Below are 57,671 nucleotides of genomic sequence, written 5' to 3'. Positions count from 1 at the left end.
TTAAACATCCATCTGTTGAATCATCAAATGCAATATGTACGTGTGAGACTTCTTTTACATTTCTTTTATAAGATGTATTACTCGTTAGTTGCTTAGGAATATCCATCAAATTTTTAATAGTATCTTCACTATAGTTTTCTTTTAATAAATTTAATTGGATTAGAATACTTTGAAGTAAATGTTTTGCTTCATCTTCGTGCATATCCTCTACAGCATTTTTAATTTTATCTATCATGTAAACCCCTCTATTCATTTCGAAAATAACGTAGATTATAGTGTATCATTTAAGTGTTACTCTTTAAAAGTTTTTTAGTCAAATCATGTATTAGAAAGATTGCTAAATAATCTTTTGTAAATCTCTTTATTTAAATGTATAATTATATAGAAAATAAAAATATAGGAGCTATGTTTATGGAGAAAGTATTTCCTAATTATAAACATTATCTAAAAAATTGGAGATTTATATTTATTTGTATATTACCTACTATCGCCTTTTTATATGCTTTTGATGTCATCTTTGAATTAATATTTCATCAAGATTTCTATTTATCTAACTTAATTTTTGCTATTATTTTATTTTTAATATTTATGAGCATCAAAGATATGTTTAAAATTAAAAGTTAAAGATTCGGATAAAGTGGGATAAAAAAAGAGCACCCTGCAATCAGATGCTCTCATGTGATAGAGGTTTTTCTGAGTATTAAGTAGGACACGAAGGTCTTGTCCCACTATCTAATATATGCTTGTACTTATTTTTTGTGCATGTACGAAGTATCACTATACATTCTCTTCATAAATTCATTGTACAATTAACATATTTATACATAAAAAAACATCCCCCTTGGATGTTTTTTATGTACCTATTTTTAAGCTTCCATAAACTTTGCCGGTACACCAATTTTTTCAACTACAGAAGATATATTAGTAGGATTAATCATTACATTTTCAATACTAACTAATTTATTTTCTAATAGTCCATTCTCTGTTGTAATAAGTTTTTCAAATCGCTCTAAAGTCATCGAAAATTTATGTTCACTTCCGCCATTCATACTGACTTTTACATACTTCATCGTGCACCCGCCTTTCATAATAATCTATAATTCGATAAAAAGGCGCTTACATCCTTTTTATTTAATACTAGATTTTACACTTTTACACTTGCCAATTTACGTTTATATTTAATATGAAAAAAACTGATACTATTTTTTATTCACATTATAATTGCGAGTAAAAATGATAAAGATAGAAATGCACAAAGTGGTATAAATAAAACAGTATCCATTCTAGCAAAACGTGTATCTTTTTTTCGTTTAAAGATACCAAAATAATGAAATTCACCTATTACTCTTAGAAAAAAAACAACCATACAAACCCAGGATCCCATTCGAACAATAATATTAGGAAATGCGAAATGAACAATATTTGTTTGTTGTAATAAAATTATTGCTGCCATACTTAGTAATAACGCAATGAACAAAGTCATCCCTGTACCTGGTGTAAAAGCCTTTTCTCCAGCTTTTGTTGGAATGACACTATTTGTCGCCCACTTACCTCCAAAAGCCCAATAAACATGTAAAAAACTAACTAAAAATAATATACAGACAGAAATATATGTAATAATAAACATTTTGTCCTCCCATTATTTTATTTTAGTCCTCGATTTTAGAGTATGCTATAAATTCCACCTTAGCAATCTATTTTTAATAACATAAAACCCCTTAATGATTTTTCTTAAAATTGATTAATCATTAAGGGGCTTTTAACTTTATTATGCATTATACCGATTTCTACGACGTTCCATCCTCGTTTGTCCTTGAGCAGTCTCTTCTTTATATTGAGGTATTTGCTCTGCCATTTCATATGTTGCAACTGCAGTTGGTTCTTCGTAATTATGCTCACGTATTTCTTCAGGCGTTTTTTGTTTCGATACTTTGCCACCAAACTTAAATAATTTTAACTTAAATTTCGGTAATCTTGGGATCGGAATCTGAAATGATTGCTTTTTACGTTTCTTTTTTTGTTGAAATAAAGTTATATTTTCTTTATAATCCTCTTCTTTACGGTGTAATAACATAGCAATTAATCCACCTAATATAAGTCCACCAACTAAAAGCATAAGATATTTGAAATTACTTGTCATTAAACTCGACATACGTTCAAGTATGACTAACGATTGCACTTCTTTAATATCCCATAGTAAAGCGGCCCATAATGCGAATAAACCGAAAGTAAGCCCATATGTACGAAAACGGAATAAACATGGGATTAAAGCGATACAAGCAGCGATTTTCGCATTCGCTATGATTGAACTTGTTGAAATATCTTGATGCCAAATAACTAACAATAGTGTAATAAATGGCGCATATGCTATCCAGCTACATATACGTGAATATATTTTTTTCGCAAAATAACTACCGAAACTGGTGAAAAATAAAAGGCCTCCAATATATAAAGATTGTTCTAGTGGGATTTGCTTTAAAATTCCTGCAACTGGAAAGAGGCCGCTCAATAGCATGAATAGCACATCTAATTTCTTCACAATTCCTCATTCCTTTCCAATTTCTTTTGAATTCATTCATATTGCTTTTCCAAATGATATAGTTTTTTATTTCTAAAAAACATCTTAATCCTGTATGGAAATAAAGTAAATATATAAAAGAGAGGATACATGACAAAAGATATCCTTATTTACATGAAAAAATGACAAATCCTGATCGATATAATGAGCAGGATTTGTTTATTATTATTTACAGTAGAATAATTGAATCTTTCTTTTCTATTTTTATAATATCTACATCCAATTCATCATCAAACTCTTTAAACTCTCTTGCATCTATATCCGTCATATAGCTCTTTATTACTTTCGCCATATGCATAGAATATGGCATGTGTATATTCTTTTCCAAAAGCATACTTGAATTACAGCACATGTAATGTACCATTTTGGCAATATAGTTCCTTTCAACAGCTTTTACACCTAGAGGTAATATTTCAAGTATATATCGATGCAATGTTTCACTATCATTACACAGATACTCACCAGTGCTATAATACATTCCCTTTTGATCTATATATAAACTCGTACTATCTAGTACGTCATCACATTCTATCACACCGTATTTTGGTACATCAAAAGATGTATTTATTCTTACAGCATTTAAGTTTGGAACCTTTAGCACATCTGGAACAATGTCAGGGAAAGTATCTATATCAATTTTTTCATTTTGTAACTCTTTTATCCAATGTTTTCTTACATTCGCATCTATAATGAAGTATACTTGCTCATTTTGCTCTTTTGCAGGTTGTAAAATTTCCGCTAATGTTTCAGAAACAAATTGTTTAAATTGAATGCCCATATCATTTCTTTTTGAAGGCTGCGGCAAAAAGGTGTTATGTTTATCTACATTTAATAATAAACGATCAATCGTTTGCCACTCTATATTCCCATATAATTTATATGAAATTTCTTTTCCTTTTATTTTTGAAAAAATGGGTAAGAAATCAAATTTCGAGATTCGTTCAATTGATAAATTAACATATGTACAAGGTAAATTTATCTTATTCCAACTACGTTTTAAAAATCCTTTTTGTTCTAATAAACTCAAAATACCATTTATAATCGTTTTACGAGACACACTTTGGCCTATAAATAAATTAATAAATGCTGAAATACGGTTTGTTCGTGCAAATCCTTCTCTAACAATTTGCTTTGGATCAATTTTTTCACGTCCATCACAATTTTTCATTGCAATTAACGCCAAAGTCGCATCATTGCGCTCACCTGCAGTAGCATAAACCGCTTTCATAACATCCTCTACTAAATTCATTTTATACTTCTGGCAGTATTGCATTTTATATGGATTTTGCAATACCTTTTCAATATTACATCTTACTATTTTTAGCAATACTGGAGAATCTGCATTTAATATATATGATGACTCACTGATTTGAGCTAACACCATTTCACTTTCAAATAAAGCTTGTTCTACTTCCAGCGATATTTTTTCAGACCATATTTCTAGCGTTATAGTCTCTAATCCTTTTGGTGCAATTAAAGGGAATACTTCATTTCTATTATTTATTGCTAGTTTTTTACATTCTGGTAGTAATGTGAAATAAGTGAATTTTTGCTGAAACCCTTTAAATAAATACTCTCTCTCCTCTACTTTTATACCAGGTTTTATTTTAGTACCTTGAACTTTATATATTCTTTCATTATATGGAAGCAACACCCTAAGATTTTCTCCTAGCATATAATCTTTCGGATATTGAAGAATATGATCTAATTCAACTTCTCCACCTATACGAAAATCCTCTTTTAAATTTCTAAATATCTTAATCCATTTGATACCGTTTGTAGCCTGCTGAACTTTTAGTTTTACAAATCGTAATTTCTTATTATTCGATGCAAATTCTGGAGTAGAAATTAATATCATGCCCCGTTTTCGTCTTAATAGCAAAGGAATGTCTGGATGGTTATATTCTTGATAAAACCTCCGAATTCCTATTGAAACATTTAATAATGGAATGTTCTCTCCTCCGCGCGTTATATATTCGAACCGAAATACATAAGCGAAATAGTCTTGTGTTTTTTCATCTTTAATAGGCTCTGACATCGCCTCACAAATATTTTGTGATCTAAGAGGAGAAAAATATATATCTTCTTCATTTATATTTTCTAATTGTACAGGACGTTCACAAAAAATATGTGAAATTAAAGCGGGCACCCATTTAGAATATACTTCCTTATCATGTAGTACTGTTAAATTAGAAATTAAATCGTAATGCCATTCATATTTTGGCGATTCTATTAATTTATTAGGTTTCCAATCATGAATAATCTCATACCAACTTTGAAAAATATAATCAAGTTGTTCTTTTCTAATAGGTTCTTTACATACAATCCATGGTGTATTTTCATTTAGTACATATGGATTATGCTGAATAAATAATATATCAGAAAACATATCATATAATCTTTCATTCAATCGTTTCAACTTACTCGTTAATAAAAATGTCTTATAATGTATCTCTACAATATCGAGCCATTCAATAGGAAAATATATAAATGATACGCTTTCGTTTAAAAGAGGTTCTATTATATTTTCAAATGTTAACAACTTTAAATTTTCCATAAAATGATTACTTCCTTTCTTCATTTTTCTTGATCTCAAAAAACTAAAGTATCATCACATAATTTAATTATTTAAAAAGAGAAGCAAATACCGCTTATCCGACTTATATATTAATGACATGACTCTGATAAAAGTTAAAAGAAATTTTCATACATAGCCCTCCTTTCATATTATAAATACAATACATTAAGATTATACAATATAAGTAACGTATTGTATTTGGGATTTACAATAATTTTACAAAAGATTATAAAAGAGATATTGACCATACATATGTATATCAATATCTCTTTTCACTATCCTATTACCTTTTTCGATTCTGTATTCACTGGCCACCGTTCTAATGTATATGCTATTTCCCAAAATGAATATTCATATTGACCGCTAATAATAAAATGCTATTTCATTCGCTTGCGGTCAGACTCTGTCACTTTTTCAGCGATTATATCTAACCGTGTATTTGCTCTTCAACTAGATAGAGTACGAGACCAATCCGATCCATATGCAGAAATCCATACTTAATAAATTGGCTCTTCTAGCTGATGCTCTTTTAAACATTCATCAATTGAGTAGAAATCAATATCATGCCCCGTTTTCGGCTCAATAGCACTAAAATATCTGGGTGGTTAAACTCTTGATATTAAGACTATTTTTATGAGCATTTCATATAAGTGTAATTTAACTGATTAAAGCTATTTTCAAATAAGATACGATAAATTATGTCTATTCTGTATAGCTGTTAGTAAGTTCGTTTGCAAATTTGTTAGCACTTTTTTATTTTCTTCTATTAAAAGCCTTCATTTATATTTAGTTGCTTTAAGTTTGTGGTTTTTAACACCTACCAGGACTAGATAGTACTTACTTCCAAAAAAGAGAAATTCCCCCTACAACTATCTATACATTTGTTTATATATCTTAATAATATATATAGAAATTATTTTATTAAGATAGGAGATAATTTTATGTCAAGTTATAGTCGAATAGCAGTTCAAGTGCTAGCTCATAATGTAATTATAAAAAGTATACAATTACTACAGGACCCTTTCTCGTTCCCCTTAATGCTGCCGTTGGACAACCAAATAATCGTCTTGTAGTTATTATTAAAAATCCTACAAGCAAACCACTAGAAGCTGATGTTGTGATTGAATATTGTAATGCACTTGAACTCTCAACGGAAGGTATCTCACTCCCGTTTATAATCAATGAGGTTGAACACCCATTCCTTGAAGGTCTTGGTCTAACTGTTATACCACCAATGATTTGTACTCGGTTAGAATTTGATATTAGTTTTGTTGTAAATGGAATTTTTCATGTAAAATCTACAGGTGATTATTTAGTAGGGGAACGCCCATTACGTGGAAAACTTGAAATCGAAGTGGTTGGTGGATCAGGTCTTTCCAATCCTACAAACCCTGGCCTTGGTGTTGTAGGTCCCTCCATGGGATTTCATTATGATAATTTCGTAGCTTAAAACAAGAGAAAATAAGAAATAAAAGAGACATTTTCAATTTAAGAAAATGTCTCTTTTGATTAATAAAACAACTTTGGATCTGTATCTTTATTTTGAACCGTTTCTTCATCTTGTGAACTTTCAGTACTTGTAGTACAACTAGTCGAGAATAAAATCGGTATACCACATATAGTGTCATTCATTACATCTCGAAAAACCTTTGCAGCGACTTCAGTAAAAGTTTGACATAGGTTAGAAATATCATCATTAAAGAACTGAATTACTTTTGCAGCAAAAACCGGAAAAACGACATTCGCTCCACCCGGGAACTGTGGTTGTACAACAACTTGCTCAAAATACAAATTGTTTTCTAACGCTACTTGAAAAAGATGCGCAATTTCAAAAGCGTCTAAAGGGCAAGGAATTGGATTTACAATTCCATCCCCAATAACACTAACAACAATAGTTACATTTACATTACCAAATTGCACTGTAGGTTTAAGAAGTGTAGCTAATGCAATCGCTTTTTCAAAATCCGTAGTTTGTACTAAAATAATAAAATTCCCATCAGTTGGTATTAGCGGACCTACTGTTACAGTTGGGTCAGCTCCTATTGAATTTCTGAGTTCGTTAAAATATGTGATCCATGGCGGTGAAAGTTGAGGTTGTACATGCTCGTCCATTCTTTTTCACCTCCTTTTACAATTCTCAATACTATAATATGGAAAATCTCCAATGGTGCATTAGATATATTTACCATTTTTCATTATTTTTTTATAAACTTACCGTATCAATCCGGGAGTTTATGCGTTTATAAAACCATTTAAACACACTATACGAATAAATAAGATTCATTTACAGTAACATAGTATATTTCCCCTATACTATTGTGCACCTTAAATTGTAATGAACCATTCACATTTAACATCCTATCAATTGTAAATCCCCCACCTGCATCTATGAAACTAGCTCCATCTTTGTCCTGCCAAGATAGAGCATCATAGAAATGCATATTTGAAATTCCAGATATTAAGAAGAATTTTATAAGCATATCATATAAGTGTGATTTAAGGGATTGAAGCTGGTTTCAAAGACGACGTATCAGTAATAATTTGTGTCTATTCTGTATGGGTGTTAGCAAGTTCGTTTGCAAACTTGTTAGTACTTTTTTTGTTTCTTTTATGTTATTACCCTATAAATACGGTAAATGAAGTTTTATTCTTCTTCCAGTTTTAATACTGTTACATTCGTCTTTGCCAACATTATAAAAACTGGAAGAAGAGCAAACGCTCTTCAACGGTAACATTCAATCCGTACCATCTGCTGATTTCGTATTTTATGTGCCGGCATTATGGAGCCGTTTAGAATTTTAGAAACAACATAGTGAGTTGTGTTTTCCGCCACTTCTCACAATACAAATATATCACGTTGATTCCAAAACAACCGGCACATTTACTGCCAAAAAGCAGCCACGACTCTGCCACTTATTTTTTATGTATTTTATACTTCAATTACCCCTAACAATTCTCTGAACTCTGCTTCCAAAGCACCTTTTATCTTCGGCATTTCATCATAAACATATTCTGCTACTATTCCATCCTCCTTCGTCTCCACTGAAATAACTTCTTCTTGTACATGCACACCTATACTGGGTATATATGGGGTGAATTGTGCTGCAATTGTAGGTATTCCATTTGTTATACCTTCAAATAATTGGAAGACTTCTTCTAAAAATAGATTTTATTTTTCGTATAACAATCTAGTAAATCAATCCAACTAACTTTTAAATCCTCAAATATTTTAGCTGTTTTCTCCGGTTCCCTTAATCTAGGAATTGAACGATTAAGGGAACCGTTTGGTCCCATTAAATCTTTAGCCTTTGATTCTAACGCAACTAATTTGCTGTAAAGGTCTTGTATTATTACCGGCCTATCCGCATGTAATTTACTAAATTTAATCTGATACTTATCATTAATTTTCTTTAACTCCGACTTATGTTCTTCTATTTGTTTATCCAGTAATAATTTAAAATCTGCCTCCATATTTTTTAGTCTACTTTTGTACTCTTCTTCCCTAGCTCTAAGTTCACTTTTGTGATATTCTTCCCATATTTTCATTACATGTAAAAATAATTGCTTAAACAGAAAAAAGTACCGAGTATTATTGCTACTATTACGAAACCATATACACTTATAGCCTTCATGGTATTCATCTGCTGCCCTCCGCTTTTAAAATTCTTTATAAACTATAATATCTTGATTAATCATTACAGAATGACTTACCCATATCTTATATTGTGTGTAACTGAACCCTTCGTTTAATCCCTTGATATCATTGATTTCATTTCACTTTCTCTTTTGAGTTACACAGTACGAAAATTATGAGTAACCGTATAGAGATACCACTAATATTTTGAAAAACAAGCTAAGACAAAAATAAAATAAGCTGCCCATGTGGACAGCTTATTTACATCATTATCAATTGCGGAAATTGAATTTTATTCTATTTTTCTTTTTATCCTATTCTTTTATTTTCTTTTATTAACTACGTCTTATTCTCTTTTATTTTAATTATCTTTCCCCCATACTAAAAGCAAGTAATAAAATATACCCGATTATACAAATTGCAATAATGTTAAGTATTATTAGTGGCCACTTCATGGAACCTTTTTTTGCTTTTAGTCCCAAAAAGGTTCCTAATAAGGGGAACAGAAACATTGCAATAATAAATGGTTTACCTAATGTTCCTAACGACACGCCACTCCACAGCGTATAAAACAAAACAATGAAGATTATTAAAGTAGCGAGTGAAAAAACACTATATTTATTTATATGGGTTCACCTCCCGAAAGTCAGTTATTATTTTCAATGTATAATACTCAAATCTTTATATACTTACTATTTAATTCCTTCTATAATGTCATTTGGTGGAACAATATTTTTTTAGCCGCTTGTTTTATGTCGAAAATTTCTTAGCGTACGAAATTCGAGTTTTGTTGGTGCTACCCTATTATGTACGATGTATATCTTATACACGATCGGTTAACGTAACGTAACATTATCAGTAGTCAATACTGCATAGAATTTTTGTTATGGAGTGGTTTTATTACTTCGAGATAGGCTAATGTATGTTCACCTGTGTTTTTAAGAAATAGCCTATTCTTGGTCCATTGGAGAAGTAATATTATCTTTATATGTGTCAATATAAATGTTTCCATTTGCTGCAAGTACAGCATACTTTTACTACCAAATTCAAATTAGATCTTTATCAAACTTTATCAAAAACTTCAATATCATGTAAAACCTACGTAAAAAGTGTTAACCAATCCTCGAAATATACGTAAAATAGAAAGGTGGTTAGAGGATCCCTACAGCTCGCCAAATCTAGCGTTTAGGTATAGAGGTGATAAAGTTATTGGTCGATCTATTGTAAGAGGATCTGAAAATGTTTTAGAGGTAACTAATGCTAAAATTATCTTAAAAAAAGACGGCCAAGGAAGTTATATTCAAACAAGATAGCCCGTAAGATAGAAATTTAGGAGGATACTTATGAATGATAAAGATTATATGTATGAGGAATTAAGTGATTTTTTAGACGGAACATTTCATCAAGATATAGGAACAGTAGAAAAAGCCTTAAATGAATTTATAGAAGAAACTCACAAAGTGTGTATAGAAAACACTTTAAAGTACATAACTGAATTTTTAAAAAGTGATTTATCCACGCAAAAAAAAAGAAGAGTTCATTGAATATTATACTGAAATTTATTTTCCTTCTTTAAAACTTATTCCTATAGAATGGCTTGAACAAACCGTTGAAACGTTAAAACAAGCAATAAAAGTCATTAGTAAAAATCGACCACTCGTAATGATATGCACTTCAATTGTTAGACGGAAACAACAATTAGAAGTGTACTTTTTTATGGCTAAATTCTCAACAGAAGAAAAAATAAAGGCAGTAAAAAATATTTAGATGGCAGTGACTTATTACCTATAAGTGAATTAAGGTCACATTTACCGATTCCAGGTACATTCCCTGTTTCAGTATATTGCCAAATATCGCATGGATAAGCTGGTTTGTTGCCACCATAACGAAGAATCCATACAAAGTCAGCTTTTACATTTTCCATACCAAAAGTTGCATACATATTTTGGCCAACATATAAACCAACTTTCTTAGCACCTAAATGGTATAACTCATCAATAAAAGCCTGTGTTCCTGCTCTCATATCATTCATTATTTTCACTTCTACATCTGCAACACAAACCGTAGCACTCTTGTCACCCCGACCCCAGAAGTCTTGTGCTTCTTTCTTCACAACAGCAATGGAAACAAAGCGGCAAAATGCATATTACCAAAAGGAATGTTGTGCTGCTTCAATTTACTCCAGCTGCCCTTTATATGGAATACGTGGCATATGAATAAAATCATACGTCACAATATCTTCTACATTTGTCAGATAGGCATGTAAGCTTTCAACTAACATAAGATTAGGTATGCTTTCTTTTTCTTTTATCAAAATAATAGGCTTTTGAAATGCATATGCGTAACCAATTTCAAAAGCCGTACCACTATCTACACACCCATTCACGAAATCATGAATTGCCACTACTACATCCGCTCTTCTTAAATATTTTAAATCATTATGAAAAACTGCAGTTCTCCACTCCATAGATCCAAAAGTTAAATGTTCATGTTGATAGAACCTAGCTGAAAAAATATCTGCAACAAAAGGATTGTTACTAAGCGCACTTTCTAGCCTTTTTACCCTGTTAAGTTGTTCATCATTAAAAAATGGACTTGCTATAAATACCCTAACAACCCTGGTATTCTTTTTCTCCATACCACCTATAACTCCTTTCACCCTTATAAAATTTAAATATTTCGTATATTACATAGATAGTTTCTTTCATTTAAAAAATATGAATATCTACCCTTTAATAAAACCGAATATTCTGTTAACAATACAAAGTACAGTTTCTTATTCCCTTCATACCCGAGGGTCGAGTAGTTAGCTTTTGCTAGCTTCTATTTAATGTATGAAAAAAGATAAGACTCTTTAAAATGATTCTTCTTTATTTCTCAATATAAAGAGTCTTGGATTTCTGCTAACAATCCTATACTATATGAACAAAGAGTAAGTTAAGATTTACTCTTTTACTTGAATGATTGAATATATTCACTAGCGATGGCGCTATATTTTTTGTCGACATGTACATGTATAAAGCTAATATTTTATATAGATATTCATAGTCAATATTCATATATTACAATAGCATCGGAAGTACCATTAAAACAATTAGAGCAACTACCACAGCTGCCACAACCGCCACAACTAAAACAACCAAAACAACCGAAGCAACCAAAACAACGGAATCCACCACAACGAAATCCACCGCAACGACCACAGCCACCACAACGACGAGCAGCATCTTCAATATAGTAATATGGATATTGGTTTTGCTGGTCCCAATACACAACATTTCCAGACTGGTAATCATTAAGGCTTAACGCTTGTAGTTCTTGTTGAAACTGATTCATTTTCATGACCTCCGTTTATTAACTTTTAACCTTTTGACGCTTTCCTATATTTCCTAAGTAGAAATAGCGCTATAAAGTGAAACGTTAATCAGTGGGGGTTTTGTTCATCATCCACTGATTATTAGTTGAACCAATCGGACGTTAACGGACAGCCCGACTCCCACCTAACTTCTTTGCTCCAACTGAATTTTGAGGTGGGAGTTTTACTGTCCGTTAACGCGGGATAAACTAAGTTCAATACATACACCTACAAAATATGACCTATCACTAGATAATGCACCTTGTTCATGTACCTATTTTTCCACGGGCTCATTTTTATAAATTAAAAAAAGACGCATTTAGATTGATGCGCCTTTTTGCGATACTTCTTTTGTTAAGTATTATTCATACCTGTGAATAGCAATACCTCTTCTCTTTATCCTATTACGTTTTGCTCTTCTGTACTTACCGGCCACTTTTCTAATGTATAAGCCATTTCCCAAAATGAATATTCATATTGACTACTAATAATAAAATGTTGTCTCATTCGATTTCGGTCTGCCTCTGTTACTTTTTCAGCTATTGCATCTAATCGTGTAATTTGCTCTTCAACTAGTGTTCGGAACCAATCGGATCCATAAGCAGAAATCCATTCCTTATAAATTGGCTCTTCTGGCTTACACTCTTTTAAACGCTCACCAATTTCATAATATAACCAATAGCAAGGTAAAATTGCTGCAATAACATCGCCTAAATGTCCTTCATACGCAGCACGATACATATGTGAAGTGTACGCATATGCAGTTGGAGCAGGGATAAAATTATCTTTTTCTTCTTGTGTTATCCCTAGTTTCTTCGCAAAATTCTCATGTAATGATAATTCCGCCTCATATGTATTTTGGGCATGGTGTGCCATACGAGCTGTCGTTTCTAATTCCAGTGCTTTTGCAGCTCCTAATGTTTGTAATCTAGCAAAGTGACTTAAATAATATGAATCTTGAAGCACGTAATAGCGAAAACTAGCTAAATCTAACGTTCCTTCACCAAGCTTTTTTACAAAAGGATGATGAAAACTAGCTTCCCAAATTGAGTCTACTTCTTTACGTAATGATTGTGAAAAAGTCATGTAAATCCCTCCAATTATGTATGAAATTTAAGTATTTACCCACCATTATTAAATCTGTAAAACAAAAAAACTTTCTTTACAGACGTAAAGAAAGTGAAATTGACAGTATTTATTCATAAAATAACAATGTCTTTCCCACTTCCCTACGCTGGCATTAACCAGATCAGGTACTAAGAGTCTCAAATTCCAATTTGATCTCAGCCTATAATAGGCCCCCCTAGTGGATAAATATATAAATTTCGTATCGTATTCATCATAACATACTTCATGTTACTGTCAAAAGTATTCATGGTACTGCTACTTAAAACCCTTCTTCTTCCCTTACTCTTAATGAAGTTTCAATAATCATATCTAATAGTTTACTATAGTCAATTCCCGCTGCAGCTGCACTTTTGGGAAGTAAACTCGCTTGTGTCATCCCTGGTAATGTATTAACCTCCATTACATATGGAATACCGTCCTTCACCATCATATCAACCCTTGCATAAACACTACATTTTAATGCTTTATAGCAAGCCAGTGACGCTTTGTTTACACGTTCCTTAAGTTCAGCTGGAAGTTCAATAACTTCTTCAATAGTACCTACATCATCATATTTCGCATTGTAATCAAAGAACTCCGCCGCATGTCGAATTGAAATGATGGGTAACTGTTTACCATCAAAAATGGAACATGTAATCTCATCACCTTTTATATATTTCTCTATTACTACTTCAGAATCCCATTCGAACACAGTTTCCAACATTGAAATTAATTCATCTTTACCATAGACAATCTTTACCCCAACACTAGAACCACCAGAGTTTGGTTTTACCACTAATGGAAATCCTAACTTATCTAATTCATCAACATTTAGATCCTCCATTTTTGTAAGTTCAATCCAATCTGGTGTTTCTATTCCTTCATAACGTAAAATCTTTTTTGACATGTTTTTGTCCATACATATACCGCTAGATAACATATTGCTCCCGCTATAAGGAATACCTAAACTTTCAAGCGTTCCTTGAACTGTCCCATCTTCTCCGTATTTTCCGTGTAATGCGAGCAATGCAAAATCAATGTCTTTCGCTTTTTCGATTAAATCCATTTTTTCATTTAATGTAATTGGTACAATTTCATATTTATTTTTATCTAAATTTGCAATCATTTCATTTCCAGTCATAATTGATACTTGTTTTTCAGAGGATACTCCTCCCATAATAACACCAATTCTCATTTCCTCAACTCCAAATTTCTTTTTTTATCCCGCATTAACGGGCAGTAAGACCCCCACCTCAAAATTCAGCGGAAACAATGCAGTTAGGTGGGGGATCAACTGCCTGTAAAAGCCCGATTGGTGAGGGCTAATAATCAGTGGGGGATGAACACCCCCCCACTGATTAAAGTTTCACTTTATTGTATCACCGATTATTTTGATTCCCCGAACTATTTCTTCTTCTTTCAAACGTGAAAATCCTAATCGAAACGTGTTCGCTCCTCCTCCATCAGAATAAAACACATCTCCAGGAGAAAATGTAACCCCTTGCTCATAACACTTTTGCAAAAGCCTACGGGCATGAATTTTTTCTTCTAACTCTATAAATAAATGAAGTCCACCATCACCGGTCATTCTTTGAAACGGAATGTACTCGTTACACGCCCCAACAGCTAACTCATATTTTTTCTTATAAACAGACCTTGCCTTTTTTAAATATTTTTCAAAATATCCTTCATGTAAATATTGAAAAAGAACAGCTTGATCTAAAGTAGATGTGTGAATAGTTCTTGCTCTTTTCACACTTTCTAAATAATGAATTAGTTCTTTATCTGCAATGATCCAACCTACACGCAAGCCAGGGAAAAGTACCTTTGAAAAGCTACTAATATAAATCACATTATTACCAGCACCAGCAAAAGTTAATAATGGTGCTAAATGTGAACCTGAATAACGTAACTCTTCATTAAATCCATCTTCTATAATAGGAATCTTATATTTTGAAAATAATCTCATCAGTTCCGTTCTTTTCTCTGAACTCGTCACAATGCCGGTTGGATTATGATAGGAAGGAATTAAATACGCAAAATCAAACTCTTTTTCACGCAAGCTTTTTTCAACTTGATTCGTATCAATACCATCTTCATTCATATCAATACCATGAACTTCAAGGCCATGTAAGCGGAATAGTTTCAGCGCAGCATGGTGAGTTGGATTCTCACAAATAACTCGACCTGATCTCTTTGACAACGAGGATATTACAATGTCTAACCCTTCTGTAAATCCATTTGTAATTAAAATATCTTTGTTCGAAATATCTACACCTTTCATTTCCATATAATGAAGTAGATATTTCATTAACGGTCTATAGCCTTTTGCGTATCCGTAATTTAATACGACATCACCTTCAATGGACATACGAGTAAGAAAAGCTCTTTTGAAATTTTCCACATCAAATAGCTTTTCGTCCGGAGCAATACTGTTAAAAACAATCATTCCTTTTTCCCAACGAACACCATGTTTCATTAAATCTAATTCATCAGCTAATAAAGTAACTGTATTAAGTTTATTTTTCCAATCTATTTCAACAGACGAAGTGTTCGATATATCAACCTTCGCAACAAAATTTCCTTTTCCTTTAACTGCATAAATGAGCCCTTCTTGCTCTAAATCTGCATAAGCAGCGAGTACAGTGTTTCTGCTTACACTAAGTAATTCACTTAGTTCCCTTGTTGAAGGAATTTTTTGATCCCCGAGCAAATGCCCTTTCATAATCATCTTCTTTAAATAATCTTTTAATTGAATATAAACGGGACGATCTTTCACAACTTTAAAATCTTTAAACAATTCCTTACCCCCTGCAATCATTTTTGCATAATTATTTCATTCTCAAAAGGTCCACTACATATGTATTTTTTATAAAGGGCGGTACGGTTTTATAAAATACAACTTTAATCAATTAGTAACTTTACTCCCCGTTAATACGTGACAAATCTTTACGATATAAATTAATTATATCTTTTAAAGCTGCTGCTGCGGCTCCGCGTGGATTTGATGCACCACCAATTGTAGTAACTTGGCCCATCGTATCTGTAAAGAACGTAATCCCTTTTTCTGTCCCATTTACATTTGCTAGCGGATGATCTTTATCTATTTCGCACGGTTCAACATTTAAATTCACATTGCCATCCTCATCTTTATATGCTGATGCAATTAATTTAATAAATTTATTTTGTTCCTTAGCATTTCGAATGTGTTGTTTTGTAACATGTTCGATTCCTTTTATAGGTATATCGGTAAGCGTATTCTCTGCTCCCATTAAACTGTTTGTCAAGAGTAACAATTTACACGCACTATCAGAACCACTTACATCTAATATTGGGTTCGTTTCAGCAATTCCTTTACTTTGCGCTTCTTTCAATGCTTCTTCAAACGTAATATCTTCCTCATTCATTTTCGAAAGAATATAATTTGTAGTCCCGTTTAATATTCCTTCTATTTTTTCAATACGGCAACCGGCCAAACTAAATTGACCAATATCAAGTGTCGGTAATGCCGCAGCAGTTGCACCACTATATCGAATTCGTACATTTGCGATTTTTGCAGCTTCATTTATTTCTCTCCAGTTTGTAACAAGCGCACCTTTTGAAATTGCTACTATATCCATTTGTTTTTCAATCGCTTGTTTTATATATTGTTTCCCTGGATTTCCATCTTTAAGGTTTGTAACTGTTGATTCCACCAGCACTGTACCACTTATGTTATCTTTTGCACGTTCCTCCGGATGATATTCTATATACTTTTCAATTGCAGCACTATTGCTACCATACATTAATAAGTTATGAATAGATAATCCATCCTCATTATGTATTGCAATATTTCTCCCTAATACGCCACTTACAACTAATTGAATCCCATATGTTTCATATATATATGAATATTTTTCATTTATTAATTTTATAAACTCTCTGCCTACTGTTCCGTATCCTGATAATACAACTTGAATTTTCATAATATCCCCCCATATTTTTCTACCAAATCCCACTTTCAATATAATGTCAACTACCCCCACTGAGATAAAGCCTTTCAGTGGGGGCTTGAGTTCGAACACTAGGTCTTTTCGTCTATCGCTAGACAGTTTGACGCTCTAGCATTCATGCCACCTTATGGTAACACCCCAAGTATATTTTTGGTTGGTACTAACAACGAACGATTGTTTTCCCACTTGCACCACCCTTTCGAAAAAGAGCAGTTCTCCCTTGTGGAAAAAGCCACCACTCAGATGAATCTGGCGTGTGCTACAAGCCCCGACAAGTCGAGTACACATAGATGGTTGACGCACCCACTAAGCTATGCGCGAAGCAACAGCCTTACGTTTTTACACTTCTAATAGAATCGGCGTTCTCACTTTGAGATTTTCATCTAATTCTACAACTCTCGATTTTTGCAATGTATTCAGCGCACCATTAATATCAGCATGGATACATGTTCCTGCTTTACTTTGGTACAGACCACGCGTGATTCGTTTGCCACTAAAGAGATACTGCATCTTATCATCCTTAGACCAAACTGGAACCGGATCTTTATCCAGAAAACTAGCTTTTGAAGTATAGCTTTCTTCTTGTTTTAAAAAACGAATGCCTTCTTTTATACATTTATTCTCAATTGCTGCAATCAATTTCTGAAATGGGATTTGAACAAACTTTTGATTATTCTTTTTCCCTATATCAGATTTTTGTTTCCAACCCGTGTTATACCCTACAACAATCGTATCTATATCAAATTCTTTCACTTTTTTGAACAACAGGCCTACCGCTTGTGAAATGTAACCATTTATTTGTCGTTCTCGTTTATGCCAAAGTACAGCCATTTTATTCGTTACAATTCGTTTAGAAAGTCCGTTTTCTACATTTTTCAGTTGTAGATTACGTATCACTTTGTTGAAGTACTGGTTAATAGATTTTAGTTTTTTTCCATCAATTAAAAATGCATCACCTGTATTTGTTACGCAACTTACTAATCTATCTACACCTAAATCGCAACTCAAAGCGTTACTTGTAGTCGTGGATGGTTTCTTCATTTGAGAAATGTGCATTTCATATGTGTAATGCACCTCAAAGAACCGACCTTTTTGCTTCGGTACAATCTCAATATAGGAAATTTTTTTATGTCTTAAGTTTTTTGGCATACGTATTTTAATGGAACCGAATTTTTTTCTGAATGCAATATTCATCGGAATAATCCAATACCCGCTCTCATCCACTTTTGGAACTTGGTAGATTTCAATAATTCGTTTGTCAGTGGAACGAGAATAATTCGGAAACTTCGGACGACCTGTGAACTTCTCGGGATTTTTCTTCCACTGTTCCAATGCCTTAAAAAAGCTCTTCCCTTCTGTAAATAAGGCTCTACGAATCGCTTGAACAGAGTTTGATTGCATGCCCCAGTAGTTCATATCGGCTTGCATGGCAGTGTCCACTTCTTTTACGGTAGCCATCTTATTATCATTCAAATAGCTTTGTTTCATGGTATACAAGCCAACATTTCGCAACGCTTTTGAGCTATGTGACATGCGCCTAAGTAAACGAAACTCTTTAGCTGTGAGGCAAGCTCGTCCGATATTCTGTTTCTGCGTGAATCGTTGCATCGTTTTTCTTTTCTTTTGTTTCCGTAATACTTTCACCGCTTTCTTTCTAGCCATTGTTTTCACCACCTTTCTTAGAGCGTTCATTAAAATTATTTTTGACAAATTAATATTTAGAAAGAAATGAAACAAGAACATGTTCTGCATCGTAATTCCTTTTGGATCAAGTAGCGGAATGATAATCATTATCCAATTTCGTTGCCTTACAATCTATTCCCTCCTCATCTACATTATATCGTAAGACAAAAAGAAACAAACATTCGCACTCAAAAAATTACTATGAGCGAAACAAAAGAGTTCAACCTACCTTCTGACGGCAATTCATCTCCACCTGAATTGTTGGGCTTCACCCGTAACACAAATCAGATGGAGTCTTCTTCCCAAAATAGGTAATCCGAAACCACTATAAGCCGATTATGTCCATGTTTCTCAGCATGTGTGGCACCGTAGTCCACTGTACCACCGTTAATTTGGGCATATAATTCACATGCACGGTCCCAATTACTAGAAACTGGCCCAACAGCTGCGGTATGAACTGTATAACCATTACGTTTCAACTCTTCCTGTATATCATGAACACCACCCCAATATTTTACGCCAAGCATTTCTTCTCTACCCCATCCAGCAAATCCATTCACTAATATGATCGGATAATTATTTTGTTGACTCTCTTCAGCGTAAATTACTTTCGTGGCGAATGAACATACAGTCATCAATGCAAAAAAACATATTTTTAAAAATAACTTCCCCATACTTCCTTCCTCTAATAAAGCGTTTACACTTTTTAGTTTACAGCATGCTTTAATAACTTAAACATAATGTAAAGTATTTTATATACGTTGTATATATAGAAAATATATACAGATGTTGATAAATATTACTTCAACTAAACATTTACTTTTTACAATACAGCTTGTAAATCTGTTTATTTGAATTTATAATTAGATATAGTTTCCTCATGTTAAAAAGATTTAAAAACCATAAGAAAACTAATCTCATTGCTTGAAAAGGAGGAAAAAGCATGCAAATCGGATCAAATATTCATACATTATCTCAACCTACTAAAATAACTCCATCTACTCTTGAGCATAATACGATCTCTTCTACTAAACTTGAAGATAAAAAATCAAATGATCCCATCAAATTTGATATTCGTTCATCTGAAAAAGAGATGAAACAACCTGAGCATAAATTTAATGAATTAGATTTATGGAAGATGCTAAAAGATAAAGGTGTTCCTTTATGGATTATACTTGAAATGCTACAAAAGGCTCGTAAAGAAAAAGAAGCACAAAATAATTCAGTTCAAAATTCAAATGCGATTGAAGAAACGAGTGAGACTCGATTAAATGAAGTAATGTAAGTTATTTAAACGGTATTAAAAAGAGCTCGAGCTTGATAAAGTATCCATCAACCTCGAGCTCTTTTTTAAGATTTTTCTCCAATCGTTACAAACTGAACTGATACCTCATCTCTATAACCTTCAATTAACTTTCTTACTTTTACATATTCATTAGTCAATGTATTATCTGTCGACATTTTAGGTTTTTCGTCGCCTAAAGATTTTTTCAAATGAAGAAGTTGTATTTTTGTTTCATTTGCTTTTATTTCATTATACACATTATTTTCCGCGACAATTACATACGATAGTAGTCCATAGTTTCGATTATTACCAAGCCAAGCATCCCTATCATATGTAACTGGTATCGCTTTTCCTTCTATTTCAATACTTTTTATATTCTTTTCTTCTTCATTTATAAATAGTAGTGAACTTTCTTTTGGAAAATTTGGCAACGTATCTAAAGGTTTGGAAAGAGATGATTGATCTCTTTCACGAAAAATTTTTGCTTTAATCATCGCTTTTGCAGTAGATTCATTTAATATTAAAACCCTCTTTTGGTCAAATCTACCTGTTTTCACAGAAAAAACTTCATGTTCTTTCGTGTTTTCCTTATAACGATCTATAATAGTTGAAGTATTGTCCTCATCTCCAATAACTAGTACGCCGTTTGCTGGAAATCTGTTTTCATTTTTAGAGCATGCACTTACATTTATTAACAATAATATACTTAATATGAAAATAGATATTGTTTTTTTCATCACAGTTCCTTTCATAACCAAAATTGTTTTTTTACATGCTTTTCTGCAATCTTACTTGCTCATAATCTCTATTGCTCCATAGTTTTATAAAGCTTTTTTAAATAGCGCCAACGAGTTATATAGAAATATAAAACTTGTATACAAATAAATGAAATTAGAATTAAGATAGCACTATTTAAAATAGAAAAATCGACCAATTGTTGCAATGCCATATAAGCAACCACTGTGTGAATTACTGCAATGATAATCGGTAAAAAGAACATTAATAATAACTGTCTCGTTACAACTTTTTTCAACTCTCGTTTACTTAATCCCATTTTCGAAATCATTTTATATTGTTGTTGATCGCGATCCAAATCAGTATATAACCTGAAGTAAATAAAACTAGCGGCGAATGTGAAGAAGACGATTCCAACTAAAACACTTGCCATCAGTAATAATCCATTTGTTTGTTTTGCACTTAACAACTCTATAGTTAGAGCTCTAAATTCAAAATGTATGTCTCTAGGCTCTTTTTCGAATATATTATTTAATTGATTTGAAATTTCTTTCGTTTTTAACCAATCATCTACAACAAATCCATACGTTCGATATTGAATTATATTTTCATAATCTGGACTACTATTAAGCGGAATTTCATCATACACATAATCTTGAATAGCAATATAAATCCCTTCCGTATCATGTGGCAAAACTAAATTATCTACAGTTTTTTTCACATGAAATGTCTTTGTCCACTCTCCTTGAATGACCTCAATATCCTTTTTATAATCACCATTTTTAAATTCCTGTTTTTGTGATACCATTCCTGGGATTAATAACATTTCATCTTCTTTTTCAATTGTTTCTTGTTGATAACCGAGTGCTCTCGCAAGTTCGTTATATTCACTTAGTTTCATTACATATACATTACTTTCAGTATATATGTATGAGGATGAAGCCATTCGATATGGAATATTAGCATCAGCAAAATATTTTTTTATTGTAGAGAGATGTTTATCCGCTATTTTGTTTTTTTCAGGAGCTACATATAGCAATGTATACGGGTTTGTCATCCTTACCAAATCTTTATTTCCAAGAGCAGCTGTCGTTCCAATTGCTGTAAAAGCAACTGCTGAAATAATAGATACTATAAAAAACATTGTTGCATTATCTTTCATACGATAAATTAATTCTGAAAATGTTAATATATTCGTTCTTTTTAAAAAGAAAGATTCACTCCTTTTCGCAAGATGCAATATATAAACGCTACACTGTGTATATAAAAAGTATGTTCCTATAATTACTAAGAGCACACCTATTCCGAGTGTAATAAAACTATAACTTGGGATAAAGCGAAATACTAAAATATAGCCATACCCTATACTAAACAAAGAGAAAATTGATAATAAAATTGACGATTTTGGTTCAGGTTTTGGCTTTTCCCCTGCTTGAATCAGTTCCACAAGCTCTGTAACTTTTATCATTTTAAATGTTACTAGCGAAACAATTAAAAATAAGAACAGAAATGTAATGACTGTTAATAATACAGCCTGTACTGGTATATAAAAAGGTAATCCATTGCTAATCATTAATACACTGGCGCTTATTAATAAAACTAGTTTAGAAAAAATGAGTCCAATAAGAATACCTATACAAATTGAACCAATTCCAATTAACATATTTTCAATTAACAATAACTTCTTAAGCTGTCTCATTGACATACCTTGCATCATTAAAATGCCAAATTCTTTCTTACGCGTTTTTAAAAATGAACTAACTGAATATAGAATGAAGAAAAATGAAAATACAAATATCAACCCTTGCGAAACTTTAAATCCTAATGTACCAAATGTACTTATTGTTGAGCTTGTTGATTTCAACTCCCCCTGTAAATCAGGATGAAATAATAAAAGTGCATACGTAAAGAAAATCATAATCGAAAATGCACTACTTAAAAAATGAGCAGCATATGTACGCTTATTTCGAAAAATATTATTAAATGCGAACTGCCGAAAAGTCATGCCTTTTCCCTCCTAACAAAGAAAGGACATCCATAATCTTTTGATAAAAGGTTTGCCGACTTTCACCACGATAAATTTCGTTATACAGTTGACCATCTTTTATGAAGATTACTCGGCTGCAAAAACTAGCTGCATACGGATCATGTGTAACTAACATCATCGTTGCCTTTTCTTCCTTATTAAGCGTATCCAGCATCTCCATTACATCATTTGAAGATTTAGAGTCTAAATTCCCGGTCGGTTCATCAGCAAGTAATAATTGCGGCTTATGAACAATTGCACGAGCAATTGCTGTTCTTTGAGCTTGTCCCCCTGAAATTTCAAACGTTCTTTTATTCAATATATCTGTAATATTTAATTTCTCTGCAATTTCTTCTACTCGTTTATTCATTTCTTGCACAGAAACACCATCTAATGTCATCGGCAATACGATATTTTCCTTCACTGTAAGCGTACTAAGTAAATTAAATGATTGGAATACAAATCCTAATTGTTTTCTACGGAATAAAGCCAAATCTTCAGATGATAACTGGAAAGGATTCGTACCATTTATTACTATTTCTCCCGATGTTGGAGAGTCGATAGTAGATACCATATTTAATAATGTTGTTTTTCCGCTACCAGATGGGCCCATGATCCCTATAAATTCACCTTCTTGGATTAATAAATCAATATCTACTAATGCTTTAAAAGGTATTTTCCCTTTATATACTTTACTAATATTTTTTGCATGTAAAATTTCCATTTCTATTCTCCCTTCATTTGCACTTCTCACAATAGAGTGTAAATGAATTCTCTTATAGCTCATATTGATTCATCTTTCATTTATCTTACACGCTTGTAAGATTTCTAAAAAAACCGATAATAACATTATTTACAAATTAAAATTAACGCATAACTATCTTATAATAATTGTATAGTGGTAAGAAATACAATCTCCTATCTTTATTATACGAAAAAGAAAAGACCGATAATGGTCTTTTCCTTCCCAAAGTTATATTTTTAACTTACGCCTTTAATTGAAATGTATTTGATAAATACTCTCTGCATCATTGACCGTAAACTCTTGTAGGTATAGATCTCCACAATCTATTCTAAATAACTTAGTCACACTCTCTTCTCCCATGTTAATCCCCCTTACTTATATTAAAGCTCCTTAATCTGCTTCGTAAGTTCCATAAATCGTTCATCCAGAGCTTTATATTCTTTGTCTTTAGAAGTTAAAAAGCTTAATTTCCCTAATACTTCTTGTCTTTCTGTTTCTAACGTTAAACGTAGCTCTTCAATTTCATCTCTAGTTTTCGTAGGTTCTTCAAGCTGCTTTTGTATCGTATTGTTTACAAACACAAGTTTTGTGTTTGTTGTTTTCTCCAGAAAATATCGATCATGAGAAACGATAACGAGTGTTCCGTTATACTCAGCTAATGTATTTTCGAGCTGTTCACGTGAAGGCAGATCAAGATGATTCGTTGGTTCATCTAAAATAAGTACATCTTTTTCATCTAAAATATAAGCCATTAGCTTACATTTTACTCGTTCTCCCATACTCATATATCGTATCGGCTCTTTCCATTGGGAAAGTTCAAACCCTAAATGTTTCATTAAATTTTGGACTTTTCCTCTTTCTTCAAACGTCTCTTTGAAAAATAAATCTTCTGGTGTTTTTTCCAGCGGTAAATCAAATACTTCTTGTGTTAAATAACCGATGTTTGCTGAAGGTGAAATCCATACTTCTCCTTCAGCAGTTTCGTTTCCCATAATCATCTTCAGTAAAGTTGTTTTCCCGCTACCGTTTGGTCCAACAATCGCAATCTTCTCACCGTGTTGAATTGTAAAATTAACGTTTTCAAATAATATTCGATTATTAAATTCTTTCCGCAATTGTTTTACTTCTAAAAAACGTTTTCCTACTTTTTTACTCGCTTGAATAGAGAATTCAACTGAATACTCCTCTTTCACAATTTCTACCTTCGTTTTCTCTAGCTCTTTTTCGAGACGTTTTCGTTTCGACTTCACTTGTGCATCCATGCGCTTCGCTTTTACACGATAAAATTCTTTAACTCCTTCTTGTTTTGTAGACTGCGCATGTGCCTTTTGTGACCATGAACTTAGTTCTTTTATATGAGTTTCTACTTGTTCTATCTTTTTTTGTTGTTTTTCATATTCACGCTGCTGCGTCATTCTTTTATGCTCACGTGCTTTCATATAACTCGTATAATTACCGCTATGGTCAATTAATTTCTTATCCTCAATTGACCATATTCTAGTCGCGACAACATCTAAAAAATATCGATCATGCGATACGACGATAACTGTACCTTTCATATTTTTAATTTGCTTAATGAGAAATTCTGTACTCATCTCATCTAAATGATTTGTCGGTTCGTCTAATATTAAGACATTAGGATTTTCAGCAAATCCTTTTGCTAATCGAACTTTTAGCTTTTCACCACCACTTAAAGTACGAAAATCATTCGTTGGCACGCCCCATTTCGCAAGAAGTTCTGCTTCTTTTGCAATTATATCCTTACTAACAAAAGATTCTTTTTCTTGTTCAACATATGCTGTTGTCATGTTCATTTGCATCCATTCAACAGTACCTTTTGAAGGCTCAATCTTCCCATTTATTAATTGAAGTAACGTTGATTTACCGGCACCATTTTTACCAATTAATCCGATAACATCCCCTTGTTTTACTGTCACATTCATTTTCTCTAACAACATATTTTCCTTTATTTCAACATAAACATCATTTAATTTTAATAGTTCTTTCATAATACCGATCCCTTTCATTAAGGGAGAATAAAAAAATCCTCCCAAATAAATTTGGCAGGATTAGTCGTTAAAATATTTATACCCAAATAAGCTATTACGCAAATCAAATAGCAATACCGTTGTATGGAAATTGGGCAGACTAATCCTATTTTTTAGAAATTGAAATGTATTGAATTTCAACATTTAAAAATAAGATTAGTTAATCATCGTCCACCCATCATTCCTTTCCGTCATTAGTAACCATATTGTACCATAATAGTACTGTATGAGTAAATGCAATTATTTGTGCTGTTAAAAAGATTGCTTTCTTTTAGACTTATTTATCATTTTTCAACTTCATATTGAACAAGCACAAATTACATTGATTGTAATACGTCCTTTAGATTTCCCCTGTAAAAAACTTCTAAACACTCTATTATATAAAAATAAAATGTTATTCGTTATCCAATAATAACTTATTGTTTTTCAATAAATTATTATTGATTACTCCCCTTTAATAAGCTATTATATAGTTGCAGAAAATATTAATGTAAGGATTGAATTTATGGACAGGACATTAGAAATCACAAAGTTAAATATATTTGTAAGGATTTTTATCCTCCCGATTATAGTAGGGATACTTGTTGGTATACTAACGAAATTGGGGCAAGGTATACTTCCAGGAAATTGGCATTCATTAGCTAACTTAGGAAGCGTTTGGTTAGTTCCATCCTTTTTCGTGGCTAGCCTTAGTTATTCTAAGCGTACAGCTATGCTTTCTGGTATCCTTGCACTACTCGGTATGGTATTAGGCTATTATGGTTATGCAATAGTTATTAAAAATGTAGCTCACTCTATTTATTTTATATCTGTATGGATTGTATGTGCATGTATAGGAGGAACTATCTTTGGAATTGCAGGTTTTCTATGGAAAGATACTACAAATCCACTTCATAAATTCGGAAGCGCACTTTTAAGTGGAGTTTTTGTAGCGGACGGACTTCACATTCTATTAAACTTTGAAGATTACAGTCACATGTTACCTGTTGGATATACGGAAGTGATAGTCGGAATTATCTTGATTCTTGTATTAGAACGCTCTAATGCTTATCGTGTGTCTTCTTTCTTAATGATGATTCCTATCACTATTTTGGGGTTAATTGGGTATAAATTATTAAGTTTGTTTACTTAATTACAATACTGTATCATGAAAAAACAAAAGACTAATTGTATTATAGTCCACAAAACATATCACGTATTCGAACATTATACTTATACATAGGATAGGATAGGATCCATGAAGCTATCTCTTTCAAAGGGGTGGCTTTTTTCTTACAAAAATATTTATCAGCTTTTTATTAAATCCTTCAAATTTAACAATCGTATTTATTAGTGTGTCATTATACATACTAATATGACGTTTTACCATTTCATATAACCGCTAAAAAAAGGCTAAAAAACTTATTTCCAAAGCTCTTTAGCCTAGATTACTTATTTATACATTATAAAATTTAATTCGTACAACCGTACCTTTACCAACTTCTGAATGGATTTCTACACTATGTCCTAATTGCTTCGTAATTTCATATACGAGATATAGCCCCATTCCAGTTGATTCTTTAAAATCTCTACCATTTTCTCCTGTAAAGAAAGGTTTAAACACTCTTGGCAAATCTTGCTTTGGTATGCCTACACCGTTATCAGCAATTTCAAGTATAACATTATTACCTTCCTTACAAGCTTTCACTTTAATCTTCTCTCGACTACCAGATGAATATTTAATCGCATTTGATAGTATTTGTCCAATTAAAAATTGTAACCATTTCGCATCACTTTCTACTGTAATGTCCTTATCAATTTTAAGCTCTGGATATACAAAATTCCGGATAAAGAAGCGTTTATGTTCATGCACAGAATCATTCACTATTTTATGTAATTGTACTCTTTCCACATAAAAATCTTGTGTAAATGCTTCTAAACGTGCGACATACAGTGCCATCTCTAGCCCCTTTTTCAGCCTATCTGTTTCCTCATTTATACTTTCAAAACGTGGATCCACTTCATCCTGTGTAATTAATTCTATTACAGATAAAGGTGTTTTCATTTGATGAATCCACTGATTCATAAAAGTTAAATGATCATTATTTTTTCTTTCTTGTATGTGGAGCTGATTTTGATAATGGCGATATTGTACCTCAAGTAAGTCTTGAAGCGCAGCAGATATAGCTGCAAAATCAGATTTTTGAACAGATTCATCTAAAGATTGCATCGGGTTTGCTAATCGTTCATAGAAAGTACGATGAGTAAAGTAACGAAGTACTAAATAGCCTACCATAAAAAGGGCACCTAAAAACATTGCATACAATGCCGTCGCGATATGCTTATGCCCATCAAACCAATAAACGAGAAATATGGATAATAGTTGAATGACTGTAAAACAAATAAGAGGTATATGATCACGTATAAACAGCCTTATCATTTTTCCATACCAGTATCCCAAGTAATATGTAATCTATATCCAACACTACGAATCGTTTCAATCGCATCCTCAATATGTAATGTTTTTAACTTTTTTCGCACACGTGTTGTATTTACACTTAATGTATTATCATCAACATATGATTCGCTATCCCATAATTTATTTAACAACACTTCTCTACTCACAACACGCGGATAATTTTTCATTAACATTTCTAATAAAATAGCTTCATTTCTCGTTACGTCAATTTCTTGATTCTTAAGCTTCAATACAAGCCTTTCAGGATATAAACAAAGTCCATGTTGCTCAACCATCCGCTCTTCTACTTTCGGTGCATAATCTCCGTAAGCACGTCTTAAATAACTTCGAATTTTAGCCATTACAACTTCGTAATGGAATGGCTTTGAAATGAAATCATCACCACCGTTTTCTAACGCCATAACTTGATCCATCGTACCTTCACGAGCTGAAATAAATAATATCGGACACGTGGAAACTCCGCGAATTTGACGACACCAATAGTACCCATCAAAACTCGGTAAATTAATATCTAATAAAACTAACTCTGGTTGTTCTTCTAAAAAAATATTTAATACATTTTGAAAATCCGATACAATAATTCCTTCATACCCATATTTCGCAACATGTGTTGATAATAGTTCTGCAATTTTCATATCGTCTTCTACAATCATAATTTTAACCATGTGTTTACTCCTTTTTCGATCCACAATCTTATATTCAATTATATAAAATAAATACTACCTTTTTTTATATAATCCGTAAATCAAAAAAGATACTTTTATACAAAATCATCCTTCTTCTATCATTTCTTATTTAATATGGAATTCACTCATAGTAAACCCCAATTTCTCCACATAATTCATCCCTAATTCCATTCGAGCAGTCTTCAACGGGTCAACCACTTGACAAACTTTTAAATTGCCGGCAGCCGATAATAAAAGTGTTGCATCAGCTTTAGACATTTCTAATTCTTCATGTAAAAATGTCACCATATTACGTACAGCACGATTCGCTGCATCATCTAGCAATTTTTCTGAAGCTATCGTCATTACTTTTTCTTTTTGAATAGCCATTGGTAGTGGCCATTTTTTCCCTTTTATAATTTGGACTGTTACGGTTACCTCACCAGCAACCTCTACTCCACTAACACCAATTTCACCGTCACCCATCGCTGCGTGTAAATCACCTAATGCTAATAGAGCACCAGGAACATTTACAGGTAATAATAATGTTGTCCCTTCTTTTATCTCTTTACAGTCCATATTCCCGCCGTGATCATGTGGTGTGCCACATGAAATGCACGCTTCTTTCGGCGCTGTTCCAATTACACCGATCATTGGATTAATCGGGATTTGTAGTTCATTTGAAAACAAAAAATGTTCATTATGTACTGAGACAATTTTCACTGTATTTTCATGTAGCTCTTCACCCATTACACCAAGATTTGCACCTGTAGTTAAAACGCCTTTCTCTGCAATTTTTATCTTTTCAATCGTAACAACTAATATATCACCAGGTTCTGCACCATTAATATATACCGGACCAGTCGCTGGATTAATCCGGTTCCAATCTAACTCTTGAAACACAACATCTTCAGAATCAATTTGATTTTCAAAGCAATCATATGTTTCAAATATAAGGCGACTCCCAATTTCTACTTCCATACATGGTTTATTTTCTGGTGACATTGCGTAAATGATATGTTCTTTCTGAATTCGATACATATTATCTCTCCTCTTTATATTTGTCTACAATTACTAATTAGCTTTTTTCATAAAAGCTCCTTTTAATAATTAATGAATTTACATATAGAAAAGCACTTAGCTTATTTTCATACATACACTCTTTACTATAACAGGTAAAGAAAGGTGATATCACTATGCCCCTTATTCCATATAACGAAAGCGATGTTGATTTACTAGCTCGTTTAATGCGTGCTGAAGCTGAAGGCGAAGGTCGACAAGGTGAACAACTTGTTGGCTGCGTAGTAGTAAATCGTGTATTTTGTGATTGTTTAGACTTTAAACAACTCCGTACCGTACGTGACGCTGTGTATCAAAGCCCTGGTGGATTTGAAGCAGTGCAATACGGATATTTTTATCAACGCGCTCGTGAATCAGAAAAAGAAATCGCACGAAAAGTTTTACAAGGTGAGTGGCGCTGGCCAGCAAGATGGGCTCTTTGGTATTTCCGTCCAGTTGGAGCTTGTCCGCCCGAATGGTATAATCAGCCGTTTGTAGGACAGTTTAAAAGTCATTGTTTTTATGAACCTAGTGGTGATGAATGTCCGAAATTGTATTCACGGTAGTAAAATTTGGAACGCAAGTACTTAGCTAATTACTTGCGTTGCTTTTTTTTAGAAATCTAATAATTCGATAATTTTTTCGATACCTACAACATGTATTAATAACGGTATACGAGGACCACTGGACTGATTCATAATAAGCCTATAAATTATAATAAATAATTGTTTTTGATTGTTTTTGATTTTCTTTCATTATTTTTTTATTTTCATGATGACAAAGCGCGTACAATTGTTCCATTAAGTTAGAGTAATCTTTGTTAGAACGAAGTATGTTGCAGACTTCTACTAGCCGTTCTTTCTGTCTTTCATTTAATGTGTTGTAAAACTCTGTATTTCTCTCTTGATTTACTGCAATTAATTTTTCAGATTGAAAGTTTCTTATCCAATACTCTGCACGATTACATATCGCAATCATAGCATCTAATGCATAACTTCTATCTATTTCATCTAATGTACCTTGTAAAATAGATGAATCAAAATTTAATAGCGGCAATATTCCTGCTACTTGATTAAATTTCGGATATTCTTTAAATCCGCTATCTACTCTAGAAAGCTTAATTGCATCAAATAAATCTTCATTTTTGAGCGTTTTATTCTCATAACTATCTTTCAATCGTTCATATTCTGTATAATTGCGAATTACATCTTCATCAAGACCGATATGAAACGCTGCGTCTGGCCTATATTTTGCAAACATAAATAGAATCACTTCGGGCAAATACACTTTTAGCAACTCGCTAGGTGTAATACTATTCCCTGAGGAACTAGACATTTTTTCATAATGCCCTTTAATTCCAATAAAATCGTAAGCAATGTAATGAGGCGCTTCACGATTGAATATTTTTCTCGCAATTTCTTTTGATACATTATAACTACCCGTTTCTGATGAATGATCTCTTCCGCCCGGCTCAAAAACAACATCCTCTATCATCCATCTCATCGGCCAATCGATTTTCCAATTCAGTTTCATTTCATTTGTATTTAATACCGATAATTCAGTTTGATTTCCGCATTCACATTCATACCGAACTGTTTTTAATACTTCATCAAAATGTGTAATCGTTGTCGCATCTTTCCCGCATTTCTCACAATATAATGTAACCGGATAAAAGCCCTCTCGCTCTTCTTCACTACACTCTCCCGTTTTAAAACTCATTAAAATATCATATATTTCTTTTCTTTTATATAAAGCCTCCAATATGTTTTTGTTATATCTTCCACTTCTATATTCAGCATGTTGATATATGAATTCCACTTCAATCCCAAATACTTGAAGCGATTCCTCAAACTCTTTTTCAAAATGCTCGGCATATGAATTATGACATCCATACGGATCTGGTATATTACAGTATGGCATTCCGATATACTTTACAAAAGATGAATCAACATTTTTAGGGACTTTTCTAAATCTGTCGTAATCATCCCATGAAAATATAAAACGAGTCTTTTTCCCTAAATCTTGAAGCGCCCTTACAACAAAATAAGTCGTTACGATTTCACGAAAGTTCCCAATATGAACAGAACCAGATGGACTAATTCCAGATGCACAAACAAAAGTTTCTTTGTTTGGATGTTTTCTAATTAATTCGTGTGCTACTTCATACGCCCAATGCATATACTACTCACCTCAATTATATTTTTGTTCTCACATTTTCATTTTTTTGCACTAAAAAAACTCCCACCCCCAAGATTATTCATCTTGAGGACGAGAGTTATTAGCTTCGCGGTACCACCTCAGTTTGTTAATATGTCGCCATATTAACCTCTTCAGGTACGGCAAAATATGCTTATACCCTATCTCTATAACGGGAGATCCCGTCGCACCATCCCTAAATACATTAGTTCCTTGCGCAGCTCCAAGTCTTTTTTCATTAAGATGTATACTGCTCTTTCTCAGCTACCAGAGCTCTCTGTACGTATTCTTTCTTAACTACTCTTCTCTTCCATGCCATTTTACATATTAGTTTTTTCATATGATAATTTAAAATAGTTTTATTGTCAAACTTTTCCGAATCAAAAACGTATACTTATCTAAAAAAATTCTTTATCGCCTCTAATTGAATTTTATGACTACACTCATCACAACAATATACTCCTTTTGGTTTCTCTTTAAATCGCTTATATTTTTCACTGCCTTCATAAACACGAAATATATTTTTACAAGAAAAACAAACAATTTCATAAAACATCATATGCATTTTCCTCTCAATATTTATACATTTTTTTAATCACTCGAGAAAATCAGTTTTTCCATAGTACAAATCTTAATATTTTCTGATTAAAAGGTTTGCCCCTATTCTTATCGAATTATATAAATATCTTATAAAACGAGGTGAACATCTTGGACAGTAATATAGAATTAGTTTTAGATGCGAAAGCAAGTTTAGCTGAAGGACCATCTTGGAATGAAAAAAAGCAACTTTTATACTGGGTTGATATTGTGGAGAAACAATTATGCATATTTAGTCCTACCGCTAATACAAACCGAGTAATTGCTCTCAATCAACAAATTGGCTGTGTTGTTCCATATTTAGATGACATACTACTCCTAGCTATGGAAAATGGCTTTTATTCTATTAATGTAGAAACAGAAAAACTGACACATATTTTTGACCCTGAACCACATTTATTAAAAAATCGTTTTAATGATGGAAAATGCGATCCGGCAGGACGTTTTTGGGCAGGTACTACAGATACATACGGTATTAATGCTGCTGGCTCCTTGTATTGTTTAAATAATAATTTAAAGGTAGAGAAAAAAGTTTCACATGTAAATACATCAAATGGCATAGCTTGGTCACCTGACCATACATACCTTTACTATATCGATACACCTACTAAAAAAGTAGTTCGTTTTCATTATGATATATGCTCTGGAGTAATTCGTAATCCAAGTGATGTAATTATTTTCCCCGAAAATGACGGTCTACCTGATGGTATGACAATTGACGAGGAAGGTTGCTTATGGGTTGCTCATTGGGGAGGTTCAAAGATTACTAGATGGAACCCTTCAACTGGTGAACAAATATTAAGTATCCCGATTCCAGCGCTATATGTAACATCTTGTACATTTGGAGGGCCTAATTTAACCGACCTATATGTTACAACAGCCAGAACAAGAATGACGGATGACGAATTAAAGCAATATCCACATGCTGGTGGTATTTTTCGAATTCAAACAAATGTAAAAGGTTGTCCTACCCATTCATTTTACAATAATAATATTGGAGCTGAAACACTATGAATCGCATTAATTTTATAAGACAAGAAGAAAAGAAATATCATGACCTTTGCTATGAACAATACAAACTATTTGAAACTGGTTCTTGGCTGTACAAGCCGGTTAAAACAGTTATGGATTTGATGGATTATTTTGAAGGAAACAACAACTTGCAAGTACTTGATCTCGGCTCTGGCGTTGGAAGAAATAGTATTCCCATTGCCCAAAAGATTCAAAATGCGAGTGGTACTGTTACATGTGTGGATTTACTTGATTCTGCTTTAACAAAATTACAAACTTATAGTAAAGAATATGGTGTAATTAATAATATTAAAACGGAACAAGTAGCAATTGAAAACTACTACATCCAACCTAATACTTATGATTATATCGTTGCAGTATCCAGTTTAGAGCATGTTCAATCAGAAGAAGATTTAAAAAAAGTGCTCCATTCCATAAAAGAAGGTACAAAAAGCGGCGGTATGAATTGTTTAATTATTAATTCGAACATACAAGAAATTGACTTACATACAAATGAAGAGTTAGATGCTTTAATTGAAATTAACCTTCCTACTGAAGATATGATACATCTATTAAAAAGTATTTATAAGGAATGGAAAGAAATTAAAGTTGAAATAAAAGAATTAGTCTATGATATTGTTCGCGCTGAAAGGCATATTCAATTAAAAACAAATGCTATTACGTTTGTTGTTCAGAAATAAAACTATAAAAGGTAAGGTTTTTCCCTCATATATTCAGAGAAACACCCTTACCTTTCAATTATAAATTCTTCAAAAAATTGCTTCGTTATTAGTTTTAGCTTTATCTAAAACATTATTTTTATTAGAAATACTATTCAGCTATTAATTGAATTCATTCATTTATTAATAATTGCTTGTCGAGCTTTTTCTTTATCATCAAAATGAATAGTTGAACCTTTTAAAATTTGATACGTTTCATGCCCTTTGCCTGCAATCAAAACGATATCATTAGAAGATGCCATGTTTATTGCGTGAGTTATTGCAAGTTCACGATCTACTTCTACTTTATAATTCAAATTATTATTTTGCAAAAATCCTTTTTCAATATCTTTCATTATTGCCTGCGGATCTTCCGAACGTGGATTATCAGAAGTAATAAAAACAAAATCGCTATAACTTCCAGCAATTCCGCCCATTATAGATCGTTTTTTTGTGTCTCTATCTCCACCACAACCGAAAACAGTGATAACTTTACCTGTTGAAAACTCGCTAATTGTAGAGAGAACATTTTCTAACGCATCCGGTGTATGAGCATAGTCCACTATTACAAGAAAATCTTGATTTTCATCTATAATTTCCATTCTACCTTCAATACTCTTTAAGTTAGATAAGCTATCACAAATGTTTGTAAGTGGAATACCTTCAACCATTGCAACTGTTATTGCTGCTAATGCATTATAAACATTAAAACGACCTACAAGATTAAGGCTAACCTCTATTTCTCCATTAAAGGACGAAACTAAAAAACGAATTCCTTTTGGGCTTAAAGTTATGTTCTTCGCTTGAACATCTGCTCTATTATGTATTCCATATGTGATAACCTCAGCTGAAGTAATTTTTTTAAAGTATTCTACCGATGGATCGTCTGCATTCAAAACAGCTATTTTTTTATCCGTAGTAGATAAATCATTTCCTAATCTTGAAAAAAGAAGACCTTTTACATGCTTATATTCATGAAATGTTCCATGATAATCCAAATGATCTTGCGTTAAATTTGTAAAAACAGCTATTTTAAAGTTACACCCTTTCACTCTTTCCATATGTAAACCTTGTGACGTAACTTCCATAACACAATAATCTGCATTTTGATTTTTCATCATTTGCAAATTCCGTTGAAGTGTTGGAGGTTCTTGCGTATTAATATCAGTAGGATACCATTTTGAATCAACTTTCACTCCGTTATTCCCCATGAGCCCCGTGTGATATCCATAATCACTTAAAATTTTTTCAAGTAAATAGGAAGTAGTTGTTTTTCCATTTGTACCTGTAATTCCAATTAGCTTCATTTTATTAGATGGATAACCATAGAAGTGTGACGCAATAACTGCCATAGCATATCTAGCATCTTTAACAATTATTTTAGATATCTCAATATTTACATCCCTTTCTACAATTAGCGCTACAGCACCATTCTTCACTGCATCTTCAACAAATTGATGTCGATCTTCAAGAAAACCATCGATACCTGATACACATATAAATAGATTTCCATCAGTTATCTTTCTAGAATCCATTTCTAACCCCGTAATTTCTACATCCATATTGCCAATAGTTTCTTTAATCAATAACAAATTCGCCAGCTCTTTTAGTTTCAAATGTCCCGCCCCCTTAAATATTCCCCCTATTTATTTTACCACTTTATATAAAATAATGGCTTAAAATCCCATATTGATTTAACGAAATTTATTCATCTTAAATAAACAAAAAATAAAAGAGCACTTGTTTCCGCAAGTGCTCTTTTGGGGATTTTGAGATACCCTATTAACAAAAGTTAAGGTTACTTAAAGTTAAAAGGTATTTCTATTATATGCTTGTCCTCTTTATTTGTGCATAATTAATATATAAACATATTTAATCATTCTTAATAACTTTTAGTTATAGTTCTTTCTTACATTTTATCGTTAAAAAGTTGATTGAAGGTTTATTTGCCATGTTCTTATTTGGTTCATCAATTTCCGAAACTTGTACTAATCCATATTGATTAAAATCTTTTTTTATAGATTCAGAATCATAGAAGAACATTTTTACGCCTTCCATTATCTCATAATAATCTTTATCCAACTGTTTTCCTTTTCCGTACATTGGAGCTTTTTTAGAAACAGTTGTAAAAACCATATATCCACCAGGTTTTAACTGATTATAACAATCTTTAATAAATTTCTCTCTTTCCTGCTCATTCAACAAATGAAGAAGTGCATGACTAAATATCCCATCATACAGTTTATTATCAAAAGGCATTTCGTTTACCGAACCGTGATAGATACTAACATCTTCTAGTCCGTTTTCTCTTGCTAAATCGATCGCTGTTTTCGAAATTTCAATACCTGTTACATTTATACTATTTTCGATAAATACCTTCGCGTTTCTTCCATAACCAATACCCGGAACTAATATGTCTTTAACATTGTTTTCCACAAAAAAATCTTTTGTCAAAATTGCAGATTCTGTAGGTTCAAACCCCCACATTGTTTGCTTCTCAATAAAGCTTGATTCCCAAAATTCCATTATGATTCTATCTCCTTGTTCTAATCCTATTTTTAGTATCACATTAAAAACTTATAAATTTTAGTGCTGCGGTTACCTATGCCAAATTAATTTTTTACCACATTCACTATAGGTTCATTGAATATAGCATAATAATAAGCCTATATCTAATTTTAAGATTGGCTTATTATTTCCCCTATATTAATGTGTAAAAAAATAGAAAAACCAATACTTCCGTTGTAGTATTGGTTTTTCTTAAGATAAATTATCTTTTTATATTGTACTGATCTATTACTTTTTCTAACATTTCTAAAGTTATCGGTTGAGCTTTCTCTATTAATTGATAACCAATACGTCCATTCGGTTCAGCTGTAACTTGCTGTAAACTCTTTAAATCATGAATCCCTTTTTCTCTTAATTGCATATATAGTTGTTGTTCCGACATTTTCGCCTTCATCAAATTCTCTTTTACAATCTCTCCATTTTCTACTACTATAATGCTACTGCCATTTAGGAATTGTTCCATCTTCTTTGATTTCAATTCAAAGAAATGAATGATAAGAAGGACGCCTGCAAATATTACAGCTGCAAATATAGATGGGCCTACTTTCCGACTTAATACAGGCTCCACAATAATACGTGCAATTGATACTACTATAATAATTTCAGCTCTTGTCATTTGGCTAACAGATTTACTACCTGTCATTTTTAATGCAATAATCCCAGTCAGAATTAAAATAATGCTTTCAAAAATCATATTCATAATAGCCCAATCCTTTAATGGTGAATGTTACTAGCATTCCCATTTCATATAGCATTCTAAATGTATTTTAATTAAACTTTTTTGTAAAAATCAAACTTACATATACTGAAAAAGAATCTATTTTGACCAACCTTTTTTCAATAAGGATTTGATGTTCCATCTTCCATTGTCAAAAAAATAAAAAGCACCCGAATGGATGCATATAGATTAAACTTATTCATTATTACTTTCTTCACTTTCATCATCAACTGATTTGGAGTCTAACATGCTGCCTATATCAGGCGGTAAAGCTAACTCTATTCCAGCTACTGGTTGATTATCTTCATTAAACCATTGTTTCTTAAATTTAATCAATTCTTCATTTTTCTTATTTTCATTCATATTATCCCCCCTTTTATGTTTGATATTAAACTCTTTACTTAATATGTACACTGAGAAAGATAATATACTATTTGTACATAATGAAAGAGCAAAAACCATTCTCTGTTTTCACAACCCGTTGTACCTATTAAAGAATCCCCGTACATGTTACTCCGCGCTCTGCTATCATATTAGTGTCTAAACATATGTGGGCTATGTGACAAGTACCTGGTCATTTTGTTCATTATTCATATGAGACAAATACTTTTAAAGGGGTAATTATTCCTTGACTTAATTCCTCAAAACATTGAATGAGTCCTGTATGTTGTATTTCATGTTGAAAAATCTCTTCTATCCATGGTGTTTGTTCTATTTGACTAAAAAACCAATCTGCATGTTGTTGATAATTATATCCGTCACTTGAACCAATGATCCGCAGTTCTTTCTCATAAAAATCAGCGGTTAATGTTAGTTCCTCTAAATTCCCATCAGAAAGTATACATATTTCACTATTACTGTTAAGTGCTTTTTGTAATGTATGAAATCCGATATTTGTAGCAGAACATTCGAAACCGTAATTATATGTTTCTATTATTTGTTCTTCTGATTCATATATGTTTTTCGCACCAAAATTCTTTGCAAAATCTCTTCTATTTTTATTAGGTTCAACAACATCTACATGCTTAACACCTACATAGTATTTTAAAAAATAACAAGCGAGTAAACCAATAACTCCCATTCCAGTTATAAGTACTTTTTCATCCTGTCGCATATTTAGTTTTAATACTCCTTTAGCAGCATCACACGAAAGAATAGATAATAAAGCAACTTTAGGTTTTATTGAATTAGGAACTCGAATCACTTTATGTCCCTTAACTATTCCTATCGTTTCATGTCCATAAAAAGAAACTACTTTATCGCCTATGTTTAAATTCGTTACTTTATTACCAACTCGAATCACTTCACCATAACTTTCATATCCAGTTTTTCTTGGATAAATAGGATTTGTATCTGAAACATCCGATTCTTTATACTGTGGTAACTCTGCTCCAATACTTATTGCACCTGCAATTGTTTTAACGATAATTTCATCATCCTGTATAGAATTAATTTCGCGCGTTTCCCACTTAAGACGTTTTGGTCCTTCTAAAACTAATTTATTTTGTTCCATTTATAACCCTCACATTTTATAAAAATATATTCTCACTAAATTTCAAACAATGTATAATAAATTCATCTAAAATTTAAGCTATAACGTTGACTAGCACCCAACAGTGATAAAATGATAATTGAATTTGATGGATATGGTATAAATGAGTATGTTTTTGGCCGTAACTGTTCTCTTAACGAGTTAATAATAATGTAGTTAAATGTAAAAAATGAAGAGATATCTAATGAAGATCTTCTAAACTTATTTTGTGTACGGTATCATTACGAACAAATCCCAAAGTTATTACAAGAAAACGTCTTGAGCGATGTTGTCATTGATTTAGATACAGACTATATTTATATCCCTAATAGATAACAGTAAACTAGATTAAGTGAATAAAAATTATGATTCAGCTAAGTGTTTAATAAAATAAGTTATTGCCCAAATTAATGTCGCAAACTGAGTGACAAAATACATTGTCCATTCAAAACCAGTCAATTTTCTCTCTCGTTTAACCTTCTTTAAGTATCTGTAAAATATAAATGTACTTAAAAACATAAGTAACAACGATAATTGTTGTAAATCATCGACTATACGTACCCCCATAAACTCCATCACCCTCCCATTCAAAATAAATGCTACACTTTAAGGTTAACATTTATTGGTAGTTTATTTCCATTTAAATTACTTAAGCCTAAGATAAAAAGAGCGCTCAGCTATTGAGTGCTCTAAAAAATATCAATTTAACACATTTTCCTTGTACTGGCTGCATGTAATTTCTCTTACTTTTTATAACTCAGTTCTATCACTTCTGGTACATGCTTCCTATCATATTTCCTCGTATAGATTTCTCCATCTGGAGTAACGAATTGTAAAACAATCTCACCACATACCCCATCTAGTATTTCAAATTCACCTTCTGCATTTGAAATACTGCGTTCCTTACCATTAATAGAACCTTCATAAATTTTCACATTAAATATAGGTTCTTTATTTTGACCTATGATAATACCTCTTGAATACTTACCAACCGCAATGCATTGATCATCTTTTTTATAATAATGAGTCACAACTATAGCTCAAATTATTACAACGGTACACACAAACAAGAGAATTATTTTACGCTTCACAACAAACCTCCTTATTCATTTTATTCTTTTTTAAATTGAAAATTTAGACGTTCCACTTGTTTGATTTCCTCCATTACTTTACGAATTCCTTCCTCAATCCTATCTTCCTTTACATTCGTTACGTTCAACTTTAATAGTCTTTGTTTCGGAAAACCTCTCACATAATTTTTATCAATCGTATCAACACTGATTTGCATTTCACTTAGTCTTTGTATCAACATTTCCGAAATGCTTGTTTTATGTACTTCTAAACAAGTATGGATTCCAATTGTATTTTGCTTTTTATATGTGAATAAAAGCGGGTTTTCACTATGCATTCTTTCTAATGCTTCTGCTAGTTTTTTAGATCTATTATTATAGGAAGATTTAATTTTATTTTTATGGCGTTCGAACATGCCACTCTTTATATAAATTTCTAAAGCAGCTTGGGATATCATTGGGCTATCGATATCTAAAATCTTTTTATATGTATGGAAAGCACTCGAAATAATCGGTGGAATAACTGCTACACCAACTCGTAAACCTGGAAAAATAATTTTCGAATAACTCTTTAAATATATGACATGATTACCATGATCCAGGCTATATAATGGATCGGCTTTTGAATCTGTTTCTAAATCTGCTAAATAATCATCTTCCACTATAAATACATTATATTTCTTAGCCAATAACACGATCTTTTCTTTCTCGTCTTTAGAATAAGAAGTTCCAAGCGGATGATGATATCTCGGTATTGTATAAAAGAATTTTATTTTACCTGTTCGAAAAATACGTTCCAATTCATTTAAGTCAATACCTTCATTCGTACGTTTAATACCGATTACTGGAACTTTATTTATTTCTAGATATTCTATATATAAATGATACGTTGGCTGTTCAACTAATATTGTTTCATTTTCATTTGGAAATGAGATAGAAGTTAATATTGCAAGTGCCTGTTGCACGCCTGACGTTATAAAAATATTGTCTTCTTTCGTGAACACTTGATAATTTGCCAACTGTTTTTGAATGACTGGAATTAAAGATGGTAACCCTTTCGGTGTTCCGTATACGAACAAATCATTTTTATAAGTATCAATAGCCTTATTAATGCAATGCTGAAAATCTAAATATGGGAAAACATCTGAATCTGGTGCTGAAGAAGCGAAATCAATTATCTCGTTATTTTCTATAGTACTCCCTGATTTTTTAACAACGTAGTATCCACTTTGAGGGACAGAATATATAATATGACGCTTTTCCAATTCATAAAGCGCACGTATAACTGTCGCCTTATTACATTCATATTGCGTAACAAGTGACCGTATTGATGGTAATTTCTGTCCTTCATTTATCGCTCCATTTTGAATCATTTTTTCTATATCGTTTAAAATATGTAAATACTTATACATATTACACCTCCTTCAGCAATTCTATATTTAATTACACCGACTTTTTATTTATATACCATCCATTCCTCAATTAGTTAATTTTTCGATCTTCTATATCGTAAATCCCAATAGCATATGAATCATTTTCAATCCATTTCTTTACTGCTTCTGTTTTAAGTACACCTTCAACTTCTTTTTCTATTTTCTGTCCAAATTCTCTTGCCCCTACTTCATCATCTCTAATCTTAGTTTTTATATCAATGGTAACAGGTTGATTCTTTTTATAATTTATTTGCTGAATACCAAACCCTTCATATCCATTCTTTCTGAATACATCATCAAATATCTGTCCAAAAACTAACTCCCATCTATTTTCTGCATTTACAATCTCCTTGTTTCTTTGAGATATATTTACTTTATAGGACATAATGCCTTGAATTTGCAATCTTTTATTAATTTCTTTTTTTATTTCGTTAGCATTTTCGCTATCAGCAATCTCTAAATCTACTATTCTTGCCTTTTCATCCCATATAGCAGCACTAAAAAAAGATTCCTCCTTTACCGCTGCTGTAGCAATATCCATAACTATAGAATCTTCACTTTTGGATTCTTCCATTTCAGGCTCACAAGCACACAATACAGCAATTGAAAATAAAAATACAATCAACTTCTTTCCTCTTTTCATTGCACTTCCCTCCGTAAATTTTCATTTACGATAAACTTTTACTTTCACATATAAATACCTTCTATAATTTTTAAATTTAACATTTTTTTTACATTTTCTCCTCTTAAAAAGGAAATTATAATTAATAAATAGAATATCTTCATGAATAAATAAAAAGTGAGGGATATGTCATGCAGCGTTTAAATACGATTGATATTAGTAACGTTCTAGAATTAGAAAATACTCTTTCTACTTTATTGAATGAAATGATTTCTTCAAAACTAGACCTAGAAAACTGGTTAAAAGAGCAGTCAAAAGTGATTTGGGAAATCGAAGAACAATTAAGATCACATTATATCGCCTTTCAATGTAATACGGATGATGAAAAAATAAAGGATACTTTTGAACATGATCAACAATTTGTAAAGCCACTTTTAAAACGGTACCAAAATTTATTGGATAATAAATATTTAGAGTCACCTTTTCGAATGGAATTAGATTCTAACGTATATGGTTTATTAGATACAAAAATAAAAAATGCTCAAAAGTTATTTTGTGAGGAAAATATCGAATTAGAAATAAAGGAAGACAAATTAGTCACAGAGTATTTTGAAATCACTGGAGGTTTAAGCGGAATTTGGGACGGAGAAGAAAAAACGATAACAGAATTACAATCCTATTTACAAGATTCGAATCGTGACATCCGTAAAAAGGCAAAAACCATTATTTCTGAACAATTTTTATCTGTTGAAAAAGAACTCCAAAACATATTAAATCAATTAATTGAAATTCGCCATCAAAAAGCAAAAAATATTCAACTAGAGAATTATCGTGATTATATGTTCAAGAAATACGAACGTTTTGATTATTCAGCGAAGGATTGCTATGAACTAGCTGAATCCATACGTAAGTATGTTGTGCCTCTTAAAGATAAAATATTACTAGAGAAAAAAGAGAAACTACAAGTCAATACGCTTCGCCCGTGGGATGTATCAGCTGTAACTCCAGATCAAAAAGTACTTAAACCAATTGCAACTGAAAATGATTTAATTGAAAAGAGCACTCATATCTTTAATAAACTAGATGTTGAATTTTCAGCACTTTTAAACCGAATGTATAAACATAATTGTCTTGATTTAACAAGCCGCAAAGGAAAAGCATCTGGAGGCTTTTGTGAGTACTTACCAGCTTCACAATTATCATTTATTTTTATGAACTTAAATTATACACAAGATGATATTATCACTTTTATACATGAAATGGGTCATAGTATTCATAACGAACTCATAAAATCATTAAAATTACGACAGTATATAGAAATTCCAGCTGAAACAGCTGAACTAGCCAGTATGACAATGGAGTTATTCTCGCTTAATTATTGGGATACCTTCTATACAGACAAAAAAGATTTAAAACAAGCAAAAATTAACTTCTTTAAAGATGTTATTTCATATTTACCTATTATGCTTATTGTCGATCAATTTCAACACTGGCTGTATGAAAATCCAAGTCATACTTCTGAAGAAAGAAATGAAAAATACTTACAACTTCAAAAACATTATCAGTCTAGCGTCATACATATTGATGGCTACGAAAACTGGATAGCAACGAGTTGGTTACCTGTACTCCATATCTTTGAAGTACCATTTTATTATATTGAATATGCGATCGCCCAACTTGGTGCATTACAAATGTATAAACAATATAAAGAGGATCCAAAGCAAGCACTTGAAAATTATAAAAAGGCCTTATCATTAGGTAGCTCTAAATCTTTAACGGAAGTATATGAAGCTGCTGGAATTCATTTTGATTTTTCTGGCGAAATAATTAAAGAACTAATGTTATTTGTAGAGGGAGAATTAGAGTTACTTGAGCAATTATAAGAAGAAAGCTACACCTATATTTTTGGTGTAGCTTTCTTCTTTATTTTATTAATCAGCTCTATGTACTGAGAATCCCCATATCCGATTGTTGGAAAAAGATGAAACAACTTCGTTAATAATTCTTGAGTTGATAAATCTTTATTTTTAGAGATAAATTTTATTACATTATTATCTTCTTTTAGCATTTTTAAATATAGATCTATAGCCTGATACATTACAGGTGGTACCTTATAGAAAGTCTTTTTATGATTTACTAATACTTCATTGTATACCGAAGAATAATTTCCTAATTCAAGTTCAATTTGATTTACTTTAAATTCATCTTCTCTAAAGCTATTTAAGTATACCTTCCCCTCATAACGAGACTGTTCAAGGTATGAAAGTATTGTAAGTAAGTTCATTTGACAAAACATATCTTCACCAAACCATAAAACAATACATTTATACTCTTTCGTAAAAAGTTTCTTTAATGGATCTATAACCTTTTTTGTGTAACTTTCTACTGAACTGTTATGTCCTGCTGCCCTTGTCTTAATAAATTCTTCATCAAAAACTAGTGTAGTAACTCGGTTTACACACATCGCTTCATTAAATGGTGCGTAATCAGAATCACCCATTAGCTTTTCATTTTTAAATTCTTCATACATCATTTGGCCATTCAATATGTTTAATACATCTTTATCAAACAGCTCGCTCTTCGCATTTCGTAATTGTTCAACCTCTATTTTTCTAGAAATATTCATATTAAACTCTCCTTCCTTATTTATATTGAGTTTAACAAATGATTGAATAGGCAATTGGTTAAGTTGAAATTCTCTTGGATTCATTCCAAAAACATTCTTGAAAGCTCTACTATAGGCCTCTTGCGAAGAATAACTATAATCCAATGCGATATCTATTATCTTCCTACCATTCTTTAAATCTTCTATAGATAAGTATAACCTTCTAAGAAGAATATAGCGTCTAATACTGAAACCCGTTACTTGGTGAAATTTAAAAGAACAATAATAAGGAGAATACCCCATATAACGGGACAATTCATCTAATGAAAATTCCTTTTTTAAATTGACCTCAATCCAGTCAATCATCTGCTGTATATGTTCATTCATTTCCTCCACTCCTTATTTAAAAGTATAAGAGAAGTGCATTTCTTTCTTTTGATATTTCTTGTGTTTTATAACATAAGACTTTCTGTAATATCTTTAAATTTTATATATAAATATTGACTTTATTTTTTCATCTATCTTATTTTGACATACCTTCTATTCATTTTTCAATTTAGCCTTAATTAATATGCTGGCAACACTTAACTAATTATTAAAAGACAATTTATATCATATTTCATTTTAAAGGATTTCGAAAATTAAACTCGAATTTTGTAAAATAAGATTCTTTTAATTCTCTAGTTAAAAAATAAAAGTTTTGAAAGGAAATTATAATGAAAGAACTAGAAAAAGAAATACTTCAATTCATAAATGAACTATATCCGTTGAATTTTATTAACATTCAACCAATAACAAATGAAATGTATAAATGTCTCACTGAACAAGGTACATACTTCATTAGAATTACAAACTATAAAACGTATGAAGAACAATTAGAAGAAGTTACATATACGAATTTTTTATACCAAAACGGTTTAGATGTTCCACCAATACTCCCTTCTTTACAAGGGAATCTTGTAGAAAAATTAACATTAGACAAGGAGCTTTTTACAGTATTATATAAAGCTGCTCCTGGTATACATTTACCAAGATGCGAATGGAATTCTACTATATTTAAAAAGCTTGGTCAACAAATCGGAAAATTGCATCGTATATCTAAAATCTTTGAAAAAGCTAAACCGATTAAATATATTAACGACTGGTATGAGAATGAGGAATATAATTTCCTTAAGTATATTCCTAAAGAAGAAACTACTATTAGGGAAATTGCATCTGAAGTTTTAAATTCTATAAAAGAGCTACAAAAATCCACTTCAAATTACGGCTTAATTCACGGAAATTTATGGCTAGAAAATATTTTAGTTGAAAACAATTCAACCATAACAATGATTGATTTTCAAGATTGCGAAAAACATTTTTACCTATTCGATTTAGCTGTTCCTATTTATAGTGCGATAGAATATTCATTTGCTGGAAATGCAAATATCGTTGAGTATGAGCATTCCATTACAAAAGCACTATTTGAAGGGTACCAAGAAGAAAATGAACTACCTAAAGAGATGATCGAGAAGTTTCCATTGTTTATTAAATTAAAAGAGATTTTTGAATATAGCTTAATGCATATGTATTGGGATAAAGAAGAATTAACTGAGGAACAAGTACGGATAATGAACCTTTATAGAATGAAGATTGAAAATAAATATACGTATATCAAAATTTAAAAATGCTGTTGTTTAACTACAAGGAAACTTTAGTTAAACAACAGCGTTTATTAATTAGCTGACAACCTTTTTTATGACTTATAAATACTGATTCAATAATCTTTTCAAATACACTTCATTTTGCGGTGTTACTTTTTCAGAAAATCTAGCTGCAATTATAATAGGAGCCCATTCAAAGATCTCATCTCTTAACAAACTAGTATTTTTGCAATATAAGTGTAAATACATTTCAGCTAATTCTAAAGAAGTCTGAGCATACAATAAATATGTTCGAAATATATCTGCACGAATATCACCTGAACTAGCATCTACCCAGTCTATAACTTTCACTTTCCCTTCCTTACTCAAAATCAAATTAAATGGATGAAAGTCTCCATGACATAGCCTAAAATCAAATGTAATAGAATCTAATTTTTGTAATATATTCTTCTTTTTGTTTTCATCCAATTGATGTACAGATTTAATTTGACGCTCTAACCTTTTCCTCATTAACTCCATTTCATCTGTATTCACACGTATATCATGGATCTTTTTTTGCTCATTAACACAAAGTCCGATATAACGCTCTGCCTCATTCAAATTATTAAGCAGGAGATCACCAATGTTCTCCCCTTTTACATATTCCATAATAATTGCCTGTCTATTTTGTATCTTTGTCACTTCAAATACCTTTGGAACTAGCAGCCCACATGAATAAGCATATTTTTGTTTTTTTGCTTCATTTATAGACTCTGTATCTGGAAGATATTCTTTAAATAATTTTACAATCTTTTTATCATATAGATAAATTTCCGCTGTATTCCCTTTTGCAATTGGATTACCTAAAACCACTTCATTTCTCCCCTTAACATAAATTAGAATAGCACCTTATACCTCTCTTTACATTCACTATAACCCTAGCTAAAACCTTCTTCACGACTATACAAAAAACTTACCGCTTTCCATCATTAAATAGAAAGCGGTAAGTTTAATTGTTTAGGAATATCAGAATGAAACTCTGATGTATGCACAATTGAAAATGTATATCCTTGCTCAATAAATGATACTTCATTACGTTTACATTCAAATAGTACACTATTTTTCTTAAAGTTATTTTGGATTCGCTGTAAAAATGCGACGTCTGGTGTTCCAAAAGAAACATGTACTTTCGGTGGTAAAGCTTTCATCGCAATTGGGATCCAAGGTCGCTGCCACCAAGTTGCGACGATATATGCAGTGCCGCCAACTACAAAGTTGAAAATATCTCCATCTTCCATCGTTTTCATATCGAGATTTAATTTCAACCATTCCGTAAATACAGGTACACTTTTAACAGGAAGACCAATTTCCCTTACATATAAAATGTTTAAAGGTGACTGCGGTACTAATACATCCTCCTTAACATAACTATGTGCGATAATTTCGAGTAGATTTCCATCTCCGTCTTTAAAGTATAAATTGAATAGCTCGTTCTCCTCACCAATTGTATTTCCATCTTTCCATTTCACAATAAGTAACCCAGACTTTTCAAGCCATTTTGCTGTTTCATGAAATTTTGAATATGAAATTTCAAAGGCGAAATGTGCTGGAGCGATTGGCTCATACACTTCTTGAAAACTAATTGTTGTGTAAGGTGTTACTTTAAATTGAATAAATGATGCCGTTTCTTTTTTTATTGGAAAAGATAATATGTCCTTATAAACTTGTTTTACCCCTTCTATAGAAACCGTTTGTAGTTTTATATCTGATATATGTGTAATCACATTGCATACCCCCTTGCTTCTTATTATCTATTTGTATTGTATTACACTTATAAATAGATAAAATCAAACAGAAGGATGGATTTTTCAAATGCAAACTACAACTTTAGTATGAATATTTAAGTTTATCCTGCATTGTTTCCATACAAAAAAGCTGCCTTTTCTTAAACAAAGAGCAGCTTTTACAACAAAACATATTATGATTTTACAGCAATAATCATAAATCTTTTTGAATTCGTACGAATACCTTTTTCAGAACTATTAGCTTTAATGAACTTTTGCAAAATATTAAAATCCTCTTCCTCTTCTCCAAAATTAGGAATAATAGGCGTATGTTTTAATAAGAAAATAAGATCCTCACGCGTACTGTAATAATCAGTAACATCATATTCACGTACTTGCACGAGTTCAAATCCTGCACTAATAAGTTCACTCATATACTTTTCTTTTAATGTACCATCTCTTTCACCTAAGCATTGTCCTCTTCCAAATGCTTCTTTAAGATTCAATTTATCATGTTCGCTAACTTGTTGTGTTAAGAAAAAAGCACCTTGTTTCATTACTTTTGCTAATTCAGATGCTATAAATGGTGCGTGACAACTAGAAGCGATATCAAAATGGGCAAGCGGAAACGTTAACGCTTCAGAATTCATTTGAAAAAACTCAACATTTTGTACACCTGATTTTTTTAAATTGGAATGTGCCGTTTCAATCATGCCATTAGAATTATCAATTCCAATTAGCAATTTAGCTGAAGATGCTATGTTAAGTACATTTTCCCCTCCACCTGTACCAACATCAAGTAAAGTGTCTGATAGTTTACATCTTTCTTTCACTTCCCCGTAAAAGTCCCATGAATCTCCTACAGTTTCACATTTTATTTTACTAAAATCCCAACCATTTACTCTTCCTACTTTATCATAAAAGTTTTTGTACTCTAATTCGTTCATTTTGTATTTTCCCCTCTATTAACGCTTATGCTATTGATTCTTTGTGAAAAAGATCCTCCAATTTCCCCTATATATGCCAGCCAATCTTTATAAAACGCTTGAACAGTGCGATATCTTTTATTTTTTTCTTTATGTAGAGCTTTTTTACACATATTATATAATTCTAGTGTGCTCTCCCATTTCTCATAGCTTTTATCATTTTTCCCGCCAATAAAAGCAAAAGCAATTCCGGCTAACACATACACATTCGTTTCGCTTGTAATTTGTGCATGCAGTTCATATTCTTCAGGTGCTTTGAAACGACCTGCTCCCCAAAAATCCTCCCCAACTTTATTGAATACAGGTTTTTTTTGAAAGAAATCAATATCACAGATTGTAAGTTTTGATTGCTCAAAATTATATAAAATACTACCGTCATAAAAATCAACCATGACATATCCTAATGACTCCACATAGGCTGCAAACTCAAAAATTTGTGTCAATATGTTAAGTCTCTCCGTCACTGATAATTGTCTTAGCTTAACAAAAGGCGAATTTGGTGCATGGTGCTTTTCAAACGGTGTAAAGTCCCAATGATTGTGCATGCATTCCCCATCAATCCAATGAAACTTTAAACAAAATCCGTTTTGCATTTGAATAGGATTAATATATGGAACTAGTAAAGGATGTTGAATTTGTTCATACACTTCTTTTGCCTTCATTAATCGTTGGATCGCGTCCTCTATCTTGCCTTTGTATTCTAAATTGCGTGCACCTGCATACTTCAAAAAATAACGTTTTCCATTTTCAATAATACCAAAGCTAATATTTCCTGAATCTTGCTGATCAAACACAGTAAACACTTCTACATCCTTTCACCAATCAAAATTATGCTCCTCAGCCAATGTTAATGGGTATTGATTTTTTCCAATTCTAATATTTATCATGTGCTGCTCCTAGCTTTGAGCGAACGTAGTTGATAGAGGTATGATACGCATACTCAATTTATTTTTACCTCATGCTTGATTTTCTTCTGTTTGTTCATAAAACATCACTCCTTTCAAATAACCGTCCTTAATTACTTTCTATTATATATTATAAAATACAAATTATAAGGAAAATATATTCCATATGCACAAATAGTTTACATAACATTTTTATGGTTTATTTATGTGTGTAATCTACATCTCTCCCCAACCACACATACTATTTAAAACAGTACAGACTGCTTTTACATTCTTCATTTTTATTTCCTCCTTAAAATACATGTAAAAAGTAGGATTAACCAAAAAATTAAAGAATTCTATATATGACAAGTATTGGACGAATTATTTTCAAATTTCTTTATAATAAAGGTGGTATAAACAGTGTGAAACTTATGCAACAACGTAGCCTTACCGTAAAGACAACTTTTTCTAAAGAATACAAGATTTTTATTTTTGGTTTACTCATTTCACGAATTGGAGACTCATTGTATACTTTTTCGTTACCTTGGATTGCCTATCAATTAACCGGTTCAGCTGTAATAATGAGTTCTTTATTTGCTATTAACGTATTACCAATCGTTTTATTTGGCCCTTTAGTTGGTGTAATAATTGATCGTTATGATCGAAAAAAGTTACTTTTGGTAGCGGATATTACTAATATTATTTTAGTAAGTCTTGTTCCAATACTACATTCATTACATCTATTACAAATCTGGCATTTATACATAATTACTTTTATGTTAACAGTTATGTCCATGCTTTTTGATGTAACAACTGTTACAGTCATCCCGCAAATTGCCGGAGCATCCTTAACGAAAGCCAATTCTTTCTATCAAATGGTCAATCAATTAGCCAGTTTATTTGGTCCAATGATAGCTGGAGTTTTCGTTTCTTTTATTGGTAGCTTTCAGTTGCTTTGGATTAATGTTCTTTCATTTATTGCAACATTAATTGCTGTGATATTATTACCGTCTATGAAAACCGTAAACAAGAAATACCAAGATAAAAATACACTTCAAAATGTACTAGCTGATTTGGTTAATGGATGTAAATGGCTCAAAAATGACCGTTTAAATTTAGCTTTATCTTTTCAAGCTATGATTGGAAACTTTGGAGCAAGTGCGGTTTTAGGTGTGTTCATGTATTATTTACTATCCACATTGCAACTTACGCCGGAACAAAGTGGCTTTAATTATTCACTAATTGGAATAGGCGGGCTCTTAGGAAGCTTGATTGCAGTTCCTTTAGAAAAAAGGTTACAGCGCGGCATACTAATTCCTTTACTCCTATTTGTTGGAGCAATTGGCTTAACTTTCGCGCTTTTGAATACATATTGGCTCGCTCCTGGAATTGCTTTCGGTATCGCAATGACTTGCAATATTGCATGGAATACAATTGTAGCCACCGTTCGCCAGGAAACAGTTCCATTAAATGTGCAAGGGAGAGTTTTAGGATTTTCGCGTGTACTTACACGATTAGCTATGCCACTCGGAGCATTAGCAGGAGGCATTATTTCAGCTTATAATCCAGTGTTTGTATTTGCTTTAGCTGCTTTTACTAAATTAATTGAAGTCTTTATTGCTTTATATAGTCCGATACGAAAACTATAATAGTAGGAAAGATAATTATGATTGGTTAATTGCAATTACGGATAAGTTGATAAAGAAAAAAGGCATATCATAATGCCTTTTTCTTTATCATCATTTTACTGGATAACAAACTTCTGTAACCCACTTATTAGGATCCGATTCCATCGCTGGGCTCACATGATAAATATTAAACATTGGGCCTGCTAATTCGTAACCTTCTGTCTCAATCCATTTTGCCGCAGCTTCATTTACAGCTGTCATTTGTTCATAACTTCCATTAACCGTTATGGAAGCTACATTAGCTGATTCCACATTTTTAAATGTAACGTCTTTTGTATTTTCATGCTTTCCTAGAATACTTAGCTGTATTTCTATATCTACATCATTTTCTTTGTATTCACGATCATGGAAAACCGCAATACTATAACTCGGATGGTCAATACTAATATTCTCCATTTGAATTTCTTGCATTAATATACTCCATAAATCACCTTCGCAATTATACGATGGAATAATCTTTCTAACACTAGCTACAGTTCTTTCTGGAACTTCTTTTATTGAAACATGATAATTCATCTCAACAACATCCTCTCTCATCGTTTTCATTGAGTCTTCGAGGAGACGTAATTGTTTTTTGAGGTTAGTCATGTCTTTTTTAATTTGAGCACTACGATTTAAAAACTGCTCCTTAATACCATCTATATTATCGCATTCTATTATTTCTTTAATGGTAGCGATATTAAATCCCATATTTTTTAACGTTTGAATTTGATTTACTTTCTTTAATTGGGCTGCTGAATAGTATCGGTATCCACTCTGCTCATCAACTTTTATTGGTTGTAATAATTCAACTTTATCGTAGTGTCTCAACATACGTATACTAATGGAAGATAGTTTCGAAAAATCCCCTATTTTAAACATGATTTCCTCCTATAAGTTACATCTACTTTGAAGCTCAACTTTATCTTAAACAATGACATTGTGTGAGAGTCAACTGTTTATAACACTTGAATTATATTTCTTTAATTATTTATCCTTATACCGTCTTATGCCTATAAAGATTGATAATAATCCGTTCACAGCTAATAAAATTACTATAATACTTGTAAATAAACCTACATCTGCCGCAAATATTTTAATCGTACGCCATGGTGAACTCGTACTATAAGTAAGCAGTGGGATAAAAATAATAGATAATAGTAGGAATAGACTCCCTATGAATAACCAAATTACCTTTTTTACAGTTTTCACATGTTTATACTTTTTCATTAACATAATTGATATTATGAAAAGTATGAGTGTAACTATCAACAAAATAATTTGTGTTAATGGTATGTTTTTAGAGATATCAATCAGTTCTTCTCCATTCAAAATACTAATAATCCCCTTTTTCAATTCTGATAGTGCGGTTTCTTCTAATACATGATTTTTATTTGTTAAAATCACACCACTCCAGCCACTTTTATTTAAAGTAAATATTTCTGCACGAGCATCGGGCGTTGATCCTGAATGCCAAATCATCGTTTCGCTTTCATTTATATTTGTTGTTCTTAATCCAAAACCATAACTTTTTTCTGAATTTGTTTGATAAAGTGGTGAAAGATAAAGATTCATGTTTTCTTGCTTTAAAAATTGAGGATTTTCTTGGCGATTCAAAAACATAATGAATTGAATCATATCTTCCAAATTCGCGGTAATATAACCATATGGTGCCCCGGCATTATCATAGGACACTACACTTTTTCTTGGTATGCCAAACCACGACTGATAACCTGTTAAATAGCCTTTTTCATATGCAATTTCTTTACTTGCTGCCGCGCCATTCATATTTAACGGCTGAAAAATATACTTTTCCATATATGATGAATATATTTCATTTGTGACTTCTTCAATAAGTGCGCCTAAAACCATATAATTCGCATTACTATATTGATATTTTTCACCTGGTGGAGCAGTTACTTTTACATTTGAAAGCTCCATTACATTTTCTTTTAATGCTGTAGAACTTTTGGATTGCTTATCTGATAATGCTAAGCCTTCATATGTGCTGATTCCGCTTGTATGAGTTAGTAGATGTTGGATTGTTATAGTTGAGGATATTTGAGGATTCTTTAGTTTAAACCAAGGGAGATATCGTTGAACTGGATCCTCTAATTTTATTTTTTTATCTTCTATTAATTTCACTATAGCTAAAGCTGTTAAAGATTTACTTATAGAGCCGATTGCAAATGGTGTTTTACTAGTTACCTTTTTTCCAGATTCTCCAGTAACCCCCATCGTTTTTGTGAAGAATACATCTCTATTATGTACAATTGCAACAGAAGCTCCCGGAATGTTCTGCTCTTTTATAAATTTTTCAATATACTTATCTAATGTAACTTTAATATTTTGCTGAGCATAAACTTTGGGAGGTGTGATACATAATATTAATACATTAAAAAGAACAAAAATTAGAGACAGTTTATAGATTGTATTCTTCATTATACTTTAGATGCTTTCTTTTTTTATAACTTACTAAGCTAATAAATACTACTATAGAGAGCGTCAAACTAGTCATTATTAATAATGCGTTCCACCATTGATTCTCTGATATTCGATATAAAAGATTATACTGAAATGCACTTTTACTATTATTTTGATTAAATGATTCAGTTAAAAATATTGAAAATATAATTTGCGAGCTGAGGTAAGTAATAATTGCGATGAATATGCCACGTAACATAAATGTGTTGAATTTGCCCTTTTCATTTTGAAGTTGTTTCATTTTAACTTGTGAATCAATTTCATTTATTTCTAAAAAATCTTGAACAAATAATTCAGGTGTACCTAAATCATCTATACTATCTTCTCCATGTTCACGACACTCTTGAATATGTTCTAATATTTGTCGCTTAATATTTTCCCTTTCTTCTAGACTAATATCGTATTGCTTTAATTCCTTAAGTACGTCTGTTAAAAATTGCTTTTCTTTACCTATCAATTTATTCCTCATTTCAGAAGGTCTCCTTTCAAACCGCTTTTTAGTAATGTTTGAATATCCGATTGCAATTCTAACCACTCATTAATTTTCTTCTCAAGACGTATTTTACCGTTTTCATTAAGTTCATAATAAATTCTAACTTTACCACTGTCTGTTACTTCTTGGTAAGTGTTAACCCACTCTTGATTTTTCAACTTAGTTAGAATTGGATAAATGCTTCCTACTCCTTTCAACTTTAAATTATGTACTTCTAGCTCTTTCATAATCTCATAGCCATAACTTTTCTTTTTCGACAAAATAGATAATACACACATTTCTAAATGACCTTTAATTAAGCTTGTTCTATCCATAGGATAAATTTAACAGAAATATATACTTCATTCAAGTATATATTTCTGTTAAATGCAAAAAAACAGACAATAAAACGAAAAGATTAACAAACAACAATACCACTTATCAACTGTTTTTAATCTTAATAATCACTTTTATAATATAATAATTACACAATTAATATAACCTTTAAGGTAATAATCCTCTCACTTCAATAACCTTATCTTTATATATTTCAAACCATTGTTGCCATTCATCTTTAGAAAATTCTTTTTCTTCTCCTTCTAGAACGGCAGAAAAAAGATCTAAACAAATATGCCAACCTGCTATATCTTTCGGTGTATGATCAGTTAATTCATGAATGTATTCTTTAAGAAGTAAAAAAGAACCATTTTCCTCTTTATGTATTTCAAATCGGACACGATCTTTATCCCAAGTAAATTCAAGTACTGAGTTTACTTGACATTCTAAAATATCAATATTTATGAATGTACCATCCATCATATCAAACTTTATGACTCCACCTGTTTTAAGGCTTTCAATCTGTAAATTAGACATCCATTTTTTCAGCTTACTGTTTTCTGTTAAAGCAGACCAAACTTCCTCTATTGTATATGGAAATTCGCGTTCAAATTTTACAATATATCCATCAGTTAGTTTCCCAATTTCAGCTATCATATTGATTGCCCCCTTATATAGAATGTATGTTCTTGTTTCATTTTACACGAATATAAATATAAAATAAATCTTTATGTCAATGAAGTATTAATTTAAAGTTAATGGTGATGATAAAAACTTAAATATTTTATAAATCGAGTTATATAATCGTGAGAATTAATTATCATGTATGTACGTTTCCCTATTAAATATAGACTTACGCACAAATAAAAAGAGCCGCATTTGCGACTCATAAAATTATAAAATTAACTCCTGCTTTTGTTGAATGATTTACCTCTTAATCGCATCAACAATTAAAGACGGAAAACCAAGTTTATCGCCTTTATTTCTAGAATCATATCTTTTCGAGCGGAAAATCAAACCGTCGTTTGCATCCCATTCATTGTAATAAAACTGACCATTTTCATCACAATATTCAAGCAAAACTACCTCAAATCCAGCAGTTTCAAACATTTTCGTTAATGTTTTATAATTATGAACGATTTTATGACTTGCTGCTGGGTGATCTTTTGGGCCAGGTCCACCTATTTGAACTACATTTTGGTATGCCTCATCTCGAAAAAATGCATCAGGAACGCCGCACCGAATATGCCCCTCTTGCTTTAAAAATTCATAGCAAATTTCAGCAGCTCTTACACCTTCTTCAAACGTAAGGTGTTCCCATACATGCTCAGCTAAGATAGCTGAAATAGAATTGTATTCAAATCTTTCTTCCCACGTAGCTTTATCTAGTAAATTAAGTTCATTTTCTTGCGTTTGTATCCATCCAGGATTATTATTAAACACCCCTGCTCCGACTACTACTTTAATTTCGTCTTGTTTTATTGCCATCACCTTCACTTCGTAAACATATTAATTTATTAATATGTTCTATGTTTAGTATTATCTTTCCTTCTTCAACCAATTTAATAGCATGAGTACAGTACAATACCGAACTCATGCCTGAAATTTGTCTAACAAAACGATTTTCTAACTTTATAGAATCAGTTCATGAAATACAACTATTTTTATACAATTTATATACGATTTTTCTTACATAAACATAAAACACCAAACATTAACATAAAACCAATCACGTAAAAACTTGTTGTTCCACTGCCACCAGTGTTAGGGATTACCCAATTATTTTTCACATTTTTCACTGTTAGTTTTTGTGTCCTTACCGCTTCTATAATTTCTATTTCTATTGGATCTCTAAGTAACATATATCCGTTTGGTGCTTTTATTTCTTGAATCGTATACTTTCCAAGTGCTAATTGGTCGGAAATCACCTTTCCTTTTTCATCCGTTGTTAATCTACTAACTTCTTTACCTTCTTTATCTAAGACTTGAAATACAGCACCTTTTAGTTTTAAATTAATATCCTTATCATCGACTTTCTCAATTTCAATTTGCCCAGTCGGATCTGGTAATTTCTTATTTGCTATTTTAATTTCTACTACTACATCTTTTTCTATTTTTACAGCTATTTTATCTTTTAATAATTCGTAACCTTTTGGTGCTTCTACTTCCACTAAGGTATAGTTACCTATTGGCAAATCTTTTGATATCGCTTCTCCTTTTTCATCTGTTACTAACTCCCCAACTACTTTTTTATTTGAATCTTCAATATGAAATTTTGCTCCTGCTAGCTGTTTATTTTTATCACTCGTATCTACTTTCACTAACTTCATTTTCCCCATCGGATCTGGTAATTTCTTATTTGCTATTTTAATTTCTACTACTACATCTTTTTCTATTTTTACAGCTATTTTATCT

At 31.8% G+C, this 57,671-nt stretch carries 53 protein-coding genes, 10 pseudogenes, 1 riboswitch and 1 other annotated feature (1 of these 65 running past the window's edge); of the genes and pseudogenes, 13 read left to right on the top strand and 50 right to left on the bottom strand.

Going from position 1 to position 57,671, the window contains the following annotated elements:
- Positions 1-235, bottom strand: partial view of a DUF1835 domain-containing protein gene (locus PDK19_RS13345; protein ID WP_262722825.1) — the 5' portion only. Its footprint begins 770 nt before the window's first position; the window shows 235 of its 1,005 coding nt (coding positions 1-235); the start codon lies at positions 233-235; its stop codon lies off the left edge, out of view.
- A 176-nt stretch (positions 236-411) separates the two neighbouring features.
- On the opposite strand from PDK19_RS13345, the gene PDK19_RS13340 reads away from it, so the two are divergent.
- Positions 412-624 (top strand): hypothetical protein, encoded by a 213-nt coding sequence (locus PDK19_RS13340; RefSeq protein WP_049110752.1) that lies wholly within the window; start codon positions 412-414, stop codon positions 622-624.
- Between the two features lie 242 nt (positions 625-866).
- On the opposite strand, the gene PDK19_RS13335 is transcribed toward PDK19_RS13340, so the two are convergent.
- The 5 genes and pseudogenes from PDK19_RS13335 to PDK19_RS13315 form a co-directional block, all read right to left on the bottom strand.
- Positions 867-1,070, bottom strand: coding sequence for a hypothetical protein (locus PDK19_RS13335; RefSeq protein WP_014893685.1), 204 nt, complete (start codon positions 1,068-1,070; stop codon positions 867-869).
- 140 nt (positions 1,071-1,210) lie between these two features.
- The gene (locus tag PDK19_RS13330; protein WP_014893686.1) at positions 1,211-1,627 is read right to left on the bottom strand and encodes a DUF3995 domain-containing protein; all 417 of its coding nucleotides are present in this window, start codon (positions 1,625-1,627) and stop codon (positions 1,211-1,213) included.
- 141 nt (positions 1,628-1,768) lie between these two features.
- A complete protein-coding gene (locus PDK19_RS13325) occupies positions 1,769-2,539 on the bottom strand; it encodes a DUF3959 family protein (RefSeq protein WP_014893687.1) in 771 nt (256 codons plus the stop codon).
- Positions 2,540-2,747: 208 nt separating this feature from the next.
- Positions 2,748-5,135 carry an RNaseH domain-containing protein gene (locus PDK19_RS13320; protein ID WP_270707292.1) on the bottom strand — a complete coding sequence of 796 codons (2,388 nt, stop codon included), beginning with the start codon at positions 5,133-5,135 and terminating at the stop codon, positions 2,748-2,750.
- A gap of 296 nt (positions 5,136-5,431) precedes the next feature.
- Positions 5,432-5,710 (bottom strand): annotated as a pseudogene (locus PDK19_RS13315) (thiaminase II); the annotation flags it as partial.
- 563 nt (positions 5,711-6,273) lie between these two features.
- On the opposite strand from PDK19_RS13315, the gene PDK19_RS13310 reads away from it, so the two are divergent.
- On the top strand, positions 6,274-6,606 hold the full coding sequence (locus tag PDK19_RS13310) for a hypothetical protein (protein ID WP_270707290.1): 333 nt from the start codon (positions 6,274-6,276) through the stop codon (positions 6,604-6,606).
- Positions 6,607-6,665: 59 nt separating this feature from the next.
- Here the strand turns inward: PDK19_RS13310 and PDK19_RS13305 are convergent, their stop codons facing one another.
- From PDK19_RS13305 to PDK19_RS27295, 4 genes and pseudogenes are all read right to left on the bottom strand, one after another.
- The gene (locus tag PDK19_RS13305) at positions 6,666-7,268 is read right to left on the bottom strand and encodes a hypothetical protein (RefSeq protein ID WP_270707288.1); all 603 of its coding nucleotides are present in this window, start codon (positions 7,266-7,268) and stop codon (positions 6,666-6,668) included.
- A 149-nt stretch (positions 7,269-7,417) separates the two neighbouring features.
- Positions 7,418-7,600 (bottom strand): annotated as a pseudogene (locus PDK19_RS13300) (N-acetylmuramoyl-L-alanine amidase); the annotation flags it as partial.
- A 712-nt stretch (positions 7,601-8,312) separates the two neighbouring features.
- On the bottom strand, positions 8,313-8,627 hold the full coding sequence (locus PDK19_RS13295) for a hypothetical protein (protein ID WP_270707287.1): 315 nt from the start codon (positions 8,625-8,627) through the stop codon (positions 8,313-8,315).
- Between the two features lie 1,113 nt (positions 8,628-9,740).
- Positions 9,741-9,821: pseudogene (locus PDK19_RS27295) on the bottom strand (DUF421 domain-containing protein); the annotation flags it as partial.
- 78 nt (positions 9,822-9,899) lie between these two features.
- On the opposite strand from PDK19_RS27295, the pseudogene PDK19_RS13290 reads away from it, so the two are divergent.
- Both PDK19_RS13290 and PDK19_RS13285 read left to right on the top strand, forming a co-directional pair.
- Positions 9,900-10,103, top strand: a pseudogene (locus tag PDK19_RS13290) (RNase A-like domain-containing protein); the annotation flags it as partial.
- Between the two features lie 30 nt (positions 10,104-10,133).
- Positions 10,134-10,425: pseudogene (locus PDK19_RS13285) on the top strand (contact-dependent growth inhibition system immunity protein); the annotation flags it as partial.
- Between the two features lie 136 nt (positions 10,426-10,561).
- On the opposite strand, the pseudogene PDK19_RS13280 reads toward PDK19_RS13285, so the two are convergent.
- The 9 genes and pseudogenes from PDK19_RS13280 to PDK19_RS13240 all read right to left on the bottom strand — a co-directional run.
- Positions 10,562-10,965: pseudogene (locus tag PDK19_RS13280) on the bottom strand (GH25 family lysozyme); the annotation flags it as partial.
- A 1-nt stretch (position 10,966) separates the two neighbouring features.
- Positions 10,967-11,428, bottom strand: a complete 462-nt coding sequence (locus PDK19_RS13275; protein WP_270707283.1) for a nucleoside 2-deoxyribosyltransferase — start codon at positions 11,426-11,428, stop codon at positions 10,967-10,969.
- Between the two features lie 410 nt (positions 11,429-11,838).
- On the bottom strand, positions 11,839-12,126 hold the full coding sequence (locus PDK19_RS13270) for a heterocycloanthracin/sonorensin family bacteriocin (RefSeq protein WP_014893691.1): 288 nt from the start codon (positions 12,124-12,126) through the stop codon (positions 11,839-11,841).
- 415 nt (positions 12,127-12,541) lie between these two features.
- Positions 12,542-13,231: a thiaminase II gene (gene tenA / locus PDK19_RS13265; RefSeq protein WP_074567935.1), complete on the bottom strand. Its 690-nt coding sequence runs from the start codon at positions 13,229-13,231 to the stop codon at positions 12,542-12,544.
- A gap of 123 nt (positions 13,232-13,354) precedes the next feature.
- Positions 13,355-13,460: riboswitch (TPP riboswitch) on the bottom strand.
- A 72-nt stretch (positions 13,461-13,532) separates the two neighbouring features.
- On the bottom strand, positions 13,533-14,447 hold the full coding sequence (gene ddlB, locus PDK19_RS13260) for a D-alanine--D-alanine ligase (RefSeq protein WP_001219733.1): 915 nt from the start codon (positions 14,445-14,447) through the stop codon (positions 13,533-13,535).
- 171 nt (positions 14,448-14,618) lie between these two features.
- The gene (gene pdxR, locus PDK19_RS13255; protein WP_074615363.1) at positions 14,619-16,052 is read right to left on the bottom strand and encodes a MocR-like pyridoxine biosynthesis transcription factor PdxR; all 1,434 of its coding nucleotides are present in this window, start codon (positions 16,050-16,052) and stop codon (positions 14,619-14,621) included.
- Positions 16,053-16,173: 121 nt separating this feature from the next.
- Complete coding sequence (locus tag PDK19_RS13250) at positions 16,174-17,217, bottom strand: homoserine dehydrogenase (RefSeq protein WP_270707280.1); 1,044 nt, start codon at positions 17,215-17,217, stop codon at positions 16,174-16,176.
- A 366-nt stretch (positions 17,218-17,583) separates the two neighbouring features.
- Positions 17,584-18,906 carry a transposase gene (locus tag PDK19_RS13245; protein ID WP_270707278.1) on the bottom strand — a complete coding sequence of 441 codons (1,323 nt, stop codon included), beginning with the start codon at positions 18,904-18,906 and terminating at the stop codon, positions 17,584-17,586.
- Between the two features lie 353 nt (positions 18,907-19,259).
- Positions 19,260-19,601: pseudogene (locus PDK19_RS13240) on the bottom strand (esterase/lipase family protein); the annotation flags it as partial.
- A gap of 269 nt (positions 19,602-19,870) precedes the next feature.
- On the opposite strand from PDK19_RS13240, the gene PDK19_RS13235 reads away from it, so the two are divergent.
- Positions 19,871-20,212 (top strand): DUF3914 domain-containing protein, encoded by a 342-nt coding sequence (locus PDK19_RS13235; protein WP_001165513.1) that lies wholly within the window; start codon positions 19,871-19,873, stop codon positions 20,210-20,212.
- A gap of 65 nt (positions 20,213-20,277) precedes the next feature.
- Here PDK19_RS13235 and PDK19_RS13230 read toward each other — a convergent pair whose 3' ends face one another.
- From PDK19_RS13230 to abc-f, 5 genes and pseudogenes are all read right to left on the bottom strand, one after another.
- Positions 20,278-20,949, bottom strand: a complete 672-nt coding sequence (locus PDK19_RS13230) for a lipoprotein BA_5634 family protein (protein WP_014893694.1) — start codon at positions 20,947-20,949, stop codon at positions 20,278-20,280.
- Positions 20,950-21,017: 68 nt separating this feature from the next.
- On the bottom strand, positions 21,018-22,952 hold the full coding sequence (locus PDK19_RS13225; RefSeq protein WP_270707276.1) for an ABC transporter permease: 1,935 nt from the start codon (positions 22,950-22,952) through the stop codon (positions 21,018-21,020).
- Entirely contained in the window at positions 22,927-23,697 is a 771-nt protein-coding gene (locus PDK19_RS13220) for an ABC transporter ATP-binding protein (RefSeq protein WP_000404252.1), read from the bottom strand. Before PDK19_RS13220 ends, PDK19_RS13225 begins: the two co-directional genes overlap by 26 nt.
- Before the next feature lie 282 nt (positions 23,698-23,979).
- Positions 23,980-24,078 (bottom strand): annotated as a pseudogene (locus PDK19_RS27290) (acetyltransferase); the annotation flags it as partial.
- 20 nt (positions 24,079-24,098) lie between these two features.
- A complete protein-coding gene (gene abc-f, locus PDK19_RS13215; protein WP_270707274.1) occupies positions 24,099-25,727 on the bottom strand; it encodes a ribosomal protection-like ABC-F family protein in 1,629 nt (542 codons plus the stop codon).
- Between the two features lie 544 nt (positions 25,728-26,271).
- Here abc-f and PDK19_RS13210 point away from each other — a divergent pair.
- Positions 26,272-26,898, top strand: a complete 627-nt coding sequence (locus PDK19_RS13210) for a DUF6518 family protein (protein ID WP_049111249.1) — start codon at positions 26,272-26,274, stop codon at positions 26,896-26,898.
- A 303-nt stretch (positions 26,899-27,201) separates the two neighbouring features.
- On the opposite strand, the gene PDK19_RS13205 is transcribed toward PDK19_RS13210, so the two are convergent.
- The 3 genes from PDK19_RS13205 to PDK19_RS13195 all read right to left on the bottom strand — a co-directional run bounded on the left by PDK19_RS13205 (position 27,202) and on the right by PDK19_RS13195 (position 29,930).
- Positions 27,202-28,185, bottom strand: coding sequence for a sensor histidine kinase (locus PDK19_RS13205; protein ID WP_270707272.1), 984 nt, complete (start codon positions 28,183-28,185; stop codon positions 27,202-27,204).
- Entirely contained in the window at positions 28,182-28,889 is a 708-nt protein-coding gene (locus tag PDK19_RS13200; RefSeq protein ID WP_000238988.1) for a response regulator transcription factor, read from the bottom strand. Before PDK19_RS13200 ends, PDK19_RS13205 begins: the two co-directional genes overlap by 4 nt.
- A gap of 126 nt (positions 28,890-29,015) precedes the next feature.
- A complete protein-coding gene (locus PDK19_RS13195; protein WP_242296236.1) occupies positions 29,016-29,930 on the bottom strand; it encodes an acetamidase/formamidase family protein in 915 nt (304 codons plus the stop codon).
- 155 nt (positions 29,931-30,085) lie between these two features.
- Between PDK19_RS13195 and PDK19_RS13190 the strand changes: the two genes are divergently transcribed.
- On the top strand, positions 30,086-30,514 hold the full coding sequence (locus PDK19_RS13190; RefSeq protein ID WP_001128419.1) for a cell wall hydrolase: 429 nt from the start codon (positions 30,086-30,088) through the stop codon (positions 30,512-30,514).
- Positions 30,515-30,562: 48 nt separating this feature from the next.
- On the opposite strand, the pseudogene lysS reads toward PDK19_RS13190, so the two are convergent.
- Positions 30,563-32,126: pseudogene (gene lysS / locus PDK19_RS13185) on the bottom strand (lysine--tRNA ligase).
- Positions 32,127-32,209: 83 nt separating this feature from the next.
- Positions 32,210-32,466 (bottom strand) — a binding site (T-box leader).
- Between the two features lie 72 nt (positions 32,467-32,538).
- Positions 32,539-32,709, bottom strand: coding sequence for a DUF2197 domain-containing protein (locus PDK19_RS13180; RefSeq protein WP_000551046.1), 171 nt, complete (start codon positions 32,707-32,709; stop codon positions 32,539-32,541).
- 143 nt (positions 32,710-32,852) lie between these two features.
- Here PDK19_RS13180 and PDK19_RS13175 point away from each other — a divergent pair, with 143 nt between their 5' ends.
- The gene (locus PDK19_RS13175; protein WP_000377986.1) at positions 32,853-33,755 is read left to right on the top strand and encodes an SMP-30/gluconolactonase/LRE family protein; all 903 of its coding nucleotides are present in this window, start codon (positions 32,853-32,855) and stop codon (positions 33,753-33,755) included.
- Positions 33,752-34,453, top strand: a complete 702-nt coding sequence (locus tag PDK19_RS13170; protein ID WP_262722829.1) for a class I SAM-dependent methyltransferase — start codon at positions 33,752-33,754, stop codon at positions 34,451-34,453. Before PDK19_RS13175 ends, PDK19_RS13170 begins: the two co-directional genes overlap by 4 nt.
- Before the next feature lie 155 nt (positions 34,454-34,608).
- Here the strand turns inward: PDK19_RS13170 and PDK19_RS13165 are convergent, their stop codons facing one another.
- The 5 genes from PDK19_RS13165 to PDK19_RS13145 form a co-directional block, all read right to left on the bottom strand.
- Entirely contained in the window at positions 34,609-36,087 is a 1,479-nt protein-coding gene (locus PDK19_RS13165) for a UDP-N-acetylmuramoyl-L-alanyl-D-glutamate--2,6-diaminopimelate ligase (RefSeq protein WP_000768118.1), read from the bottom strand.
- A gap of 280 nt (positions 36,088-36,367) precedes the next feature.
- A complete protein-coding gene (locus PDK19_RS13160; protein WP_000397615.1) occupies positions 36,368-36,997 on the bottom strand; it encodes a class I SAM-dependent methyltransferase in 630 nt (209 codons plus the stop codon).
- 244 nt (positions 36,998-37,241) lie between these two features.
- Complete coding sequence (locus PDK19_RS13155) at positions 37,242-37,739, bottom strand: DUF421 domain-containing protein (RefSeq protein WP_001055958.1); 498 nt, start codon at positions 37,737-37,739, stop codon at positions 37,242-37,244.
- A 213-nt stretch (positions 37,740-37,952) separates the two neighbouring features.
- Positions 37,953-38,120: a hypothetical protein gene (locus tag PDK19_RS13150; RefSeq protein ID WP_014893697.1), complete on the bottom strand. Its 168-nt coding sequence runs from the start codon at positions 38,118-38,120 to the stop codon at positions 37,953-37,955.
- A gap of 223 nt (positions 38,121-38,343) precedes the next feature.
- Positions 38,344-39,270, bottom strand: coding sequence for an alcohol dehydrogenase catalytic domain-containing protein (locus tag PDK19_RS13145; protein ID WP_000437341.1), 927 nt, complete (start codon positions 39,268-39,270; stop codon positions 38,344-38,346).
- A gap of 111 nt (positions 39,271-39,381) precedes the next feature.
- Here PDK19_RS13145 and PDK19_RS27410 point away from each other — a divergent pair.
- Positions 39,382-39,624: pseudogene (locus tag PDK19_RS27410) on the top strand (hypothetical protein).
- 27 nt (positions 39,625-39,651) lie between these two features.
- On the opposite strand, the gene PDK19_RS13140 reads toward PDK19_RS27410, so the two are convergent.
- The 4 genes from PDK19_RS13140 to PDK19_RS13125 all read right to left on the bottom strand — a co-directional run bounded on the left by PDK19_RS13140 (position 39,652) and on the right by PDK19_RS13125 (position 42,434).
- Positions 39,652-39,855, bottom strand: coding sequence for a hypothetical protein (locus PDK19_RS13140; RefSeq protein ID WP_014893698.1), 204 nt, complete (start codon positions 39,853-39,855; stop codon positions 39,652-39,654).
- 176 nt (positions 39,856-40,031) lie between these two features.
- The gene (locus tag PDK19_RS13135) at positions 40,032-40,325 is read right to left on the bottom strand and encodes a hypothetical protein (RefSeq protein WP_041184523.1); all 294 of its coding nucleotides are present in this window, start codon (positions 40,323-40,325) and stop codon (positions 40,032-40,034) included.
- 74 nt (positions 40,326-40,399) lie between these two features.
- On the bottom strand, positions 40,400-41,770 hold the full coding sequence (locus PDK19_RS13130; protein ID WP_000280103.1) for an aminotransferase-like domain-containing protein: 1,371 nt from the start codon (positions 41,768-41,770) through the stop codon (positions 40,400-40,402).
- 70 nt (positions 41,771-41,840) lie between these two features.
- A complete protein-coding gene (locus PDK19_RS13125) occupies positions 41,841-42,434 on the bottom strand; it encodes a DUF4030 domain-containing protein (RefSeq protein WP_262722831.1) in 594 nt (197 codons plus the stop codon).
- A 170-nt stretch (positions 42,435-42,604) separates the two neighbouring features.
- Between PDK19_RS13125 and PDK19_RS13120 the strand changes: the two genes are divergently transcribed.
- A complete protein-coding gene (locus PDK19_RS13120) occupies positions 42,605-44,296 on the top strand; it encodes a M3 family oligoendopeptidase (protein ID WP_074567921.1) in 1,692 nt (563 codons plus the stop codon).
- Between the two features lie 14 nt (positions 44,297-44,310).
- On the opposite strand, the gene PDK19_RS13115 is transcribed toward PDK19_RS13120, so the two are convergent.
- Positions 44,311-45,405, bottom strand: coding sequence for a helix-turn-helix domain-containing protein (locus tag PDK19_RS13115; RefSeq protein WP_001002100.1), 1,095 nt, complete (start codon positions 45,403-45,405; stop codon positions 44,311-44,313).
- Between the two features lie 329 nt (positions 45,406-45,734).
- On the opposite strand from PDK19_RS13115, the gene PDK19_RS13110 reads away from it, so the two are divergent.
- On the top strand, positions 45,735-46,682 hold the full coding sequence (locus tag PDK19_RS13110) for a phosphotransferase enzyme family protein (protein ID WP_270707265.1): 948 nt from the start codon (positions 45,735-45,737) through the stop codon (positions 46,680-46,682).
- 78 nt (positions 46,683-46,760) lie between these two features.
- On the opposite strand, the gene PDK19_RS13105 is transcribed toward PDK19_RS13110, so the two are convergent.
- The 4 genes from PDK19_RS13105 to PDK19_RS13090 form a co-directional block, all read right to left on the bottom strand.
- Positions 46,761-47,513, bottom strand: a complete 753-nt coding sequence (locus tag PDK19_RS13105; RefSeq protein ID WP_000242845.1) for an aminoglycoside phosphotransferase family protein — start codon at positions 47,511-47,513, stop codon at positions 46,761-46,763.
- A 116-nt stretch (positions 47,514-47,629) separates the two neighbouring features.
- On the bottom strand, positions 47,630-48,424 hold the full coding sequence (locus PDK19_RS13100) for a VOC family protein (protein ID WP_000627940.1): 795 nt from the start codon (positions 48,422-48,424) through the stop codon (positions 47,630-47,632).
- 194 nt (positions 48,425-48,618) lie between these two features.
- Complete coding sequence (locus PDK19_RS13095; RefSeq protein WP_001003852.1) at positions 48,619-49,371, bottom strand: class I SAM-dependent methyltransferase; 753 nt, start codon at positions 49,369-49,371, stop codon at positions 48,619-48,621.
- Positions 49,368-50,213, bottom strand: a complete 846-nt coding sequence (locus PDK19_RS13090) for a serine/threonine protein kinase (RefSeq protein WP_270707262.1) — start codon at positions 50,211-50,213, stop codon at positions 49,368-49,370. Before PDK19_RS13090 ends, PDK19_RS13095 begins: the two co-directional genes overlap by 4 nt.
- Before the next feature lie 506 nt (positions 50,214-50,719).
- Here PDK19_RS13090 and PDK19_RS13085 point away from each other — a divergent pair.
- Positions 50,720-51,946 carry an MFS transporter gene (locus PDK19_RS13085; protein ID WP_049112685.1) on the top strand — a complete coding sequence of 409 codons (1,227 nt, stop codon included), beginning with the start codon at positions 50,720-50,722 and terminating at the stop codon, positions 51,944-51,946.
- Positions 51,947-52,036: 90 nt separating this feature from the next.
- Here PDK19_RS13085 and PDK19_RS13080 read toward each other — a convergent pair whose 3' ends face one another.
- The 7 genes from PDK19_RS13080 to PDK19_RS13050 form a co-directional block, all read right to left on the bottom strand.
- Positions 52,037-52,846, bottom strand: a complete 810-nt coding sequence (locus PDK19_RS13080) for a MerR family transcriptional regulator (protein WP_000472606.1) — start codon at positions 52,844-52,846, stop codon at positions 52,037-52,039.
- Between the two features lie 105 nt (positions 52,847-52,951).
- Positions 52,952-54,406, bottom strand: coding sequence for a serine hydrolase domain-containing protein (locus tag PDK19_RS13075; protein ID WP_049112686.1), 1,455 nt, complete (start codon positions 54,404-54,406; stop codon positions 52,952-52,954).
- Positions 54,387-54,917: a hypothetical protein gene (locus PDK19_RS13070; protein ID WP_049112687.1), complete on the bottom strand. Its 531-nt coding sequence runs from the start codon at positions 54,915-54,917 to the stop codon at positions 54,387-54,389. The genes PDK19_RS13075 and PDK19_RS13070 overlap by 20 nt, the downstream gene beginning before the upstream one ends.
- Positions 54,914-55,255, bottom strand: coding sequence for a PadR family transcriptional regulator (locus PDK19_RS13065; protein WP_014893703.1), 342 nt, complete (start codon positions 55,253-55,255; stop codon positions 54,914-54,916). Before PDK19_RS13065 ends, PDK19_RS13070 begins: the two co-directional genes overlap by 4 nt.
- A 169-nt stretch (positions 55,256-55,424) precedes the next feature.
- Positions 55,425-55,913 (bottom strand): SRPBCC family protein, encoded by a 489-nt coding sequence (locus PDK19_RS13060; protein WP_014893704.1) that lies wholly within the window; start codon positions 55,911-55,913, stop codon positions 55,425-55,427.
- A 270-nt stretch (positions 55,914-56,183) separates the two neighbouring features.
- The gene (locus PDK19_RS13055; RefSeq protein WP_014893705.1) at positions 56,184-56,744 is read right to left on the bottom strand and encodes a class I SAM-dependent methyltransferase; all 561 of its coding nucleotides are present in this window, start codon (positions 56,742-56,744) and stop codon (positions 56,184-56,186) included.
- A gap of 185 nt (positions 56,745-56,929) precedes the next feature.
- The coding region (locus tag PDK19_RS13050) for an MSCRAMM family protein (RefSeq protein ID WP_270707259.1) at positions 56,930-57,671 on the bottom strand (742 nt) is incomplete at its 5' end.

Origin of the sequence: Bacillus cereus group sp. BcHK124, from assembly GCF_027712065.1 — a bacterium.
Classification (GTDB): Bacteria; Bacillota; Bacilli; order Bacillales; family Bacillaceae_G; genus Bacillus_A; species Bacillus_A pacificus.
Note: the sequence above shows the minus strand (reverse complement) of the source record. Positions and strands in the feature narration are given on the sequence as shown.

Excerpts from the sequence above, each read along its gene's own strand:
- PDK19_RS13225 (WP_270707276.1), bottom strand. The coding sequence starts at position 22,952 with ATGACTTTTCGGCAGTTCGCATTTAATAATATTTTTCGAAATAAGCGT.
- PDK19_RS13340 (WP_049110752.1), top strand. The coding sequence starts at position 412 with ATGGAGAAAGTATTTCCTAATTATAAACATTATCTAAAAAATTGGAGA.
- abc-f (WP_270707274.1), bottom strand. The coding sequence starts at position 25,727 with ATGAAAGAACTATTAAAATTAAATGATGTTTATGTTGAAATAAAGGAA.
- PDK19_RS13275 (WP_270707283.1), bottom strand. The coding sequence starts at position 11,428 with ATGGAGAAAAAGAATACCAGGGTTGTTAGGGTATTTATAGCAAGTCCA.
- PDK19_RS13110 (WP_270707265.1), top strand. The coding sequence starts at position 45,735 with ATGAAAGAACTAGAAAAAGAAATACTTCAATTCATAAATGAACTATAT.
- PDK19_RS13155 (WP_001055958.1), bottom strand. The coding sequence starts at position 37,739 with ATGAATATGATTTTTGAAAGCATTATTTTAATTCTGACTGGGATTATT.
- PDK19_RS13210 (WP_049111249.1), top strand. The coding sequence starts at position 26,272 with ATGGACAGGACATTAGAAATCACAAAGTTAAATATATTTGTAAGGATT.
- PDK19_RS13245 (WP_270707278.1), bottom strand. The coding sequence starts at position 18,906 with ATGGCTAGAAAGAAAGCGGTGAAAGTATTACGGAAACAAAAGAAAAGA.
- PDK19_RS13140 (WP_014893698.1), bottom strand. The coding sequence starts at position 39,855 with ATGGGGGTACGTATAGTCGATGATTTACAACAATTATCGTTGTTACTT.
- PDK19_RS13195 (WP_242296236.1), bottom strand. The coding sequence starts at position 29,930 with ATGTATCGAATTCAGAAAGAACATATCATTTACGCAATGTCACCAGAA.
- PDK19_RS13115 (WP_001002100.1), bottom strand. The coding sequence starts at position 45,405 with ATGAATGAACATATACAGCAGATGATTGACTGGATTGAGGTCAATTTA.
- PDK19_RS13270 (WP_014893691.1), bottom strand. The coding sequence starts at position 12,126 with ATGAATCAGTTTCAACAAGAACTACAAGCGTTAAGCCTTAATGATTAC.
- PDK19_RS13220 (WP_000404252.1), bottom strand. The coding sequence starts at position 23,697 with ATGGAAATTTTACATGCAAAAAATATTAGTAAAGTATATAAAGGGAAA.
- PDK19_RS13120 (WP_074567921.1), top strand. The coding sequence starts at position 42,605 with ATGCAGCGTTTAAATACGATTGATATTAGTAACGTTCTAGAATTAGAA.
- PDK19_RS13145 (WP_000437341.1), bottom strand. The coding sequence starts at position 39,270 with ATGGAACAAAATAAATTAGTTTTAGAAGGACCAAAACGTCTTAAGTGG.
- PDK19_RS13150 (WP_014893697.1), bottom strand. The coding sequence starts at position 38,120 with ATGAATGAAAATAAGAAAAATGAAGAATTGATTAAATTTAAGAAACAA.
- PDK19_RS13180 (WP_000551046.1), bottom strand. The coding sequence starts at position 32,709 with ATGCATATGATGTTTTATGAAATTGTTTGTTTTTCTTGTAAAAATATA.
- PDK19_RS13060 (WP_014893704.1), bottom strand. The coding sequence starts at position 55,913 with ATGATAGCTGAAATTGGGAAACTAACTGATGGATATATTGTAAAATTT.
- PDK19_RS13250 (WP_270707280.1), bottom strand. The coding sequence starts at position 17,217 with ATGAAAATTCAAGTTGTATTATCAGGATACGGAACAGTAGGCAGAGAG.
- PDK19_RS13295 (WP_270707287.1), bottom strand. The coding sequence starts at position 8,627 with ATGGAGGCAGATTTTAAATTATTACTGGATAAACAAATAGAAGAACAT.
- PDK19_RS13070 (WP_049112687.1), bottom strand. The coding sequence starts at position 54,917 with ATGAGGAATAAATTGATAGGTAAAGAAAAGCAATTTTTAACAGACGTA.
- PDK19_RS13065 (WP_014893703.1), bottom strand. The coding sequence starts at position 55,255 with ATGGATAGAACAAGCTTAATTAAAGGTCATTTAGAAATGTGTGTATTA.
- PDK19_RS13330 (WP_014893686.1), bottom strand. The coding sequence starts at position 1,627 with ATGTTTATTATTACATATATTTCTGTCTGTATATTATTTTTAGTTAGT.
- tenA (WP_074567935.1), bottom strand. The coding sequence starts at position 13,231 with ATGACTTTTTCACAATCATTACGTAAAGAAGTAGACTCAATTTGGGAA.
- PDK19_RS13095 (WP_001003852.1), bottom strand. The coding sequence starts at position 49,371 with ATGAACGAATTAGAGTACAAAAACTTTTATGATAAAGTAGGAAGAGTA.
- PDK19_RS13320 (WP_270707292.1), bottom strand. The coding sequence starts at position 5,135 with ATGGAAAATTTAAAGTTGTTAACATTTGAAAATATAATAGAACCTCTT.
- PDK19_RS13160 (WP_000397615.1), bottom strand. The coding sequence starts at position 36,997 with ATGGAATTTTGGGAATCAAGCTTTATTGAGAAGCAAACAATGTGGGGG.
- PDK19_RS13080 (WP_000472606.1), bottom strand. The coding sequence starts at position 52,846 with ATGTTTAAAATAGGGGATTTTTCGAAACTATCTTCCATTAGTATACGT.
- PDK19_RS13170 (WP_262722829.1), top strand. The coding sequence starts at position 33,752 with ATGAATCGCATTAATTTTATAAGACAAGAAGAAAAGAAATATCATGAC.
- PDK19_RS13235 (WP_001165513.1), top strand. The coding sequence starts at position 19,871 with ATGCAAATCGGATCAAATATTCATACATTATCTCAACCTACTAAAATA.
- PDK19_RS13335 (WP_014893685.1), bottom strand. The coding sequence starts at position 1,070 with ATGAAGTATGTAAAAGTCAGTATGAATGGCGGAAGTGAACATAAATTT.
- PDK19_RS13200 (WP_000238988.1), bottom strand. The coding sequence starts at position 28,889 with ATGGTTAAAATTATGATTGTAGAAGACGATATGAAAATTGCAGAACTA.
- PDK19_RS13230 (WP_014893694.1), bottom strand. The coding sequence starts at position 20,949 with ATGAAAAAAACAATATCTATTTTCATATTAAGTATATTATTGTTAATA.
- PDK19_RS13075 (WP_049112686.1), bottom strand. The coding sequence starts at position 54,406 with ATGAAGAATACAATCTATAAACTGTCTCTAATTTTTGTTCTTTTTAAT.
- PDK19_RS13205 (WP_270707272.1), bottom strand. The coding sequence starts at position 28,185 with ATGATAAGGCTGTTTATACGTGATCATATACCTCTTATTTGTTTTACA.
- PDK19_RS13305 (WP_270707288.1), bottom strand. The coding sequence starts at position 7,268 with ATGGACGAGCATGTACAACCTCAACTTTCACCGCCATGGATCACATAT.
- PDK19_RS13130 (WP_000280103.1), bottom strand. The coding sequence starts at position 41,770 with ATGTATAAGTATTTACATATTTTAAACGATATAGAAAAAATGATTCAA.
- PDK19_RS13125 (WP_262722831.1), bottom strand. The coding sequence starts at position 42,434 with ATGAAAAGAGGAAAGAAGTTGATTGTATTTTTATTTTCAATTGCTGTA.
- PDK19_RS13055 (WP_014893705.1), bottom strand. The coding sequence starts at position 56,744 with ATGGCAATAAAACAAGACGAAATTAAAGTAGTAGTCGGAGCAGGGGTG.
- ddlB (WP_001219733.1), bottom strand. The coding sequence starts at position 14,447 with ATGAGAATTGGTGTTATTATGGGAGGAGTATCCTCTGAAAAACAAGTA.
- PDK19_RS13190 (WP_001128419.1), top strand. The coding sequence starts at position 30,086 with ATGCCCCTTATTCCATATAACGAAAGCGATGTTGATTTACTAGCTCGT.